The organism is Agreia sp. (assembly GCF_964263775.1).
Taxonomy (GTDB): domain Bacteria; phylum Actinomycetota; class Actinomycetes; order Actinomycetales; family Microbacteriaceae; genus Agreia.
Window position 1 is genome coordinate 1 of sequence record NZ_CAXVWM010000038.1, and the last position, 48,068, is coordinate 48,068.

At 67.0% G+C, this 48,068-nt stretch carries 42 protein-coding genes, 2 tRNA genes and 1 riboswitch; of the genes, 23 read left to right on the top strand and 21 right to left on the bottom strand.

Annotated features, from left to right (window positions below; all coding sequences use genetic code 11):
• Positions 1 to 53: 53 nt before the first annotated feature.
• The 3 genes from ACE5CZ_RS03250 to ACE5CZ_RS03260 all read right to left on the bottom strand — a co-directional run bounded on the left by ACE5CZ_RS03250 (position 54) and on the right by ACE5CZ_RS03260 (position 3,612).
• A tRNA-Pro gene (locus tag ACE5CZ_RS03250) sits at positions 54 to 130 on the bottom strand.
• 58 nt (positions 131 to 188) lie between these two features.
• Positions 189 to 1,133: a metallophosphoesterase gene (locus ACE5CZ_RS03255; RefSeq protein ID WP_374945930.1), complete on the bottom strand. Its 945-nt coding sequence runs from the start codon at positions 1,131 to 1,133 to the stop codon at positions 189 to 191.
• Between the two features lie 4 nt (positions 1,134 to 1,137).
• Positions 1,138 to 3,612 (bottom strand): transglycosylase domain-containing protein, encoded by a 2,475-nt coding sequence (locus ACE5CZ_RS03260; protein ID WP_374945931.1) that lies wholly within the window; start codon positions 3,610 to 3,612, stop codon positions 1,138 to 1,140.
• 110 nt (positions 3,613 to 3,722) lie between these two features.
• Here ACE5CZ_RS03260 and ACE5CZ_RS03265 point away from each other — a divergent pair, with 110 nt between their 5' ends.
• The gene (locus ACE5CZ_RS03265; RefSeq protein WP_374945932.1) at positions 3,723 to 3,893 is read left to right on the top strand and encodes a hypothetical protein; all 171 of its coding nucleotides are present in this window, start codon (positions 3,723 to 3,725) and stop codon (positions 3,891 to 3,893) included.
• The gene (locus ACE5CZ_RS03270) at positions 3,893 to 4,363 is read left to right on the top strand and encodes a RidA family protein (protein ID WP_374945933.1); all 471 of its coding nucleotides are present in this window, start codon (positions 3,893 to 3,895) and stop codon (positions 4,361 to 4,363) included. Before ACE5CZ_RS03265 ends, ACE5CZ_RS03270 begins: the two co-directional genes overlap by 1 nt.
• A 13-nt stretch (positions 4,364 to 4,376) precedes the next feature.
• On the opposite strand, the gene acs is transcribed toward ACE5CZ_RS03270, so the two are convergent.
• Entirely contained in the window at positions 4,377 to 6,329 is a 1,953-nt protein-coding gene (gene acs, locus ACE5CZ_RS03275; RefSeq protein ID WP_374945934.1) for an acetate--CoA ligase, read from the bottom strand.
• Positions 6,330 to 6,727: 398 nt separating this feature from the next.
• Here acs and ACE5CZ_RS03280 point away from each other — a divergent pair, with 398 nt between their 5' ends.
• From ACE5CZ_RS03280 to ACE5CZ_RS03300, 5 genes are all read left to right on the top strand, one after another.
• Positions 6,728 to 7,849 (top strand): TadA family conjugal transfer-associated ATPase, encoded by a 1,122-nt coding sequence (locus ACE5CZ_RS03280; protein WP_374945935.1) that lies wholly within the window; start codon positions 6,728 to 6,730, stop codon positions 7,847 to 7,849.
• Complete coding sequence (locus tag ACE5CZ_RS03285) at positions 7,846 to 8,781, top strand: type II secretion system F family protein (RefSeq protein ID WP_374945936.1); 936 nt, start codon at positions 7,846 to 7,848, stop codon at positions 8,779 to 8,781. Before ACE5CZ_RS03280 ends, ACE5CZ_RS03285 begins: the two co-directional genes overlap by 4 nt.
• 130 nt (positions 8,782 to 8,911) lie before the next feature.
• Positions 8,912 to 9,100 carry a DUF4244 domain-containing protein gene (locus ACE5CZ_RS03290; protein WP_374945970.1) on the top strand — a complete coding sequence of 63 codons (189 nt, stop codon included), beginning with the start codon at positions 8,912 to 8,914 and terminating at the stop codon, positions 9,098 to 9,100.
• Between the two features lie 13 nt (positions 9,101 to 9,113).
• The gene (locus ACE5CZ_RS03295) at positions 9,114 to 9,485 is read left to right on the top strand and encodes a TadE family type IV pilus minor pilin (protein WP_374945937.1); all 372 of its coding nucleotides are present in this window, start codon (positions 9,114 to 9,116) and stop codon (positions 9,483 to 9,485) included.
• A gap of 44 nt (positions 9,486 to 9,529) precedes the next feature.
• Positions 9,530 to 10,234, top strand: coding sequence for a M15 family metallopeptidase (locus tag ACE5CZ_RS03300; protein ID WP_374945938.1), 705 nt, complete (start codon positions 9,530 to 9,532; stop codon positions 10,232 to 10,234).
• An 11-nt stretch (positions 10,235 to 10,245) separates the two neighbouring features.
• On the opposite strand, the gene ACE5CZ_RS03305 is transcribed toward ACE5CZ_RS03300, so the two are convergent.
• Positions 10,246 to 10,488, bottom strand: coding sequence for a hypothetical protein (locus tag ACE5CZ_RS03305; protein WP_374945939.1), 243 nt, complete (start codon positions 10,486 to 10,488; stop codon positions 10,246 to 10,248).
• A gap of 220 nt (positions 10,489 to 10,708) precedes the next feature.
• Here ACE5CZ_RS03305 and topA point away from each other — a divergent pair, with 220 nt between their 5' ends.
• The 11 genes from topA (at position 10,709) to ACE5CZ_RS03360 (ending at position 26,963) form a co-directional block, all read left to right on the top strand.
• Complete coding sequence (gene topA, locus ACE5CZ_RS03310; protein WP_374945940.1) at positions 10,709 to 13,663, top strand: type I DNA topoisomerase; 2,955 nt, start codon at positions 10,709 to 10,711, stop codon at positions 13,661 to 13,663.
• Positions 13,660 to 14,313 carry a dTMP kinase gene (gene tmk, locus ACE5CZ_RS03315; RefSeq protein ID WP_374945941.1) on the top strand — a complete coding sequence of 218 codons (654 nt, stop codon included), beginning with the start codon at positions 13,660 to 13,662 and terminating at the stop codon, positions 14,311 to 14,313. Before topA ends, tmk begins: the two co-directional genes overlap by 4 nt.
• Before the next feature lie 34 nt (positions 14,314 to 14,347).
• On the top strand, positions 14,348 to 15,505 hold the full coding sequence (locus tag ACE5CZ_RS03320; RefSeq protein ID WP_374945942.1) for a DNA polymerase III subunit delta': 1,158 nt from the start codon (positions 14,348 to 14,350) through the stop codon (positions 15,503 to 15,505).
• Entirely contained in the window at positions 15,502 to 17,079 is a 1,578-nt protein-coding gene (locus ACE5CZ_RS03325; protein WP_374945943.1) for an alpha/beta hydrolase, read from the top strand. The genes ACE5CZ_RS03320 and ACE5CZ_RS03325 overlap by 4 nt, the downstream gene beginning before the upstream one ends.
• 134 nt (positions 17,080 to 17,213) lie before the next feature.
• A tRNA-Thr gene (locus ACE5CZ_RS03330) sits at positions 17,214 to 17,289 on the top strand.
• 206 nt (positions 17,290 to 17,495) lie between these two features.
• Positions 17,496 to 19,961 carry a LamG-like jellyroll fold domain-containing protein gene (locus ACE5CZ_RS03335; RefSeq protein ID WP_374945944.1) on the top strand — a complete coding sequence of 822 codons (2,466 nt, stop codon included), beginning with the start codon at positions 17,496 to 17,498 and terminating at the stop codon, positions 19,959 to 19,961.
• 101 nt (positions 19,962 to 20,062) lie between these two features.
• A complete protein-coding gene (locus ACE5CZ_RS03340; RefSeq protein WP_374945945.1) occupies positions 20,063 to 21,049 on the top strand; it encodes a Gfo/Idh/MocA family protein in 987 nt (328 codons plus the stop codon).
• Between the two features lie 42 nt (positions 21,050 to 21,091).
• Positions 21,092 to 22,549 carry a D-alanyl-D-alanine carboxypeptidase/D-alanyl-D-alanine-endopeptidase gene (locus ACE5CZ_RS03345; RefSeq protein WP_374945946.1) on the top strand — a complete coding sequence of 486 codons (1,458 nt, stop codon included), beginning with the start codon at positions 21,092 to 21,094 and terminating at the stop codon, positions 22,547 to 22,549.
• A gap of 97 nt (positions 22,550 to 22,646) precedes the next feature.
• Positions 22,647 to 23,240 carry an isochorismatase family protein gene (locus ACE5CZ_RS03350; RefSeq protein WP_374945947.1) on the top strand — a complete coding sequence of 198 codons (594 nt, stop codon included), beginning with the start codon at positions 22,647 to 22,649 and terminating at the stop codon, positions 23,238 to 23,240.
• Between the two features lie 3 nt (positions 23,241 to 23,243).
• The gene (locus ACE5CZ_RS03355) at positions 23,244 to 25,472 is read left to right on the top strand and encodes an MMPL family transporter (RefSeq protein WP_374945948.1); all 2,229 of its coding nucleotides are present in this window, start codon (positions 23,244 to 23,246) and stop codon (positions 25,470 to 25,472) included.
• Positions 25,473 to 25,496: 24 nt separating this feature from the next.
• Positions 25,497 to 26,963, top strand: coding sequence for an NAD-dependent succinate-semialdehyde dehydrogenase (locus ACE5CZ_RS03360; protein WP_374945949.1), 1,467 nt, complete (start codon positions 25,497 to 25,499; stop codon positions 26,961 to 26,963).
• Between the two features lie 118 nt (positions 26,964 to 27,081).
• Here ACE5CZ_RS03360 and ACE5CZ_RS03365 read toward each other — a convergent pair whose 3' ends face one another.
• From ACE5CZ_RS03365 to ACE5CZ_RS03375, 3 genes are all read right to left on the bottom strand, one after another.
• Positions 27,082 to 28,914: an ABC transporter ATP-binding protein gene (locus ACE5CZ_RS03365; protein ID WP_374945950.1), complete on the bottom strand. Its 1,833-nt coding sequence runs from the start codon at positions 28,912 to 28,914 to the stop codon at positions 27,082 to 27,084.
• Between the two features lie 105 nt (positions 28,915 to 29,019).
• Positions 29,020 to 29,214, bottom strand: coding sequence for a hypothetical protein (locus ACE5CZ_RS03370; protein WP_374945951.1), 195 nt, complete (start codon positions 29,212 to 29,214; stop codon positions 29,020 to 29,022).
• Between the two features lie 96 nt (positions 29,215 to 29,310).
• Positions 29,311 to 30,711 carry an MFS transporter gene (locus tag ACE5CZ_RS03375; RefSeq protein ID WP_374945952.1) on the bottom strand — a complete coding sequence of 467 codons (1,401 nt, stop codon included), beginning with the start codon at positions 30,709 to 30,711 and terminating at the stop codon, positions 29,311 to 29,313.
• A 252-nt stretch (positions 30,712 to 30,963) separates the two neighbouring features.
• Here ACE5CZ_RS03375 and ACE5CZ_RS03380 point away from each other — a divergent pair, with 252 nt between their 5' ends.
• Positions 30,964 to 31,779, top strand: coding sequence for a ribokinase (locus ACE5CZ_RS03380; RefSeq protein ID WP_374945953.1), 816 nt, complete (start codon positions 30,964 to 30,966; stop codon positions 31,777 to 31,779).
• An 83-nt stretch (positions 31,780 to 31,862) separates the two neighbouring features.
• Here the strand turns inward: ACE5CZ_RS03380 and ribH are convergent, their stop codons facing one another.
• The 5 genes from ribH to ACE5CZ_RS03405 all read right to left on the bottom strand — a co-directional run bounded on the left by ribH (position 31,863) and on the right by ACE5CZ_RS03405 (position 36,418).
• Positions 31,863 to 32,342: a 6,7-dimethyl-8-ribityllumazine synthase gene (ribH, locus tag ACE5CZ_RS03385; RefSeq protein WP_374945954.1), complete on the bottom strand. Its 480-nt coding sequence runs from the start codon at positions 32,340 to 32,342 to the stop codon at positions 31,863 to 31,865.
• Positions 32,339 to 33,682, bottom strand: a complete 1,344-nt coding sequence (gene ribA, locus ACE5CZ_RS03390) for a GTP cyclohydrolase II (RefSeq protein ID WP_374945955.1) — start codon at positions 33,680 to 33,682, stop codon at positions 32,339 to 32,341. Before ribA ends, ribH begins: the two co-directional genes overlap by 4 nt.
• Positions 33,679 to 34,290, bottom strand: a complete 612-nt coding sequence (locus ACE5CZ_RS03395; RefSeq protein ID WP_374945956.1) for a riboflavin synthase — start codon at positions 34,288 to 34,290, stop codon at positions 33,679 to 33,681. Before ACE5CZ_RS03395 ends, ribA begins: the two co-directional genes overlap by 4 nt.
• Before the next feature lies 1 nt (position 34,291).
• On the bottom strand, positions 34,292 to 35,347 hold the full coding sequence (gene ribD / locus ACE5CZ_RS03400) for a bifunctional diaminohydroxyphosphoribosylaminopyrimidine deaminase/5-amino-6-(5-phosphoribosylamino)uracil reductase RibD (protein ID WP_374945957.1): 1,056 nt from the start codon (positions 35,345 to 35,347) through the stop codon (positions 34,292 to 34,294).
• A 94-nt stretch (positions 35,348 to 35,441) separates the two neighbouring features.
• Positions 35,442 to 35,612, bottom strand: a riboswitch (FMN riboswitch).
• Positions 35,613 to 35,644: 32 nt separating this feature from the next.
• Positions 35,645 to 36,418 carry a polyprenol monophosphomannose synthase gene (locus ACE5CZ_RS03405; RefSeq protein WP_374945958.1) on the bottom strand — a complete coding sequence of 258 codons (774 nt, stop codon included), beginning with the start codon at positions 36,416 to 36,418 and terminating at the stop codon, positions 35,645 to 35,647.
• A 275-nt stretch (positions 36,419 to 36,693) separates the two neighbouring features.
• Between ACE5CZ_RS03405 and ACE5CZ_RS03410 the strand changes: the two genes are divergently transcribed.
• Together ACE5CZ_RS03410 and ACE5CZ_RS03415 are read left to right on the top strand one after the other, a co-directional pair.
• Entirely contained in the window at positions 36,694 to 37,221 is a 528-nt protein-coding gene (locus ACE5CZ_RS03410) for a GtrA family protein (RefSeq protein WP_374945959.1), read from the top strand.
• Between the two features lie 48 nt (positions 37,222 to 37,269).
• Positions 37,270 to 38,403, top strand: a complete 1,134-nt coding sequence (locus ACE5CZ_RS03415) for an aromatic acid exporter family protein (protein ID WP_374945960.1) — start codon at positions 37,270 to 37,272, stop codon at positions 38,401 to 38,403.
• 54 nt (positions 38,404 to 38,457) lie between these two features.
• Here ACE5CZ_RS03415 and trpS read toward each other — a convergent pair whose 3' ends face one another.
• From trpS to ACE5CZ_RS03455, 8 genes are all read right to left on the bottom strand, one after another.
• Positions 38,458 to 39,468, bottom strand: a complete 1,011-nt coding sequence (gene trpS, locus ACE5CZ_RS03420; RefSeq protein WP_374945961.1) for a tryptophan--tRNA ligase — start codon at positions 39,466 to 39,468, stop codon at positions 38,458 to 38,460.
• A gap of 49 nt (positions 39,469 to 39,517) precedes the next feature.
• Complete coding sequence (locus tag ACE5CZ_RS03425; RefSeq protein ID WP_374945962.1) at positions 39,518 to 40,366, bottom strand: exodeoxyribonuclease III; 849 nt, start codon at positions 40,364 to 40,366, stop codon at positions 39,518 to 39,520.
• 9 nt (positions 40,367 to 40,375) lie between these two features.
• Complete coding sequence (locus tag ACE5CZ_RS03430) at positions 40,376 to 41,485, bottom strand: YhjD/YihY/BrkB family envelope integrity protein (RefSeq protein ID WP_374945963.1); 1,110 nt, start codon at positions 41,483 to 41,485, stop codon at positions 40,376 to 40,378.
• Positions 41,486 to 41,614: 129 nt separating this feature from the next.
• Entirely contained in the window at positions 41,615 to 42,373 is a 759-nt protein-coding gene (locus tag ACE5CZ_RS03435) for a succinate dehydrogenase iron-sulfur subunit (protein ID WP_374945964.1), read from the bottom strand.
• Entirely contained in the window at positions 42,374 to 44,176 is a 1,803-nt protein-coding gene (gene sdhA, locus ACE5CZ_RS03440) for a succinate dehydrogenase flavoprotein subunit (protein ID WP_374945965.1), read from the bottom strand.
• An 11-nt stretch (positions 44,177 to 44,187) separates the two neighbouring features.
• The gene (locus tag ACE5CZ_RS03445) at positions 44,188 to 44,640 is read right to left on the bottom strand and encodes a succinate dehydrogenase hydrophobic membrane anchor subunit (RefSeq protein ID WP_374945966.1); all 453 of its coding nucleotides are present in this window, start codon (positions 44,638 to 44,640) and stop codon (positions 44,188 to 44,190) included.
• Positions 44,640 to 45,074 carry a succinate dehydrogenase, cytochrome b556 subunit gene (gene sdhC, locus ACE5CZ_RS03450; protein WP_374945967.1) on the bottom strand — a complete coding sequence of 145 codons (435 nt, stop codon included), beginning with the start codon at positions 45,072 to 45,074 and terminating at the stop codon, positions 44,640 to 44,642. The genes ACE5CZ_RS03445 and sdhC overlap by 1 nt, the downstream gene beginning before the upstream one ends.
• Before the next feature lie 137 nt (positions 45,075 to 45,211).
• A complete protein-coding gene (locus ACE5CZ_RS03455) occupies positions 45,212 to 46,390 on the bottom strand; it encodes a glycosyltransferase family 4 protein (protein WP_374945971.1) in 1,179 nt (392 codons plus the stop codon).
• Between the two features lie 143 nt (positions 46,391 to 46,533).
• On the opposite strand from ACE5CZ_RS03455, the gene ACE5CZ_RS03460 reads away from it, so the two are divergent.
• Entirely contained in the window at positions 46,534 to 47,652 is a 1,119-nt protein-coding gene (locus tag ACE5CZ_RS03460) for a mannose-1-phosphate guanylyltransferase (RefSeq protein ID WP_374945968.1), read from the top strand.
• A 24-nt stretch (positions 47,653 to 47,676) separates the two neighbouring features.
• A partial coding sequence (locus ACE5CZ_RS03465; RefSeq protein WP_374945969.1) for a BMP family ABC transporter substrate-binding protein occupies positions 47,677 to 48,068 on the top strand: 392 nt, incomplete at its 3' end.

Below are 48,068 nucleotides of genomic sequence, written 5' to 3' on the forward strand. Positions count from 1 at the left end.
CCACCTGATTCAACAAGAAAAGGGCCCCCTCTCGAATCGAGAGGGGGCCCGTGTGGTCGGGGTAACAGGATTTGAACCTGCGACCTCGTCGTCCCGAACGACGCGCGCTACCAAGCTGCGCCATACCCCGATCAGCCCGAAGGCCTCAATCATTCTAGCCGATCTCGGCGGGTGCTGCGCGCACGCGGTCAGCGTGAGGGCGTGAGCGTCAGCAGCGTTGCCTCGGGAAGGCAGGAGAACCTGAAAGGCGCGTAGATCGACGTGCCCAACCCGGCAGAGACGTTGAGGTACGCCGCGCGCAGGCCATGACGCCACACGCTCAGGCCCTTGACCTGGTTTCGCGGAATGTCGCAGTTCGTGATGAGTGCACCGAAGCCGGGAACGCAGACCTGGCCGCCATGGGTGTGACCGGCGAAGATGACATCGGCGCCGTGGGTCACGAACGAACTGAGCACGCGTTGGTAAGGGGCGTGTGCGACTCCGATCGTGAGGTCGGCGGAGTAGTCGTCGTCTTCGTTCTCGCGCAGCTCGTCGAGGGCTCCCGGGATTCGGTCGAGCCGGTCGTAGAGTCGATGCGGGTCGTCGACGCCGAAGAACTCGATGCGGGTGCCCTTGACGACCAGGCTCGTGGCCCGGTTGTTCAGGTTCTGCCAGCCGAGGTCGGCGAAGGTGCTCTCAAGCCGCTTCGTGTCGAGACGCGTCGGGTCGCGATGCAGCTTCGACGGGCCCATGAAGTAGCGCAGGGGACTCTTGAATGTCGGTCCGAAATAGTCGTTCGACCCGTTCACGAAGACGCCGGGGATGCCGCGGAACGGCTCGAGCGCATCGCGCACGGAATCGTAGGCGTCGGTATGACCGAGGTTGTCGCCGGTGTCGACGATCAGGTCGGGTTCCAGCAGCGCGAGCCGCCTCACCCATTCCTGCTTGTCGCGCTGCCACGGCGCCATGTGCAGGTCTGAGAGGTGCAGAACCCGGATGTCTGCCGAACCGGGAGGAAGAACGGGTGCCGACACGCGGCGCAGGGTGAAGAGCCGCCGCTCGACGAGTGACCCCCACGCGAAAGCCGCGGTACCGGCCGCCGCGGTCAACCCGAGGGCTGTCGCGGCGACCTCGGCCGGGCGGAATGATGCCACCGGCTTAGGGCTTTTTGCAGACGACAAGAGCCACTGACGTGCTCGCGGGGTTCGCGAAGCTACCTCCGGCGGGAGTCGAGCCCAACGCCACCTTGTTGTTGCAATTGGCGTCGGTCACCTGCGTCTGAGTCGACGCCGAATACTTGAAACCGGCATTCTGAATTGCCTTTGCCGCCGCTCCGAGTTCGAGTCCCGCCACGTTGGGCACGGGTTTCAGCAGGCCGTTGCTCGTGTAGACCGTGACAGTGGCGCCCTTGGTGGCGTTCTCACCCGCGGCGGGAACGCTGCCCGCGGCGCTGCCTGCGGGCGCCTCGTTATCGGTGGCGCCGCCATCCTGGAATGTGAAGCCCGCGGCCTCGATGAGCGATTGCGCCTCGGCGATGGTCTTTCCTTGAACGGCGGGGACAGCAACCTGCGGGGCGGCCGTCAATGAACTGTTCGGGGTCGGGAACGAGCCTCCGGGGAATTTGCTGTTCGCCTGGGCCATGTATTCCCTCCAGGTGCTGAAGCGCATATCGGCCACGTTTCCGTAATCAGGAACGCTTGTGTACCGCACGGATACATCACCCACGATGTTGCCGACCCAGATGGCGGTCGCGAGCGTGGTCGACGCCCCGGCGAACCAGACGTGCTTCTCGCCGTCGGTGGTTCCCGTCTTTCCGATGAGCGGGATGCCGTCGCCTGGTCTTGCTGCCCCACCGGTACCACCGTTGACGACCGCGGCCATTGCCTGGCCCATGGCGGCCGCGACGTTCGGGTCGACGGCCTGCGAGCAGCTCGTGGCCGGAATCGGCACATCGGCGCCCGTGGCGTCGACGATGCGATCGATGGCCTTTGGCTCGCAGTACAGGCCGTTGGCGGCGATCCCTGCGTAGGCCGCCGCCACGGTGAGGGGAGCCACCTCATTGGTGCCGAGAACGCCCGAGACGTTCTGCTGCATGGGCGTGCCGTCGGCGCGGTGCATGCCGAACGACATCGCAGTCTCTGTGATGTCGCACATGTCGAGCTTCTGCGCCATGCCGATAAACGCGTTGTTCACCGATTGCGCCGTCGCCTGCACAACACTCATGGACCCTGGGGTCGACCCGCCGTCGTTGGCCGACTTGTATGGGCCTCCACCCGCTCCCTCACAACGGTTCTTGAACGTGGCCAGGTTGAACGTGCGCACGTTTCCGTTGACCTGCTCATTGATCGAATGGCCGGTCTTCAGCCAATCAGCCAAGGTGAACACCTTGTACGTCGATCCCGACGGAAACCCTGTCGACCCCCCGAACGCGTAGTCGGTGCCGAGGTTCAGCGACGTCTCATTCGGCTGCGTCGTCTCGGGATCATCGTTGAACGTCTTGTTCTGCACCATCGCAAGCACTCGGCCCGTTCCGGGCTGCACTGTGACCATCGACGAGCCGAGGTCGAGACGGTCGGTGAGCTGGGGCACGTTCGAGTTCATCGAGTTGATGGCAGCGGTCTGCAGGTCGAGGTCGAGGGTGGTGAAGATCTGATATCCGCCCGTGCGGAACTTCTGCCAGCGCGCCTCGGCGCTGTCGCCGAAGGCGGCGTCATTCTTGACGATGTACGAGACGTAGTCGCAGAAGAAACCCGCACCGATGTTGTCATTTGCTGTCTTGCAGCCGGTAGACGGCTGCACGATGTTCGGCGTTACCGGCGTGGCGATGGCTTCGTCGAACTGGGCCTGCGTGATCTTGTGCTCTTTGAGCATGGCCGGAAGGATGTTGACGTCACGACGGGCCTGGTTCTCCGTGATCTTCTCTGGTGCTTCTGCTTGGTCGATGCGCAGGCCATTCGGCTCGTTGACCATGGCAACGAGGCTGGTCGCCTGGGCCAAGCTGACGTTGGCGGCTGAGACGCCGTAATAGTACTGCGCGGCGGCCTCGATGCCGTACAAGGTGACGACGAAGTTCGACATGTTGAGGTATCCCAGAAGAATCTGGTCTTTCGTGAACTCTTTCTCGAGTCCGATCGCCAGCTTCATATCTTTGAGCTTGCGATCGACCGTGGTCTTCGTGGCGTCGTCGAAGGCCTTCTTGCGCTCTGCCTCGTCTTGGATCTCTTCGGTCTTCTGAATGAGGATGTTGCGCACGTACTGCATCGAGATCGTCGACGCTCCAGGGCCGTCGCCGCCAGCCGCAGACTGCGCGGCGGCGCGCGTAGCGGAGATGATGTCGACACCGCCATGCGTGTAGAAACGGGGGTCTTCGACCGAAACCACTGCGTCTTTCACGAAGGGCGAGATCTGATCCCACGAGACTTCTTCGCGGTTCTGGTCGAACACCGAGGCGAGGAGGACAGGGCTGCCGTCGCTGCCCGTTGCGTAGATTTCCGACTTCTGTGCGAGAACGTCAGGGCGGATGTTCGAGGGCAGGTTCTCGAACATGCCGATGGAGTTGTTCGTGGCGATTCCGGTGACTGCGAGCGCGGGAGCAACCATGGCCGTGACGAGAATGCCTGCGATAGCACTCATGCCCACGATGCCGAGGATGGCTCCAACTACGCCGCTAGCCTTAGCTTTTGGGGCAGACATATGCTCGAGACTAATCGACGATGCTGGCAAATGGCCAGAAAGGAACGCGGATGCCCACCTGGGAGTACGTCACAACACCGCTCATGATTCACAACACCACGGGGATTCTGAACACCTGGGGTTCGAAAGGGTGGGAGCTCGTGCAGATCGTCACGGGCCCCGAAGGCGGCCTCGTCGCCTACCTGAAACGCCCGATCGCCACCGAGAAAGAGGGCTCCTGATGAGCGTCGTCGCCGCGCGCCTTGCCGAGCTCGGCATCGTCATCCCCACGGTCGTGCCCCCCGTCGCCGCCTACATTCCGGCCGTGATCTCGGGCAACCTCGTCTTCACCGCCGGCCAGTTGCCGTTCGTAGACGGCAGCCTCGAGTACGCGGGCAAGGTGGGAGATGGCCATGAGCTGGTCTCGCCCTCGATCGCCAAGTCACTCGCGCAGACCTCCGTTCTCAATGCACTCGCAGCGGTCGAGAACGTGATCGGATCGCTCGACCGGGTCACGCGAGTCGTGAAGGTGACCGGATTCGTCGCATCCGACCCGTCGTTCACGGGCCAGCCCGGCGTCATCAACGGCGCGTCTGAATTTCTCGTCGACCTGTTCGGCGACCGGGGCATCCACGCACGCTCGGCCGTGGGCGTCGCCGCCCTGCCGCTCGACGCCCCGGTCGAGATCGAGGTGATTGTCGAGTTCGCCTAGGCGCCTCGACGGGTCACTTCAGTCTATCGGTGATGACCTGCATCACCTGCGTGTCTGCGAGGGTCGTGGTGTCTCCGACCTCACGACCCTCCGCGACGTCTTTGAGGAGGCGTCGCATGATCTTGCCAGAGCGGGTCTTGGGCAGTTCGGCGACCAGGAAGACGGTGCGTGGCTTGGCGATCGCGCCGATCTGCTCGGCGACGTGGGCGCGGAGCAGGGCGGATGCCTCCTCCGCCGTGGCAACGTCGGCCTGGCTCGTTCGCACGATCACGAACGCGACGACCGCCTGGCCGGTGGCCTCGTCTTCGGCGCCCACGACTGCCGCCTCGGCGACCATCGGATGCGACACCAGGGCCGACTCGATCTCGGCCGTCGAGAGTCGGTGCCCCGACACATTCATGACGTCGTCGACGCGGCCGAGCAACCAGAGGTCGCCGTCTTTATCCCGTCGGGCCCCGTCGCCGGCGAAGTACTTGTCGCCGAACTTCGCCCAGTAGGTCTCCGCGTAGCGATCCGGGTCGCCCCAGATTCCCCGCAGCATCGACGGCCACGGCTCGCTCACCACGAGCAGCCCGCCCGAGTCGAGCCCGACGTCGTTTCCGTCGTCATCGAGCACCTCGATGCGGATGCCCGGAATCGCGACCTGCGCGGAGCCGGGCTTCAGGGTGGTCACCCCGGGCAGGGCCGAGACCATGATCGCGCCCGTCTCGGTCTGCCACCAGGTGTCGACGATGGGGGTCTCGCCGCCGCCGATCACGTCGCGGTACCAGATCCACGCCTCGGGATTGATCGGCTCGCCCACCGAGCCGAGCAGGCGCAGGCTCGTCAGGTCGAACTGCGCAGGTATCTGTCGGCCGGACTTCATGAACGACCGGATGGCGGTGGGTGCGGTGTAGAAGATGCTCACGCCGTATTTCTGGATGATCTCCCACCAGCGGCCGGGGTGGGGCGAGTCGGGCGTTCCCTCGTAGAGCACCTGGGTGGCGCCGTTGGCGAGGGGGCCGTAGACGACATAGCTGTGGCCCGTGATCCAGCCGACGTCGGCGGTGCACCAGTAGACATCGGATTCTGGGCGCAGGTCGAAGACGGACTGGTGCGTGAACGCCGCCTGCGTGAGATAGCCGCCCGAGGTGTGCAGGATGCCCTTCGGCTTGCCGGTGGTTCCGGAGGTGTAGAGGATGAAGAGTGGATTCTCGGCCGGGAACGGCTTCGCCACGTGCTCATCGTCGACGGCCACCATCTCGTCGTGCCACCAGAGGTCGCGGCCTCGGGTCCATTCCACGTCGTTGCCGCCGCGTTTCACGACGAGCACGTGCGAGACGGTGCTTTCGCCGCCAGCCGCCAGGGCGGCATCCACCGCCTGTTTCAGCGGGAACACCGAACCCTTGCGGTAGCCGCCGTCGGCCGTGATGACGAGCTTGGCGCTCGCGTCGTCGATGCGGCTGCGCAGGCTCTCGGCGCTGAACCCGCCGAACACCACGGAGTGCACGGCGCCGATGCGGGCGACGGCGAGCATGGAGATCACGGCCTCGGGAATCATCGGCAGGTAGATCGCCACTCGATCGCCCTGACCGATGCCGAGGCTGGTCAGCAGATTGGCGGCACGTTTCACCTCGCTGGTGAGCTCGCTGTAGGTGAGACTGCGGGCATCGCCGGGTTCGCCCTCCCAGTGCACGGCGACGCGGTCGCCGTTGCCCGCGAGCACATGGCGGTCCAGGCAGTTGTAGGCCACGTTGAGGGCGCCGTCGTCGAACCACTTCGCGAAGGGAGGATTCGTCCAGTCGAGAGTTCGGGTGAAGGGCGTGTGCCAGTGCAGCAGTTCGCGCGCACGGTCGGCCCAGAATTGCAGGCGATCGCTCTCTGCCGCCTCGTACAGGGCCGCGGTGGCGACGGCATTCGCCGAGAACTGCTCAGAGGGCGGAAACCTGCGGGCCTCGTGCAGAAGATTGTCGATGGGCTTGCTCATGGGGTTCTATTCGCTCCTTTGCGACGGCTGCTGCCAGCTTAGCCAGCCCCGAGAACGGCTCGCGGTGCGAAGCTTCGTCCTTCGGAAATGTGGTCCGATCGGGGCCCGCTGAGAAAAAGCTGAGGAAAGTTGCGGTTACGTTGCAGGCGAGTAAAATCATTTGCACTGGACCTCGTTTCCAGATGCAATGCACTACGGATTCCCCCAATCCAGCGTTGCTACGGCGGCACCTTTTCCCCCCATTAGGTGCCGCCCCTTCTTCTTAACCCGCCATTCTCCTGTGCTCGACCACCGCGTGGTCATCATCTCCTCCTCCACAGGAGGCCGTCCGGCACAGCGTTCACACTCGTCGGCACCCGGCATCGATTGCCGTGCAGCACGCTTCTACGGTTGTGATCATGGCACGCGGACAGAACACGGACGAAGACCCCGACGAGGCAGCGCAGAGGCGCGAACCCTTCGTCGCCTTTCCCGTGCTGAGCGCGCCACGGCCCGTGCCCGCACCGTCCCCGGGTGCGGGCACGGCCCCCCCTGCCTCTGCTGAGCGTCCGGTCGCCGCCGGCCCCCGCAGCCGTGTCGGCGCATCCGATTTCGGCCCGCTCGCCCGGTACGTCAGCGACCCTGCGGTGACCGACATCTTCGTGAACGGCCCCGACGACCTGTGGATCGACAGGGGAGCGGGGCTCGTGCGGCAGTCGGAGTGGTCGTGCCCCAGCGAGGCAAGACTGCGTGAACTGGCCGTAGCGATCGTGGCCTGCGGGGGCCGTCACATCGACGAAGCGACGCCGTGCGCCGATGTGAGATTGCACGACGGCATCCGAGTGCATGCTGCGCTTCCCCCGATTGCGCCGAAGGGAACATTGCTCTCCATTCGCATTCCGCCGCTCGACCGGCCAAAGCTCGACTCATTGGCGGCATCAGGACTGTTCGGCGACGGCGCCGAGGCCGAGAGTGCCCGCGCGTTCATCGACGAGGCCGTACGCGATCGCGCCAACCTGCTCATAACAGGCGCCGGGGGCAGCGGCAAGACCACGCTCCTGTCGGCCCTTCTCGCCGCGGCGGATGCCGCTGACCGCATCATCGCGGTCGAAGACGTGGCCGAGCTTCGCGTGCAACATCCGCATTTCATCGCGCTCGAAACCCGGCAGCCGAATCTCGAGGGCGCGGGCGGGGTCGGTCTCGATCGACTGCTGCGAGAGGCCCTGCGCATGCGCCCCGACAGGCTTGTTCTGGGCGAGTGCAGGGGCGGCGAGATCCGCGAACTGCTGTCGGCGCTGAACACGGGGCACGACGGTGGCGCCGGAACACTGCACGCGAACTCCCTCGACGACGTGCCGGCGCGTCTCGAAGCACTGGGCTCCCTCGCCGCGATGAGTCCCGAAACCGTGGCCAGGCAGGCCGTGAGCGCCATCGGTCTCGTTCTTCACCTCGAGCGCCGCGGTGCCAACCGGCGTCTGGATGCCGTGGGCCGGTTCGGCATCGACTCGGCCGGTCGGCTACGGATCGACTCGGTCAGTTGACAGTTGCCGATGCCCTTGCCGTCGAGTCCGTCGCGTCAGTTGTGCAGCGACTGGCCGTGATGCTCGGCGCCGGCGTTGCGCCGACGAACGCGTGGCGCTACCTGGGCGACGTCGATGGATTTCGAGACGGCGTCGTCGACGCGGTCGCACGAGCGATCGCACACGGCGGTTCGATTCCCGCAGCGATCGCCGGTGCACTCTCATCGGCTGAACGCGAGCAGTCGAGTTCGGCCTGGCGGGCGGTCGCAGCCTCGTGGTTCGTGGCGAACGAGAGCGGAGCCCCGCTCGCGTCGAGCCTGCGCGAAACGTCCGAGACGCTGCGCCAGCTCGGGCAACTTCATCGTGACGTCGACGCTGCGCTGGCCGGCCCGCGCTCCACGGCGCGATTCGTCGGCGTGATGCCCCTGCTCGGGCTGCTCTTCGGAACGCTTCTGGGGTTCGACACGATCGGGGTGCTGGTGGGCACGGTGCCGGGGGTCTGCTGCCTGGTCGTCGGCGCACTCCTGTCGGTGGCCGCGGTGCGGTGGACATCCCGGCTCGTCACGCGCGCACGGCCGAGCGAATCGTCGCCTGGCCTCACCGCCCAACTCGTGGCCATCGGCCTCGCCGGCGGAGGATCCCTGGCACGCGCTCGCGACCTGGCGACCGAGGCGCTCGAACTGCACGGGCTCGGCGAACCCGATGATGTGGCGCGCATCGACCAGGTGCTCGAACTGTCCCGAGTCGCTGGAGTCCCGGCAGCCGAACTGCTGCAGAGCGAGGCCCGCCAGATCAGACGCGAGGCGACGAGCCGAGCGCAAACGCGCGCAGCGTCTCTCGCCACGACGCTCATGATTCCGCTCGGAGTGTGTGTTCTGCCGGCTTTCATGCTCTTGGGCGTCGCGCCGATGATGATCGCCGTCTTCTCCTCCACCATGGTCGAACTCTCGTGAGACGACACAGTCTTCTCCCGCGGGCCGAGAATGCTTCGGCCCACCCGGGATGCTTGGTTCATTCACCGCTCGTGCCGAAACCGAAAGAGAGCGAACAACTATGAGCGAACAGACCGTGATCACCCGTCGAATGCCGTTGAACGCCAGCGCGGCACTGCGCACGTTCAGCGACGACGAGGGCGCTGCGACAGCCGAGTATGTGATCGCCACCATGGCGGCAGTGGGCTTGGCGGGCCTTCTCGTCATGATCCTCCGCGGCGATGCGGTCAAAGAGATTCTGATGGACCTCGTGCGCACCGCCTTGAGCGTCGCGGGATAGTCGGGAGCTTTCGATGCAGCAGATCCCCGTGCGCGCAATTCGCGCACTCACGAGAGACGACGGCAGCGTCACCATGGAGTTCGTCACGGTGCTTCCGGCCGTCCTCATCATCGTGGCAGCCGTCCTCGGGGGCTTCCAGCTCATCGTGCAGCAGATGCGGGTCGCCGATGCAGCGTCGTCGGCGGCCCGCTTGCTCGGCCGCGGTGACGACGTCGGCGCCGACGAGACCGTCAGGAAACTTCTCGGCAGCAACGCGGCACTCGAATCTCGAAGCGACGGCCGCTTCGTCTGTGCGACCGTCACAGTGCCGGCGGTCGTGGGGCCATTCGCCATCGCGGTCGTTCCCGTGGCTTCTACCACGTGCGCGCTGGGAGGCGGGCAGTGAATTCCCGGGTTCGCTGGGCCTGCGACCGAGGGGCGGGAGGGGTTTTGGCCCTGGCGATCGCCGCCGGAGCACTGGCCTTCTCGCTCCTCGCGCTGTCGCTCTTCTCCGTGATACCCGCAAAGGCGGCGGTCAACGCCGCCGCAGACTCGGCCGCCATCGCGGCTGCTGAAAGCGCGTCGGCATCCTCGGTCGCGCAGGCATGCGCCATCGCCGACCAGGCGGCGTCACTGAACAGGGCGACGCTGCTTCGCTGCGAGGTGGCAGGAGGCGAGGCCACCGTGACCGTGGGCCGGCAGATCCTCGAGACCACGTTCTCAGTCACCGCTCGTGCCGCAGTGCCGCGGCCAGAGGCGACGGCCGCCAACGGCGCGATCCCTGCCGCAGACCTGGTGCTGGTCTCCTATCCGGGTGTGCGAGAAAGCCCCGCCGTGTACCTTCGAGCCGATGCGGCGGCCGCGCTGCTGCAGTTGCTCGAGGCGTATCACGCCCAGACCGACGACTACCTTCCTGTCGACGAGGGCTATCGCAGTCTCGAAGATCAACACAGGCTATTCGACCAATACGGCTGGCCACGCGCGGCAATTCCGGGAACGTCGAACCACGGAGAGGGAATTGCTGTCGACTTCGTGAATCCGCCCGTCGTGCGGGGCGCGACCTCGCACTCCTGGCTCGCTGCAAATGCGGCGCGGTTCGGGTTCTCACCGCTGACCGATCCCGATGAACCGTGGCATTGGGACTACACGAGGTGACCCGTGGCCGGTCAGCCCAGCTGGGCTTCGATGAATCGATAGTCGACCGCAGACGGCAGGGCCGCGCTCTGACCCTCGCCGTTGTACTCGACTCCGCTGCCACGCATATAGAGGTAGCGCTTCGCGCTTCCCGCAGGAATCTCGATACGGGCCAGAGGCTCGCCCGCCTCGGAGAAGTCCGTACGCACCGTGCGGCCCTCGAGCGGCCCGTTCGTGAGTTTGGCGGTGTAGCTTCCGAATACGGTCGATGCCATGATGCATCCTCTCCTCTGAGGTGGCTTCCCATCTTCCTCGCCTGCGCGATATGCGCAAGGCCCCGTGCGCGTTGCCGGCAGCTGTGCAATTAGGTAATCAGGGTAAAGGGGTGTGTATGGTGTGGCAGATGGGCCGTCAAGGCCCGCCGAACCCCGCTGACGACGCTTACCCGAGATCGCGGCGAGTGGTTCGATTCTCAATCTCTTGCTGAGGAGCACAGTGCCAGGCCCGAAAAAGCTCGTGATCGTCGAGTCCCCGACCAAAGTCAAATCCATCGCACAGTATCTCGGCGACGGTTTCGAGGTGCAGGCGTCCGTCGGTCACATCCGCGACCTCATCGAGCCCAAGAACCTTCCGGCCGAACTCAAGACCGGCTCTCTCGGCAAATTCTCGGTCGACGTCGAAAAAGGGTTCGCGCCCTACTACGTCGTCAGCGACGCCAAGAAGAAGACCGTCGCCGAACTGAAGAAGGCCCTCGCCGGTGCCAGCGAGCTCTACCTCGCTACAGATGAAGACCGCGAAGGCGAGGCCATTGCCTGGCACCTCCTCGAGGTCCTGAAGCCCAAGGTTCCGGTACACCGCATGGTGTTCCACGAAATCACCCGCGAGGCCATCGAGAAAGCGCGCGACAACACACGCCAGATCGACGGCGCCCTCGTCGACGCCCAAGAGACCCGACGAATCCTCGACCGCCTCTACGGCTACGAGGTGTCGCCGGTGCTGTGGCGCAAGATCGGTCCAGGCCTGTCTGCCGGCCGGGTTCAGTCCGCGGCGACGAGGTTGGTCGTCGAGCGCGAGCGCGAGCGTCTCGCGTTCACGGCGGCAGGTTATTGGGATCTCACCGCCCAGTTCTCTCCCGAACTCGAACAGCTGTCGAAGTCCGAAGGCTTCGAGTCGAGGCTCGCCCGCGTCAATGGAGAACGCATCGCCTCCGGCCGTGACTTCGACGAGAACGGCGCGCTCAAGTCGAAGGCCACGCCCCTCGACGAGGCCGGCGCCACAGCGCTCGCGGCGGCACTCGCCGCTCCCGGCGTCGACATCACCGTCGCGTCTGTCGACTCCAAGCCCTACACCCGCCGCCCCGCCGCGCCCTTCACCACCTCGACCCTGCAGCAGGAGGCCTCGCGAAAGCTGCGCTTCTCTGCGCGACAGACCATGAGCGTCGCCCAGTCCCTGTACGAGAACGGGTACATCACCTATATGCGAACCGACTCGCCGTCGCTGTCGCAGCAGGCGCTCAATGCCGCTCGGTCGCAGGCCAAATCGCTGTACGGCGCAGACACCGTTCCCGACAAGCCCCGCCTCTACGCGGGCAAAGGCAAGAACGCCCAGGAGGCCCACGAGGCGATCCGTCCTGCGGGCGAGACATTCCGCACCCCCACGCAGCTGTCATCGACCCTTCGCGGCAACGATTTCAAGCTCTACGACCTGATCTGGAAGCGTACCGTCGCATCGCAGATGGCCGACGCGAAAGGTGTGACGGCATCCGTCACCATCGCGGCAGGCCCCACGGTCGTCGAAGGCATGACGAAGCCCGCGCTCGCGGAGTTCACGGCAAGCGGAACGGTCATCACGTTCCGTGGCTTCTTGCACGCCTACGAAGAGGGCCAAGACGAAGACCGCAACGGCCTGGCCGAGCCTGCCGAGGCCAAACTTCCTCCGTTGAAAGAAGGCCAGCTGCTGCGCGCCATTTCGGTCGACGCAGCGGGCCACGAGACGTCGCCGCCACCCCGCTACACGGAGGCGAGCCTGGTGAAGACGCTCGACGAACTCGGCATCGGCCGCCCGTCGACCTACGCGTCGATCATCTCCACCATCATCGACCGGGGCTACGTGTCTCCGCGAGGTCAGGCGCTCGTGCCGAGCTGGATCGCATTCTCCGTCGTGCGTCTCCTCGAGGACTACTTCGGCGACCTGGTCAACTACGACTTCACGGCGACGCTCGAGAACGACCTCGACCGCATAGCCGGGGGAGAAGAAGACCGGGTCGATTGGCTGAACGGCTTCTACTTCGGCAACGAGGGGCACCGGGGACTGCGCAACGTCATCGACAACCTCGGTGACATCGATGCGCGTACCGTCAATTCGGTCGTCATCGCATCCGATATCACGCTTCGCATCGGCAAGTACGGTCCCTACCTCGAGGTGCGTGAAAAGGGCGCGGAAGAAGACGCCGTGCCCCGACGGGTCAATATTCCCGCAGACCTGGCGCCCGATGAGTTGACCGAATCCAAGGCCCGAGAGCTCATCGATGCGCCGGTGGTCGTCGATCGAGTCATCGGGGTCAACCCCGAAACGGGCAAGAACGTCGTCGCCAAAGACGGCCGGTTCGGGCCGTACGTCACGGAGATCGACCCCGAACCCGAGGCTTCGGCCGAGGGCGCCGCGCCTGCGGCGGAAGCAGCTCCGGTGGTCGTCGGCGACGGTCCTGCCAAGAAGGCCCCCGCCCGCAAGGCTGCGGCGAAGAAGAGCGCAGCCCCCAAGCCCCGCACCGCCTCGCTGTTCAAGTCGATGGATCTGGCCACGATCGACATCGAAACAGCGCTTCGCCTGCTCGACCTTCCGCGCGTCGTCGGTGACGACCCCGAATCGGGTGAGCCGATCACCGCGCAGAACGGCAAATTCGGCCCGTATCTGAAGAAGGGTGTCGACACCCGCTCGATCACGAGCGAAGACCTCATCTTCGAGATCGACCTGCCCGGTGCGCTCGAGTTGTTCGCCCAGCCGAAGTACGGCGCCCGGCGCGCCTCGTCGGCCCTCAAGGAGTTCGAGGCCGACCCCGAGAGCGGCAAGCCGATCCGCATCAAAGACGGTCGCTTCGGTGCCTATGTCACAGACGGGGTGACGAACGCGACGATTCCGAAGGGCGAGACCGTCGACGAGGTCGACTTCGAGCGGGCCGTGCAGCTGTTGGCCGACAAACGAGCCAAGGGCCCTGCTGCTCCGCGCAAGACAGCGGCGAAAAAGGCTCCGGCCAAGAAGCCCCTGGCCAAGAAGCCCGCGGCCAAGAAGCCCGCCGCCAAGAAGCCCGCGGCCAAGAAGCCCGCCGCCGAGAAGGTTCCCGTCACGAAGGCGGCCGGTGCCACTGCGGACTCGACGGGCGCGGCCGCACCTGCTGCGCGCAAGGCTCCTGCGAAGAAGGCTCCGGTCGCGAAGGCCGCTCCGACGACGTGACCGCACCCGGACTCTTCATCACGCTCGAGGGCGGCGACGGCTCGGGCAAATCCACGCAGGCCGCGCTCCTCGAGAAGTGGCTCGACGGCAAGCATCGCAGGGTGATGCGCACCCGCGAGCCGGGAGGAACCGAATTCGGAGCGGAGGTGCGAGAGATCGTGCTGCACAGCCGCGGCGACATCAGCCCCCGGGCCGAAGCGCTGCTGTATGCGGCCGACCGCGCGCACCACATCGGCACTAAGGTCCGGCCCGCCCTCGAGCGCGGCGACGTCGTGATCCAAGACAGGTACCTCGATTCGTCGGTCGCGTACCAGGGCGCGGGGCGAGTTCTCGACTCCGGCGAGATCAAAGAGTTGTCGCTCTGGGCGGCCGAGGGACTGCTTCCCGACCTCACGATTTTGCTCGACCTCGATGAAGACGAGGCGCGATCCCGTCTCGACGGCTCGCGCTCCCGCTTCGATCGACTCGAGAGCGAGAAGAGCGATTTCCACGCTCGGGTGCGAGCCGCGTTTCTCGCTTTGGCCGACGCGGAACCGTCGCGATTTTTGGTTCTCGACGCCGCACAGCCGCCCGAGTCGCTCGCAGCTCGCATCCGCGAGGCCGTGGAGCCGCTACTCGGAGATGAGCCGACGGGAACGGACGCATCCTGAAGGGTCTGTCGCTGGCGCCGGGTAGGTTGTGTCTATGACGGTGTGGGACGACTTGACTGGCCAAGACGAGGCGATCGCCGTCTTTCGAGCCGCCGCAGACCCCGCGAACTCCGGCGACGCGATGACGCATTCCTGGCTCATCACCGGACCGCCGGGTTCGGGTCGCTCGAACCTCGCCTACGCATTCGCCGCCGCCCTGCTCAGTCGGCACGGAGCCGACGGAGACCCGGCCACGACGCGTCAGGTCGATGCGCGCACCCATCCCGATTTGGCCGTGCTCACTACCGAGAGGGTCATCATCTCGATCGATGAGGTGCGCAGGCTCGTGTCGAGTTCGCAGTTCTCACCGTCTGTCGGTCGCTACCGGGTCATGGTCATCGAAGACGCCGATCGCATGGTCGAGCGCACCAGCAACGTGCTGCTGAAAGCTCTCGAAGAGCCCCCCGAGCGAACGGTGTGGATTCTCTGCGCACCGAGCGAGGCCGACCTCATACCCACCATCCGGTCGCGGGTGCGATCGGTGCGTCTCCGCGTTCCGAAGGTCGACGAGGTGGCGGCTCTCATCCAGAGGCGCGACGGGGTCGAGGCGCAGGTCGCAGAGCGCGCGGCTCGTGAGGCGCAGAGCCACATCGGCATGGCCCACCGTCTCGCCACGAACGACGAGGCGCGCGCCCGACGCGACGAGACCCTGAGCCTGGCCCTCGGCATCCAGAACGTGCCGCAGGCAGTGGTCGCGGCCGCGAGGCTCATGGAGATCGCGGGTGACGACGCCAAGGCCATCACTCTGGAGCGCGACGCCGAGGAGCGAGAGAGCACGCTGCGGTCGATGGGAGTCGAGGTGGGGCAGGCCGTTCCGTCGGCCCTCCGCTCGCAGATCAAGACCCTCGAAGACGATCAGAAACGGCGGGCGACCCGCAGCCTTCGCGACGGACTCGACCGCATCCTCGTCGACCTCATGTCGCTCTACCGCGACATCCTCCTCGTGCAACTGCGATCAGAGCTGCCGACCATCAACTCTGCGATCCAGTCGCGCCTCGACGACGTCGCGCGCAGCAGCGACCCGACCGACACCCTCGCCGTGCTCGACGCGTTCGCCATCGCGCGCCGTCGCATCTCGGCCAACGTCGCACCCGCTCTCGCGCTCGAGGCTGCCCTCATCACCGTTACCCGCCAACGAAGGACCACTCCGTGACAGTCAAGACATCGCGCCGCGCGCGACGGTTCGCCTCCCTCTTCGTCGCCTCTCTCGCGGTGGCCGTTCTCGTCTCGGGATGCTCGACGTGGTTCGTCGACCGCACGTCGTCGGCCGGCAGCGGCAGACCCGTGGCCGAATCGACTCCCACGGGAGAAGACGTCGATGCCGACCTTCGCCCGTTCTACGACCAGGTTCTCAACTGGACGGACTGCGGAGACGGCTTCCAATGCGCCGATGCCACGGCGCCGCTCGACTGGCAGAATCCGTCGGCATCCGAGATCACCCTGGCGCTCGTCAAGCACCCGGCCAGCGGCCCCGGCCCGCGACTCGGCTCCTTGCTGGTCAATCCCGGCGGCCCGGGCGGCTCCGGATACGGCTTCGTGAAAGACAGTCTCGACTTCGCGGTCGGTGACGCCCTGCAGGCGCAGTACGACGTCGTCGGATTCGATCCGCGCGGCGTCGGGCGTTCGTCGGCCGTCACCTGCCTCACCGACGCCGAAATGGACTCCTACCTCTACGACATCCTTCCCGGTGGACGCGGATCGCAGGAATGGCTCGACGCCTATACGGCGTCGTCGACCCAATTCGCCGCGTCGTGCGACAAGAACAGTGCCGAGCTGCTGGGGCACGTCGACACGGTGAGCTCGGCGCGCGACCTCGATCTTCTGCGCGCCACGCTCGGTGACAGTTCGCTCAACTACCTCGGCTACTCCTACGGAACGTTCCTGGGTTCCACCTACGCCGAGCTCTATCCGCAGAAGGTGGGCCGGCTCGTGCTCGACGGCGCGCTCGACCCGACCTCGAGCAACTTCGATGTGAGCATCGGACAGGCCGTCGGCTTCGAGAACGCGATGAAGGCGTATCTGACCGACTGCCTCACGAAATCGTCGTGCCCATTCGAGGGCAGCGCCGACGACGGCATGGCCAAGATCGGCGAGCTGCTCGCGCAGGTCGACAGCAGCCCGATCAGAGCGAGCGACGGGCGCGAACTCGGCTCATCGAGCCTGCTCACGGCCATCATCTACCCCCTCTACGATGCCACGGCCTGGGACTATCTCAGCGACATGTTCGCCGACGTCTTGGCCGGCAACGCCGACTACGCGATGCAGTTCGCCGACGGCTACAACGGTCGCGACCCGGACGGCAGCTACGCCGACAACTCGACCGAGGCGTTCACGGCGATCAACTGTCTCGACTACGAGTACACGACCGACCCGGTCGTCGTGCAGAAGCAGAACGCCGATCTCGTCGCCGCGGCCCCGACCATCGGGCCCTGGTGGAGCTACGGTGACATCTCGTGCACCGTCTGGCCCGACAAGACCGCCCGCACCCCGCACGCCGTCACGGCGCAGGGTGCGGCACCGATCATCGTCGTCGGAACGACCGGCGACCCCGCCACCCCCTACGAGTGGGCGCAGGGACTCGCCGGGCAGCTGTCGAGCGGCCAGCTGGTCACGTTCGTGGGAGAGGGCCACACGGCCTACGGGTCGTCGAGTTGTGTCAAAGACGTGGTCGACGCCTACTTCATCAGCGGAACCGTGCCGGCGTCCGATCCACGGTGCACGAGCTGACGATGACGGAGGCACCCGGCTGCAGCGAGTGCCCCGTCGGGCGGCTGCGGGCGCTCCGACGCGTGTCAGCGAGACGCGTGAACATCGGGTAAGATTTGTTGCTGTGCCATTCGCTCGCGAAATGCGGTGGCCAGGCCGCCTTAGCTCAGTCGGTAGAGCGATTCACTCGTAATGAATAGGTCATCAGTTCGATTCTGATAGGCGGCCCCATTTTGAGAGGCCCGGCGTATGCCGGGCCTCTTCTGGTTTTCGGCGTTCGACACACGTGGTGACGATCGTGGCGGTTTGCCACCCATTCGGGTGCGGTCGAGACGCCGTTCATGTTGCTGCAACCTGCCGGATCACTGCACGCATCACTGTGGGATCGCTCTCGATCGAGGGCCTTCACAACACCCGATGCAACCTCAAGGAAACCAGTGCCCTTCTCAGTTCTCCACGCACCCTCCCGACTGGGCCTCATGCGCGCCGGCGCTGCGGCCGTCGTCGGAGCGGTCAGTCTCTCGCTCCTAACGGGTCTTCCCGCGGCGCAGGCTGCCCCCGCCGACGACCTTGGTTCGCGCTTCACGCTCGCCGTGCTTCCCGACACCCAGTTCTACTCGCGCTACTCCTCAGATCAGTTCCAGCCCCGCTACGGAAAAGACCCGTTCCAGGTGCAGACCGAGTGGCTCACGGAGAATCGCGACGAGCTCAACATCCCCTTCGTCACGCACGTCGGCGATGTCGTCGATCAGGCGGGCCAGGAGCGGGAATGGGTCGCGGCAGACGAAGCGATGCGCGCCTTCGACGATGCGGATGTCCCCTACTCGATCCTGCCGGGCAACCACGACGTACTCGATTCGAACGACGACCTCGACGACACGCAGTACGACCTGAGCCGCGAGCCTTTCCTCAAGTGGTTCGGACCGACGCGGGCCGAGACCGTGTCGACGTTCGAGGGCAGCGATCCCACCGGGCTGAACCAGTTCCACGTCTTCGAGGCGCAGGGCCAGCAGTATCTCGCCCTCTCGCTCAGCTGGCGTGTCTCGGACGCCACAATCGCATGGGCGGATTCGGTTCTCGCGGCCAACCCGACCCTCCCGGTGATCCTCACCACCCACCAGGTGATCGACATCGAGGCGGATGGCATCTCACCGAAAGAGACGGATTACGGCCTCGAGCTTTGGGAGAAGTTCATCCGGAGCAACGACCAGGTCTTCATGACTATCAACGGCCACTTCCACGGTGAGTCGAGCCTCGTCAAGACGAACGACTTCGGCCACCCTGTCGTGCAGATCGTCATCGACTACCAGATGGCATACGAGGGCGGCGACGGCTATCTCGGGCTGTTCGAGTTCGACCTGAGCAACGGCCGCATCAACTTCCAGACCGCGTCTCCGTGGGTCACCTGGAAGCCGCAGGAGAAGCTGACCAGCTACGACCAGCCCTTCCTCGAAGGGGTGAACCAGCAGTTCACGATTCCTCTCGATTTCGCGACGCGCTTCGCGGGCTTCGCTCCAGGATTCACGACCGGCCCGGCCGATCAGCCATCGCTGACGCAGAAAGCTCGAGACATTCTGCTTGACGGCTTCACTGGTCCCGACCCCGTCTCGACCGAGGCACCCGGCAACACCGAGGACTATGTCGACGTTGCGGGCACGCTCGCGCACTGGCGCTTCACCGGCCAGTCAGGGGTCGTCGCCGAAGGTCAGACGGTGACCGATGTCGCCGGCGACAACGACATGACCCGGGTGAGCCTCGCCGACTCGGGCGCTACGAACGCCGCTGTGGGCGACGTCGCGATCGGCTCCGACCACGCGTACCTCTCGTCTGACGACTCGAGCGTCTGCTTCGCGAACGCCGACCGCAACAACTCGCGGTACAGCTACTTCGAGACGGCAAGCGATGCATCCATCAACGACGAGTCCTTCGACAATGGGTACACGATCGAGTCGTTCCTCAAGATCGACAAGTCTTGGACCTCCAGCAACAACCAGTGGATGATGGCGCTGATCCGCGCGGGCAACCGCAACGAGATGCCCGGCGTTCCGTACAACCGCTGGGGCAATGGCGGACCGGTCGTCCTCGGCCTGTCGAACCTCAAAGAATTCCAGTGGAGCGTCATCCCGAACGAGCCCGGCCTCGGCGATCGAGTCAACTGGTCGGGCGAGATCCAGCTCGACACGTGGATGCACGTCGCCATCGTGAACGACCCAACAGCTCGCACGACGACGATGTACGTGAACGGCGCACCCGTATTGCGTAACGCAACGGACAACGTGGGCCAGAGCTTCGTGCCGGATGCGCCGTGGCTGATGGGTGCGGGCATGGACTTCAACACGCCCGGGGCCGGGTGGAACGGCTGCATCGGTGAGACCCGGGTCGTCGACCATGTGCTCGACCCATCAGAGTGGTTGACCGCGCGCGCCGACCTCACCGGCCTCACTGTGACCGACGCGCCCGAGGGATCGCTTCCCGCGAGCACCCGTTTGACGACGTTCGCCGGAACCGGCCTGCCAGGAGCCGAAGTTCGCTTGTCGGGCAGTATCGCCGGCACCGACACGATCGACGAGAACGGTGCATGGTCGATAGTGCTGCCCCAGGCTCTGAGCGCCGGCGCCTACGAGGCCTCGGTCGTGCAGGCGCTCGGTACGCGCGAATCCGAGCCCGTCGCGTTCAACTTCGGTATCGATGCGCTCCCCGGCGCGACGACCCCGCCAGGATCGGATGCCGGTGCGGCGCCGACCATCCCGATCGGCGGCGCCAACGGCAGCGTTGCTCTCGCGAGTACAGGGCTGGAATTGCCGATGGGCGCGATTGTCGCGGGCTTCGTGCTCGCGCTTCTCGGTGCCGTCGTGATTCTCCGCACGCGTCGCCGAAGCACGTCGGGCGAATCTGCCCGGTAACAGCGTGTTATTCGGCACAGGGGCCATCCGGAACGCATCGGATGGTCCCTGTGCTGTACCGCGTACTATCGAGAGGTTCGCTCACAAACACAGGAGTTCGTATGCCTTCTCCATTCCGCTGGGGAATCCTCGGCACCGGCTGGATCGCCGAGATGTTCGTCACCGACCTGCACGCCACGGGCATCGAGGTCGCGGCCGTCGGGTCTCGCAGCCAGGAATCGGCGGATGCATTCGGCTCGCGCTTCGACATCGCCTCGCGTCACCCGAGTTACGACGCGCTGGTCGCCGACCCCGATGTCGATGCCATCTATGTGGCGACGCCGCATCCGATGCACGCCGAGAACGCTCTGCTCGCGATTGCGGCCGGCAAACACGTGCTGGTCGAGAAGCCTTTCACCCTCAATGCCCGTGAGGCGGCCGAGGTCGCCGAGGCAGCCCGTCGCGCCGGTGTCGTCGTGCTCGAGGCCATGTGGTCGAGATTCTTACCGTCGATGGTGCGTATCCGCGAGATCATCGCCGCCGGCACGCTCGGCGAGGTGCGAACGCTCATCGCCGACCACGACCAGCTACTGCCTTCCGACCCCGAGCACCGCATCAACAACCCCGAGCTGGGCGGCGGCGCGCTGCTCGACCTGGGCGTCTACCCCGTCTCATTCGCCGTCGACCTGTTCGGAGCACCCACGTCGGTCACGGCGAAGGGCGACAAGACGCCCACGGGCGTCGACCGGCAGGTCGCCCTGGTTCTCGAGCACGACGGCGGGGCGATCTCCGTGCTGCACACCGCGCTCGACACCCAGGGCGCCAACACGGCCACGATAGTGGGAACCGAGGGGCGCATCGAGATCGACTCCGTCTGGTACGAGCAGACGACGTTCACGGTCTACACCGGCAAAGGCAGCGAGGTCGTCGAGCGCTACGACGAGAAGGTCGCCTCGCGCGGCATGCAGTTTCAGGCCTGGGAGCTCGAACGGGTCGTCCGTGACGGCCGCGGTGAGAGCGAGCTGCTTCCGCTCGATGAAACCGTGGCCATCATGGCGGTGCTCGACGAGGCGCGTCGTCAGGTCGGCGTCGTCTATCCCGGCGAGTAGCCCGCCCGAACGAACGCCTTCGGGCCGGGTTAGCATGGAATGATGTCTGAGATCCCCGAAGCGAAGCCACGCACAGGGCCGCTGAGCGGTCTCCTTCGACGCGCCCGGCAGCGTCCGCGGCTCTTCGGCACTACGGCCGCCGCCGCGGCCCTGATCGTTCTCGGTGGCGGCGGTCTCGTGGCGGGAGCGGCCGTCGGCACTCCGAGTTCCACGGACGCCGCGCGCGTTGCGACCGTGCCGATCGCGTCGACGTCGGCCACCGCGACGCCCACTCCGACCCCCACCCCGACTTCGCGTCCCGTGCCCGCGGCGGCGCTCCCAGCTCAGCCGGTGCGCACGTGCTCGATCGCGGAGGCGGCATCCGATTCGCGCCTCGGCACATTCTCGGGCAGCGTGCGCAACGCGACAACGGGCGAGGTGCTCTACGACCACGGTGGCGGCACCTACTCCCGCACGGCCAGCGTGATGAAGGTGCTCACCAGCGCTGCGGCCCTGGCGGTTCTCGGCCCCGATCATCGCGTCAGCACGACCGTCGTCGCCGGAACCGAGCCCGGCCAGGTGGTGCTGATCGGCGGGGGAGACATCACCCTGGCCAGCGGCTCGTCGAACGTCTACCCCGGCGCAGCCAGCATGCCCGATCTCGCCGCGCAGGTGACCGCCTCGCTGGGCGGTGCGCCGGTCACCTCGATCGTTCTCGACTCCTCAGCGTTCTCGGGCGACGCCTGGCAGCCTTCGTGGAACCGCAAGGAGCTGTTCGACGGCTGGTCGAGCGAGGTGACGGCGCTTCAGGTCGACGGCGACCGCGCGAACCCGTCGAGCAGCCAGTCGACCCGCAGTGAAGACCCCATCGGCCGTGCCGGTTCGGCGTTCGCGAGCGCGCTCGGGGCGTCGGGCGCGACCATCAGCCAGGGAGTTGCCCCGGGCGGCACGGCGACACTCGGGCAGGTGCAGTCGGCGCCGGTGTCGACCATGGTTCAGGACGCCCTCCTGCGCTCGGACAACACCGAGGCCGAGATGCTCGCGCGTCTCACGGCCATCACGCAGGGCTCGGGCAACTCGTTCTCGGCGCTCGGCGCATCCACCCCTGCCGCGCTCGCGAGCTACGGCCTCGACACGTCGGGCCTGGTGATCGTCGACGGCTCCGGCCTGTCCGACGACAACGGCGTCTCGCCCAACTTTCTCACCGCGTTGTTCGCCAAGATCGCCGCTCGGGAGGGCAACCTCGGCATCATCGCCGACGGCCTGCCCGTGGCCGGCGAGAGCGGAACGCTGGCCGGCCGTTTCACCGGGTCGAATTCGGATGCCGCGGGCCAGGTGATCGCGAAGACGGGCTGGATAGACACCGGCTACACCCTGTCGGGCATCATCTCCGCAGCAGACGGCTCGACCCTGACCTTCGCGTTCTTCGCTCTCGACGACGTCTCCGACAATTCGAAGCAGGCGCTCGACACCGTCACTGCTGCGGCCTATCGTTGCGGAAACAACCTGTCGAACCAGTGAACCGCCGTGCTCTACACTCAATTACTAAGCCGGCTGACTAATCGAACCGGATTCGTTGCTCGAACTGCGTAGGCAGTGTCACAGAGAGTGAGACCGCATGGGCCGCGCGCTGTTCATCATCGACGTGCAGAACGACTTCACCGAGGGCGGTGCCCTGGGCGTCGAGGGCGGGGAGGCCGTGGCGGCGGGCGTGTCGACCCTGCTGGCCGAGCACCGCGGCGCCTATGACCTGGTCTTCGCCTCGCGTGACTGGCACGACGCCGACAACGACAACGGCGGGCACTTCGCCGCCGACGAGAACCCCGACTTCGTCGACAGCTGGCCGGTGCACTGTGTCGCCGGCACCTTCGGCGCCGACTACCACGACGACCTCACGACTCAGGCGATCGACGTCCACATCCGCAAGGGCCAGGGCAAGCCGGCCTACTCCATCTTCGAAGGAACCGCGGAGGAGGGCGGCTCGGTCACCGAGCTGCTCGACGCGCACGGCATCACGGCAATCGACATCGCCGGCCTCGCGACCGACTACTGCGTACGCACCTCCGCCCTCGACGCGCTCGAGCACGGACGCGCCGTGCGCATCATCACCGACCTCGTCGCGGGGGTCACCCAGGAGTCGACCCGAAACGCGCTGGCCGAGATGGCCCGCGCCGGCGCCGACCTCGTGCTCGCCGCCCAAGTCGAGGATTAGGCCGTGCGCGTACCGCGCTGGCTGAGGATCCTCCTCCCCGCCGTTCTGATTCTCGTGTGGCTGACCGCCGCATCGATCGGCGGTCCGTACTTCGGCCGTATCGACGAGGGCTCGAGCAACGACCAGACCACCTACCTGCCCGCCAGTGCCGACGCCACCCGCGTCAGCGCCCTGCAGAAAGAGTTCACCGACTCCGACGCCATCCCCGCGATCGTCGTGTTCCGCACCGACGACGCAGCCGGGCTCACCGACGAGCAGCGCACCGGCATCCAGAACCAGATCGACGGGCTCTCGAGCGTCGACGGCGTCGCCGACGGCAGCTCGCCCGCGATCCCGTCGCAGGACGGGCAGGCCGTCGAGGCTTTCGTACCGATCGATGCCTCGGGCGAGGTGCGCGACACGGTCGACTCCATGCGCTCCTCCCTGCTGCGAGAAGGCTCGGTCGAGGGCGTGACCGCCTTCGTGACCGGCCCGGCCGGCTTCACGGCCGACATCGGCGACGCGTTCGCGGGCATCGACGGAATCCTGCTGCTGACCGCCCTCGGTGCCGTCTTCGTCATTCTCTTTCTCGTCTATCGCTCGCCGCTGCTGCCGTTCCTCGTGCTCGGCACCTCGCTCTTCGCGCTGACCACGAGCCTGCTCACGGTCTGGTGGCTCGCGAAGGCCGGGGTCTTCACGCTGAACGGACAGGTGCAGGGAATCCTGTTCATCCTCGTCATCGGCGCGGCCACCGACTACTCGCTGCTCTACGTCTCGCGCTACAAAGAGGCGCTGCGCACGCATGAGAAGCGCTGGGATGCGACGTGGGCCGCCCTGCGGGTCTCGCTCGAGCCGATCCTCGCGTCGGGCGGAACCGTCATCGCGGGCCTCCTCTGCCTGCTTTTCTCCGACCTCAACTCGAACAAGGCCCTCGGCCCCGTCTCGGCGGTCGGCGTGGCGTTCAGCGTGCTCGCGTCGCTCACACTGCTGCCCGCCCTGCTGCTGGCCTGCGGCCGAGCTTCGTTCTGGCCGTTGCGGCCGAAATACGCGGCACCGGATGGGGCGGCCGCGCGGGAAGGCAGCGAGCACGCCCGCCACGGCTTCGCCCCGCACAAGTCGGCCCACGGCGCTCCCAAGGGCTTCTGGGCGAGGCTCGAGGCGTTCATCGCCTGGCGACCCCGCACCATCTGGGTCGTCACCACGGTCGTGCTGCTGGCGGCCGGCACGGGCGTGTTGCAACTGCAGGCCGACGGCGTTCCGCAGAGCGACCTGATCCTCGGCCAGTCCGAGGCGCGCGACGGCCAGGTTGCCCTCGGCGAGCACTTTCCCGGCGGGTCCGGAAGCCCGGCGCAGATCGTCGCGCCCGAGGCCGAGCTGGCCGACGTGGCATCCGCCGTTCTCGGCACCGAGGGAGTGACCTCGCTCACGGTCACCAGCGCGAATTCGCCGTCGGGCTCGGCCACTGTCGACAGCGGCGGATCGCTGTCGGCGCCGGGCGGCGCGCAGACGCTCATCGCGGTCGAACCGACCGTCGTCGACGGCGACGTGCTGCTGCAGGCGACGCTCGCCGACGCGGCAGACTCGGATGCGGCGAAGGACACGGTACGCGAGTTGCGATCTGCGCTGGCCGATTCCTCCTCCGGCGCCCTGGTCGGGGGAGTGACCGCCACCGCCATCGACTCCGACGCGGCCAGCGTGCACGACCGCAACACGATCATCCCGATCGTGCTCGTCGTCATCCTGCTCATATTGATGCTGCTGCTGCGCTCGGTCCTCGCTCCGGTGCTGCTCGTGCTCAGCGTGGTCGTGTCGTTCGCTGCTGCCCTGGGCGTCTCGGCGCTGGTCTTCAACCACGTCTTCCGGTTCCCGGGCGCCGATCCGTCGGTGCCCCTCTACGGCTTCGTGTTTCTCGTCGCCCTCGGCATCGACTACAACATCTTCTTGATGACGCGCGTGCGGGAGGAGTCGATCGCGCATGGCACGCGGTCCGGCATCCTGCGCGGCCTCACGGTGACCGGCGGCGTCATCACGTCGGCCGGAATCGTGCTGGCCGCGACGTTCTCTGCACTCGGGGTGATTCCCGTGCTCTTTCTCGCCCAGATCGCTTTCATCGTGGCGTTCGGGGTGCTGCTCGACACGCTGCTCGTGAGGTCGCTGCTCGTCCCCGCCCTGGCCTACGACCTGGGCCGGGTCATCTGGTGGCCGAGTAAACTGGCGAAGACGCCGCAGGGCGTCGACACGCCCTCTCGCTAGCCCCGCTCAGCAGTACGGAGAACCATGACAACGACGTCCGAATCCTCGCTTCTCGCATCGGTGCCGAACCGGCTCTACATCGGTGGACACTGGGTCGACGCGGAGGGCGGGCGCACCCTCGAGGTCGACGATCCGGCGACGGGCACGTCGATCCGCTCGATCGCCGATGCCAGCCCGGCCGACGGCATCCGGGCGCTGGATGCCGCTGTCGCGGCACAGGCCGAGTGGGCGGCCACGGCCCCGCGGGTGCGCGGCGAGATCTTGCGCCGGGCGTTCGACCTGCTGCAGGAACGCAAGGCTGAGTTCGCGCTGCTGATGACCCTCGAGATGGGCAAGCCCCTGGCCGAGGCGGCCGGCGAGGTCGCCTATGGGGGAGAGTTCTTGCGCTGGTTCAGCGAGGAGGCCGTGCGCATCTCGGGTCGTTACGGTCAGAACCCCGAGGGCACCGGAACCATGGTCGTCTCACAGCGACCAGTCGGCCCGTGCTTCCTGATCACGCCCTGGAACTTTCCACTGGCCATGGCGACCCGCAAGATCGCACCGGCCCTCGCGGCGGGCTGCACCGTCGTCATCAAGCCGGCCGAGCTCACGCCCCTCACGACGCTGTTCTTCGCGAAGCTGCTCGAAGACGCCGGCCTGCCCGCCGGGGTGCTCAACGTCATCACCACGTCGGCTTCGGGTGCGGTCTCTGAGCCGATCATCAGTGACCCTCGGCTGCGCAAGCTGAGCTTCACCGGGTCGACCGGCGTGGGGCAGAAGCTCATCGCCCAGTCGGCCGCCAACGTTCTGCGCACCTCCATGGAACTCGGGGGCAACGCGCCCTTCGTCGTGTTCGACGACGCCGATCTCGAGAAGGCCGTCGACGGTGCGATGCTCGCCAAGTTCCGCAACATCGGCCAGGCCTACACGGCCGCCAACCGGTTCATCGTGCATGAGGCCGTGGCCGACGAGTTCGCCCGGCGCGTCGCCGAGCGCGTGGAGGGCCTCATCATCGGTCGCGGCACCGAGCAGGCAATCGACATCGGTCCGCTCATCAACTCCACGGCCGTCGACAAGGCCGACGGCCTCGTGCAGGATGCCGTGTCGCGAGGCGCGCGGCTCGTCACGGGCGGCAAGCGCATCGACGGCCCGGGAAGCTTCTACGAGCCCACCGTACTGTCTGGCGTCGCCGCGGGCAGCGACATCCTGCGTGAGGAGATCTTCGGGCCTGTCGTGTCGATCGTGACGTTCGCCGACGAAGACGAGGGCGTGCGGCTCGCCAACGACACGCAGTACGGTCTCGTGAGTTACGTTTTCACCACAGACCTGGCTCGTGGCCAGCGCATGATCGAGCGACTCGAGACCGGCATGATGGGCCTCAACGTGGGCGTCGTGTCGAACGCGGCGGCGCCGTTCGGGGGCGTCAAGCAGTCTGGCCTGGGTCGCGAGGGCGGACTCGAAGGAATTCACGAGTACCTCTCGACGAAGTACACGCTGATCCCGAACAGCTAGCCTCGTGTTGTAACTCGTTCAGGAGGAGAGTACCTCCGTGTGGATAGTGGCGGCGGCGGGCCGCTCCTCCTGAATTGGTTACGGGCACCACTACTCGTTGGGCGCGGGGTCGTGCCTGTCAGACCAGCAGCTGGTGTTTCGCGAGGTCTGTGTAGAGCGGTGTCGACACGACGAGTTCGGAGTGGGTTCCGACGCCCACCACGCGCCCGTGGTCGAGCACCACGATCTGGTCGGAGTCGACGACGGTCGAGAGCCGGTGCGCGATCACGATGAGCGTGCGGTTCTCGGCCACGGCGTCGATGGCCTCGCGCAGCATCTGCTCGTTCAGGCCGTCGAGGCTCGACGTCGATTCGTCGAGCAGCAGGATGGGCGGGGCCGCGAGCAGGGCCCGGGCGATGGCCAGCCGCTGGCGTTCGCCGCCGGAGAGCATCACGCCGTCTTCGCCGACCGCGGCGTCGAGCCCCTTGTCGCCGCGATCGAGCACCTCGCCGAGGTTGACCGCGTGCAGCACCTCGATGCACTGCGCATCTGTCGCGTCGGGCGACGCGAGCAGCAGGTTCTGCCGGATGGTTCCTGCGAGCACGGGCGCGTCTTGTTCGACGTAGCCGATCTGGGAACGCAGAGTCTCGCGGTCGAGCGCCTTGAGGTCGACGCCAGCCAGTCGAACGGTGCCCGAGGTCGGGTCGTAGAAGCGCTCGATGAGTGCGAGCATGGTGCTCTTGCCGGCGCCAGAGGGTCCGACCAGTGCGGTGCGCTGGCCCTGGCGGGCAGCGAAGCTCACGCCGTGCAGCACTCCCGAGGCCATGGGTCCGCCGGCGGCCACGTCTGTGTCGTCGACGGGGGTGCCCGCGTAGGCGAAGTGCACGTCGTCGAACTCGAGCGCGATGCCGTCGGATGCGATGGGCGCCGCGGACGTGCGCGCGAGCTCTGCATCGAATTGCGTCTCGACGGGCAGGTCGATGATCTCCTGGATGCGACCGAGGGCGCCGAGTGCCTGGTTCACCGAGTTGAGCGCGCCGAACGCCTGTCCCAACGGCATGATCATCATGAAGAGAAAGAGAATGAACGAGATCAGGTTGGCGATCGAGATCGACCCGTCTGCCACCCTGAAGCCGCCGACGCCGAGCACGACCAGCAAGGAGACCTGCAGTGCGATTCCGGCGATCGGCACGACGAGGGCCGAGATCTTCGCGACCTGAACGCCCATGTCGAACGCGCCGCGCGCATCCACCTCGATCGCCGCGATCTCGCGATCGCTGGCGTTCGATGCGCGCACCGTGCGAATGGCGCCAAGCGAACGCTCGACGGAGGCAGCGAGGTCGCCGACCTTCTCCTGCTGCTTGCGGCTTGCGGTGCGAACGCGCCCGGAGATGAGCACCACGGTGACGACCGAGACGGCGATGACGAGCACTGTGAGGCCGAGAAGCACGGGGTCGATGATGAGCATGGCGATGAGGGCGCCGAAGAACACGAGCGAGCCGCCGATGGCGTCGACGAGTCCCTGGGTGATGACGGCGTAGAGCAAGGTGGTGTCGCTGCCCACGCGACTCACCAGGTCGCCTGTTCTGCGCACGTCGAACTCGCGGATGGGCAGGCGCAGCATGCGGCGCACGAGCTGGCGCCGAGCAGAGAGCACGACCGCCGTGCCGGTGCGCTGCAGCAGGTAGTGCTGCAATCCGCTGATGAACCCGGAGATGACGACGAGGGCCACGAGGGCGGCGACGAGGGTGCCCAGCGGTTCGCCGGCCTGAACAACGGTGATGACCCGGCTCACGAGCAGCGGCTGGGCCAGGCTGGCGGCGGCGCCCAGGATGCTCAGAACGATGACCACGCCCAGGATCGGCCGGTGCTCTGCGAGGTACGGCAGCAGCTGGCTGAAGCGGGCGCGTGGCCCCTCATCGGGTTTAGGCGACCGACCTATCCTGCCTCGTGGTTGCGTACTCGTGCTCATGGGGAACTTTCCGGTGCGGGGAGTGGGCAGGCGCTGGGCCGCGCCGTCGACGGGGTCGACTTCGGACGCCTCTAGTAATTGTGCACCGCGTCGGGCCGACGCGGGTCACCGTGAGGTGACGACGAGGGGAGGGGGGTCGACCGGCGGCGCCGGAGGAGCGGGTGGCGGGGCGAGCAGGAGGGCCGCGAGCCTCAGGCCGCCGAGGCCGGTCGCGAGCAGCCATGCGAGCACCGCCCGGTGCGGCTCACGCCCGCGCCAGGAGCCGGCGTGGCGCCACGGAGCGCCCGGATGTATCGACATGCGCACACACTATGCCGCGAGCCTGCGAACTGCCGCACAGCGCGGTCGGGCGCTGGCGGCGGCTCACAGGCGCGTGGATGCGTGCGGTTATCGGAGTCAGGAGACGTTCGACTCGTAGTCGACGTCTTTCGTCTCCGTGCTCAGGATCAGGGCGACGAGCGTGATCACGGCCGCGGCGCTGAGGTACAGGCCGACCAGCCAGGTGCTGCCGTCGGCGAGGGTCCACAGGTAGACGGCGATGAACGGGGCGACGGCCGCGCCGAGGATGCTCGCGACGTTGTAGCTGATCGCCGAGCCGGTGTAGCGCACGTTCGTCGGGAACAGCTCCGGCAGGATCGACCCCATCGGGCCGAAGGTGAGCCCCATCAGCGTGAAACCGATGATGAGCAGCGCCATCACGCCCACGAATCCGCCGCCGAAGAGGGGCACGAAGAGCAGGCCGAACACGATGATTCCCACGGTGACCCAGATGAGCGTCGTGCGGCGGCCGAACCTCTCTGCGAGCGGGCCGGCCACCAGCGTGAAGACTCCGAAGAAGACGACACCGATGATGAGCATCACGAGAAAGTCGTTGCGCGGGTAACCGAGTCCGGCGACGAACGCATCGGCGGCGAAGGGCTTGCCGGCCTTGTCGGCGGCCGCCTGGCCCGCCTCGACCGTCGACGGCGTCGTGCCGAACGTGAGGGTGAACGTGGTCATCAGGTAGAACAGCACGTAGGTGGCCAGCATGATGAACGTGCCGAGGATGAGCGGCCGCCAGCTGGTCGTGAGTACCCGGGCGAGGGGAAGCTTCGCGACCTCGCCCTTCTCGACGACCTTCTGGAATGCGGGGGTCTCGATCAGCTTGACACGCACGTAGAGGCCCACCGCTACGAGCAGGGCGCTGCCGAGGAACGGGATGCGCCAGCCCCAGGCCGCGAAATCTTCGGGGCTCAGTGCGAGTGAGAGCCACAAGAACACGCCGTTGGCGACGATGAAGCCGATCGGAGCGCCCAACTGCGGGAACGTGCCGTAGATCGCGCGCTTGCCCTTCGGGGCGTTCTCAGTCGCCAGCAGGGCCGCGCCACTCCACTCCCCGCCGAGCCCGAGGCCCTGGCAGAACCGAAGGATGACGAGGAACGTCGGGGCGAGCACGATCCATCCGTCAGCGCTCGCCGTGGGCAGGCATCCGATCAGCACCGTCGCGATGCCCATCGTGAGCAGCGACGCCACGAGCGTGCCCTTGCGGCCGATCCTGTCGCCGAAGTGGCCGAAGATGATCGAGCCGATCGGGCGCGCGACGAACGCGGCACCGAATGCCGCGAACGAACTCAGCAGCGCGGTGGTGTCGTCGGCGTTCGGAAAGAAGAGCTTCGGAAAGACGAGAACGGCGGCCGTCGCGTAGACGTAGAAGTCGTAGAACTCGATCGACGTGCCGATGAGGCTGGCGAGAATCACGCGGGAACGCGGATTGGTCTGGGGCACGGGCGTGGTTCTGACCGGGGCTGCGGATGACATGGCGGGCTTTCGGTGAGTGCGTCGAGACGCGACGAACGAGGTGCGCCGGGGTGTCACTCGCGAAGACAGGGCGTTGTTCGCCGCAGCTCGCGAGGACCCCGACGCGAGAAAAAGTTTTTCGGCGCTGGTTCTGCGCCCGTATCACTGTACGCGCCTCGCGCGCAGGGCACAGGCGCGCTTCGCGGCAGGCGACAGCGGCTCGCCTAGAATTGTGCCGGACGCGCCCCCGGAGGCCGCCCAGGATGGATCGAAATGCCCCGCGTCTTCGTCGTCGGTTCGCTCAACATCGATTCGGTCGTCGAGGTAGAACGGCATCCACGCCCGGGCGAGACCCTGATGGGCGGCGACGTGGCCACCTTCTTCGGGGGCAAGGGAGCGAACCAGGCCGTAGCCGCGGCGGCGGCGGGCGCCGAGGTATCGTTCATCGGTCGAGTCGGCGACGACTCCGGCGGCCACGACTACATCGCCCGGCTCGGCGCTCGCGGCATCGACGCGAGTGGGGTCACGGTGACTCCCGGCTCGACCACTGGGCACGCGATGATCGCTCTGGATGCCCGGGCCGAGAACACGATCATCGTGTCGCCCGGTGCGAACGCGCGCCTCAGCGCGGCCGACCTCGCACCGCTCGAGACCATGCAGCCGGGCGACGTTCTGCTGGCTCCCCTGGAGTCCGACCTCGACGTGATCGCCGAGGCCGTGCACATCGCCCATTCCCGCGGCGCGCGGGTCGTGCTGAACCTCGCTCCGTTCGCCGAGCTTCCCGCCGAGGTGCTCGCCCTGGCCGACCCGGTGGTCGTCAACGAGCACGAGGCCGAGCAGCTCGAGGCATCCGGAGTGTCGCCCGATTCGCTGCTGGTCACGCTCGGCTCCGCCGGCTCGCGCTGGGGGTCGATCGAGGTCTCGGCCGCGTCGGTCGCGCACGTCGTCGACACGACCGGCGCGGGCGACAGCTACTGCGGCACGCTGGCCGCGACCCTCGCGGCCGGTCTGGATGCGCGCACCGCCATGCAGAGGGCCAGTGACGCGGCGGGTCGCGCCGTCGAGTGGGTCGGCGCTCAACCGAACTGATCGTCAGTCCGCCTGACCATCGCTGCGCCTGATCGGCAGTACGCCCGATCGGCAGTACGCCCGATCGTCAGAGCGCCTGACCGTCAGCGATGACCGAGCGCGATGGCACGAATCGCCTGGGCCGTCGCGATCGCGGCCTCGGCGGCCTCGGCTCCCTTGTCTTCTTTCGAGCCGGGCAGCCCGGCGCGGTCGAGGCCCTGCTGCTCGTCGTCGAGGGTGAGAACGCCGAATCCGATCGGTTTGCCCGTCTGGATGCTGACCCGCGTGAGGCCGGAGGTCGCGGCATCCGATACATATTCGAAGTGCGGCGTGCCTCCGCGAATGATCACGCCGAGCGCCACCACCGCGTCGGCCCCTGCCTCGAGGGCGGCCTTCGCCACGACGGGCAGCTCGAAGCTGCCGGGAACGCGGATCTCGGTGACCTCGGCGCCAGACGCGTCGAGCACGCGATGCGCGCCGGCCAGCAGTCCGTCGGTGATCGTCTCGTGCCAGAGGCCGGCCACGATCGTGATCGCAAGTCCGGTGCCGTCGATGTTCAGAGTGGGGGATCCTGCACCGCTCATGATGAGGGCCTTTCGTCGGGGGTCGTGGGGTTCAGCGGAGCCTGGATGGCCCAGTCGGGAATGACGTGGCCCATTCGCGCGGCCTTGGCCGAGAGGTAGCCGGCGTTCGCGGCGTCGACGCCGACGATCAGCGGCACGCGTTCGACAACGGTCACACCGTGCTTCTCGAGCTGACTGACCTTCTCGGGGTTGTTGGTCAGAAGCCGAACCGACCGGATGCCCAGGTCGGCCAGGATCGCGACGGCTGCCCCGTAGTCGCGGGCGTCGGCGGGCAGGCCCAGAGCGAGGTTCGCATCGAGGGTGTCGAGACCGTCCTCCTGCAGCCGGTAGGCGCGCAGCTTGTTGAGCAGGCCGATGCCGCGCCCCTCGTGGCCGCGAAGATAGATGACCACGCCCGAGCCGGCGGAAACCTGGTCGAGCGCGTCGTTCAACTGGGGGCCGCACTCGCATTTGAGCGACCCGAAAGCCTCGCCCGTGAGGCACTCCGAATGAACGCGCACGACGGCCGAGGCCGCCGTGGGATCGCCGGAGACGAGGGCCAGATGCTCGAAGCCCGTCTTCGTGTCGTGGTAGGCCCTGATGCGAAAGTCGCCGTGCACGGTGGGCACCGTGGTCTCGACCTCGAAGGTCACCCGAAGGGGTTCGCCGGCGGCCTCGGGCACCGCGACGATGGCCTCGGGAGGCGTGCCGACCAGCCGCGCCGCGGCATCCACCCCCTCGAGGTAGTCGATGAGGGCGGCGATCGTCGTCACCGGCAGGCCGGCTGCGGCGCCGAGCTCGAGCAGCCCGGGCATCCGCATCATCTCGCCGTCGTCGGCGACGATCTCGCCGATGACCCCCACCGGCGTGAGGCCGGCCAGGGTCAGCAGGTCGACCGTGGCCTCGGTGTGGCCGGGGCGCACGCGCACGCCGCCCGCCACCGCCCGAACGGGCAGCACGTGCCCGGGCCGAATGAAGCTCTGCGGCGTCGATGACGGATCGGCGAGTCGGCGGAAGGTCTCGGCCCTGTCCGACGCGCTGATTCCCGTGCTGATGCGCGACGACGCGTCGACGGTGATCGTGTAGTCGGTACGGCGCGAATCCTCGTTGCGCTCGACCATGCGCGGCAGTCCGAGCCGGTCGCTCGTCTCAGGCGTCATCGGCGCGCACAGAAAGCCGGAGGTGTGCCGCACCATCCACGCGATCCACTCGGGCGAGGCGAGCTCGGCCGCGAGGATGGCGTCGCCCTCGTTCTCGCGGTTCTCGGCGTCGGCCACGATCACAGGTCGACCCGAACGCAGGGCGTCGAGAACCTCTGTCAGGGGAGAAAGGGCTGTCATCGACGAGAGTGCGGCGGTCATGACCGTGCTCCGAACGACAGCAGACGCTCCACATGGCGGGCGAGAACGTCGGTCTCGATGTTCACCCGGTCGCCCGGCGCCAGCGCGCCGAGGGTGGTGGCCGTCAGCGTCTCGGGGATGAGCGACACCTCGAACCAGTCGCCCTCGTCGTCGCGGCCGACCGCCGAGACGGTGAGGGAGACCCCGGAGACCGCGATGGAGCCCTTGTCGACGACGAGCCGGGCCAGGTCGGCGGCCAGGCGGAAGCGCAGCACACTCCAGGCCTTGCCGGGAGAGACCGAGAGCAGGGTCGCCGTGCCGTCGATGTGCCCCTGCACGATGTGGCCGCCGAGCCTGTCGCCGACCAGCGCCGCGCGTTCCAGGTTGACCTCGGCGCCCGCGACGAGTGATCCGATGGTCGACATCGAGAGCGTCTGGGCCATGACGTCGGCGGTGAACGTATCCTCCGAGCGATCGACGACGGTGAGGCAGACCCCGCTCACCGAGATGGAGTCGCCGTGCCGGGCATCCGACACCGACAGGGGGCCGCGAACGGTGAGGCGAAGCGCATCCGTCGAGGCGACGACACCCGCGACCGTTCCGCGTTCTTCGATGATTCCAGTGAACATGTCAGTCGTCTTCTTTCGTGGTGGCGAATTCTGTACTGCAGAGAGGGCGGGCGACGAGCAGCACGTCGTCGCCGAGCGCCTCGACCTGGTCGAAGCGAAATCTGGCCTGCTCGGAGATCGTGTGCACGCCGATCTCGGTCACGGCCGTCAGAGGCCCGCCGAGCAGCGTGGGCGCGAGATAGACCAGCACCTCGTCTGCAAGGCCCGCCGCCAAAAATGCGCTCGCGAGCGTAGGGCCTCCCTCGACGAAGACGTGGCGCACGTCTCGCTCCGCAAGCGACGCGAGAAGCCCCGGCAGGTCGCGGTGCGGGTATTCGATGACACCGGCCGGATGCGCGAGGACGCGCGAGTCGCGGGGCACCGAACGCCGGCCCACGACCACGGGAATCGGCTGGTCGTCGAGCGGCCGGCCGTCGGCATCCCGCGCCGTGAGGCTGGGGTCGTCGGCCAGCACGGTTCCGGTTCCGACCACGATCGCCCCGGACTCGGCGCGACGGCGATGCACGTCGGCTCGCGCGGCGGCGCCCGTGATCCAGCGGCTGGAGCCGTCGGCGGCGGCCACACGGCCGTCGAGACTGGATGCCCACTTGACGGTGACGAAGGGCGTGCCGCGTCGCATCGCCGTGAGCCACGGGCGGATGTTCTCGGCGGCTTCGTCGCCGAGAACGCCCTCCTCGACCTGGATGCCGGCCGCGCGAAGTCGCTGGGCGCCCCCAGACGAGGAGGCTCCCGGGTCGGCGACCGCGTACACGACCCGGTCGATGCCCGCGGCGATCAGGGCCTCGCTGCACGGGCCGGTGCTGCCGGTGTGATTGCAGGGCTCGAGGGTGACGACCGCCGTGGCCCCGGCGGCGAGCGCGCGATCGGAGAGGGCGTCGAGGGCTCTGACCTCGGCGTGGGCGGTACCGCGGCCTCGGTGCCAGCCTTCGGCGATGACGCGACCGGAGGCATCCAGAATCACACAGCCGACCCGCGGATTCGGGCCGTGCGCGGGGCCGCGACGCGACAGCTCGATCGCGCGGCGCATCGCGTCGGCCTCGTGGCTCTGGCTGGTCATCCGGTCTCCGTCTGGTCGACGTGTTCCGGGGCCCCGTCGTTCGACGAGTTCGCTTTCTGCGAGACGCGCGCGTGGCGGCGGCTGTTTCAGTAAGCGCGTGCATCCTCTCATCCGGACTGTGGAGGCGACGAACTCTGCCTCTTTACCGTCGGCCCTGGAATTTCACCAGGTCAACCGCAGGGTGTTCGCTCTCGAGAGAGCGCGTCGACTGCGGCTCGCGGACTATAACCGCCGGTTCGGAATTCCACCGACCCCGGAGCACGTAGTGCATGAATCGCGACCCGTCTTGCGACGAGGTCACTTACTACTTATACCCCCAACGCCGGGGCGTCGCGAATATTCCGTGTCGCCGCGTGACGAGCCGAAGCGGTCGGCGAGGCCCCACGACGTGACTTTGACCAGCGCCTCGATCACAATCCCCGAGCTCATCTTGGAGGTGCCCTCGACGCGCTCGACGAACGTGATCGGAAACTCGCGCACGTCTGCGCCCGACTTCTCTATGAGCCAGGCCATCTCGATCTGAAAGCAGTAGCCCTGGCTGGCGACACTGTCGAGGTCGATCCGACGCAGTGTGTCGACGCGGAATCCCCGGAAGCCGGAGGTGATGTCGTGCAGTTTCGATCGCAGCAGGACTCGCGCGTACGCGGTTCCGCCGCGCGAGATCAGGCGCCGGTACAGCGGCCAGTTGCGGGTCTTGCCGCCGGCGATCCATCGGGCGCCGATCGAGAGGTCTGCGCCGCTGTCGAGTTGGGCGATCATCATGGGCAGCTCTTCGGGCTGATGCGAGCCATCGGCATCCATCTCGATGATGAGGTCGACATCGTGGTCTTCGGCCCAGCGGAATCCAGCGATGTAGGCGGCGCCCAAGCCGTTCTTCTCGGTGCGGTGCAGCACTGTCACGCGATCGTCTCGGGCCGCGATCTCGTCGGCGAGGCGGCCGGTGCCGTCGGGGCTGTTGTCATCGACGACGAGGATGCGTGTGGCAGGCACGGCGCGAAGCGTGCGCTCGATCGCGTCGGGCAGGGCGTGCAATTCGTTGTACGTCGGAATGACGACAAGAGTGGATGACATGGGTGCCTCTCTGACGAGAACGATACGGCAGTCGATCGCGACTGGGGCCGTGGTCACTCTAGGGGGCGACGCCGCCCCGATCGCTGGACGTTCGCTGGTGTTCTGTCGAGTGTTTCCCAGCGGAGGATCAGATCTGTGGCCCGCAGGTTGATTCCACGTGAACGCCAAGTCAAGCCTGAGGCGGTTAACAGCATCGGTGCCCGAGTGGTTGCTAGCCTCGGAGAGTTCGACAACGCTGTTGATCCGTCTTATTTCTTCTCGCGTCTGGAACACTTATGGCCTCGTTCGACCCGCTCGGCCTCGTGCCTGCGCGTTTTCGAAAGATCGTGACGGAGCTCGTGCAGTTCGGCATGGTCGGCGGCGTCGGCTTCGTCGTGCAGGTCTCGGTCTTCAACGTGCTGCGCGCGAGCGTCTTCTCTCCCACGGTGATCCACGCCGGCCCGATTCTGGCCATGCTCGTCTCGACGCTTCTCGCGATCGTCGTCAACTGGCTCGGAAACCGCTACTGGACCTTTCGCGCGAAGCGGCAGACGAAGATCGTGCGCGAGAGCATCGAGTTCTTCGCGGTCAGCGTCGTGGGCATGACGATCGGCCTCGGCTGCCTCTGGTTCTCGCACTACGTTCTCGGGTTTCGCAGCGTGTTCGCCGACAATCTCTCGGGCAACGTCATCGGCCTCGTGCTGGGCGCGGCTTTTCGCTTCGTGCTCTACCGGTTCTGGGTGTTCAATTCGTCGCGATCGCTCGACTCCGTATCGGTCACGGCACCCGCGGCGACGGCGGCAGACACGGCCCCCACGTCGTAAGCCGCGGCGGTTCCGACGTCCAACGGGCAGACGAATAGGCTGAGTCGTGTGACGCATCCCCCTGCCGCCGACAGCCCGACTCGCGGCGCTTTCGCACGGCGCATGGTCGATGCCGGGCTCGCTCCCGCGCGCTACGCCCGCGTGCTGCAGTCCGACGACAGGGCGCCGCTGTTGCAGATCGTCAAGACCGGCGTCGCTGCATCCCTGGCCTGGGTGGTCTGCCTGGCGATTCTGCCAGCACAGTTGCCGGTGTTCGGTGCGATCGCCGCCATCATCGTCGTGCAGCCGAGCGTCAACCAGTCGTTCGCCAAGGCGCTCGAGCGAACCGTCGGTGTGATCGTCGGAGTCGTGATCGCCTACCTGGTCGGTCTCGTCTTCGGACCGTCCACCTGGATCGTGCTGCTCGCGATCATCCTCGCCCTGCTCACCGGCTGGGCGCTGCGCCTCAGCCAGTCGACGACCGTGCAGCTGCCGATCAGCGCCATGCTCGTGCTCACCATCGGGGCTGAGACGTCGGGGTACGCCGGGGGGCGCATCATAGAGACCGCGCTCGGGGCGGTGGTCGCCGTGGTGATCAACCTCGTCATCGTGCCGCCCGTTCGACTGCAGCCCGCGCACGATGCCGTGGCCGCGCTGGGACGCGAGTCCGCCGTCTGCCTCGATGGCCTCGCCCGGCTGCTCGTCGAGGAGTCGACGGCCGCGGAGCGCAACAGGGCACTCGTCGAGGTGCGGCTGCTCGCTCCCATGCTGACGACGGCACGCGCTGCCGTCACGGGGGCCGAGGAGAGCCTGCGGTTCAATCCCCGCAGGCGCGCGAACACCGACGCCTTGGAGCTCGACAACGACCTGCTCGCCATGCTGGGCGTCATCGTAGGGCGCGTTCCGGGCATGGTGCGCGGGCTCGCCGACAACTACGACGAATCCCTGCACGGCGAGAGCACGGTCAGAGGCCTCGCCGATGAGATGGAGAAAGCCGCCCACGACCTGCGCCTCGTGATGCAGGACTCCGACCTTCGGCCCGTCGAGCCGATTCCGCATACCGAGGAGCTGCCCGTGCTGACTGCGCCGTTTCAGGTGGTCACCCCGAGCCCGACGCACTGGATTCTCATCGGCTCGCTCATCGAAGACCTGCGCCGGGTGCACGAGGTCATCGTCGAGGCCGGCCGCAGCGTCAGAAGCTGATGGTCAGAGGCCGATGGTCAGAGGGCTGACGGTCAGAGCCGCCGACGCCATCCGTCAGCTCGAGCGCGGCAGAAACCCGACCCTGTCGTAGACGTCGGCGAGGGTCGCCGAGGCCACCTCGTCGGCGCGCTGCGCGTTCGCGGCGAGAATGCGGTCGAGCTCGGCCGGGTCGGCGAGCAGCTCGAGCGTGCGGTCGCGAATCGGCCCGAGGGTCGACTCGACGACCTCGACGAGTGCTTTCTTCAAGTCTCCGTAGCCGCGTCCGGCGAATTCTGCCTCGAGGCTGGCGATCGGGATGTCGCCCAGCACCGAGAAGATGGTGAGCAGATTGGCGACCCCGGGCTTCGCGGCACGATCGAAGACGACCTGGCCGTCGGCATCCGTCACCGCCCGCATGATCTTCTTCGCCGTCGTCTTCGCGTCGTCGAGGAGCCACACGATGCCGGCCGGTGACTCCGACGATTTCGACATCTTGGCCTGCGGGTTCTGCAGGTCGTAGATCTTCGCCGTGTCTTTGAGAATGTAGGGCTCCGGGATGCGGAAGGTCTCGCCGAAGCGCGAGTTGAACCGGGCCGCGAGGTCACGGGTGAGCTCGATGTGCTGACGCTGGTCTTCGCCGACGGGCACCTCGGCCGCCTGGTAGAGCAGGATGTCGCCGGCCTGCAGGATCGGGTACGTGAACAACCCGACGGAGGCGGCATCCGAACCCTGTTTCGCCGCCTTGTCTTTGAACTGCGTCATGCGGCTGGCCTCGCCGAAGCCGGTGAGCGTGTTCAGCACCCAGGCGAGCTGCGCGTGCGCCGCAACCTGCGACTGCACGAACAGCGTCGACTTCGACGGGTCGATGCCGGCGGCGATGTACTGAGCGGCCGTGCGGCGGGTGTTCTCCCGCAGCTTCCCCGGGTCTTGGGGCACCGTGATCGCGTGCATGTCGGCGAGAAAGAAGAAGGCGTCGTGCGTCTCCTGCAGGGCCTTCCAGCTGAGCAGGGCGCCGATGTAATTGCCGAGGTGCAGCGATTCGGCAGAGGGCTGCATGCCGGAGAAGAGGCGCGGTTTGCGGGTCATGAGTGTGTCGTTCCTCTTCGTTCCCTGAGCGTGTCGAGGTGAGGGGGTGTCAGAGCGCATAGTCGACGACCACCGGGGCGTGATCGCTCCAGCGCTCGGCGTAGCTGGCGGCCCGGTCGACTGTGTAGTTCGCGACCGTGGCTGCCAGCTCGGGCGTGGCCAACTGGTAGTCGATGCGCCAGCCGGTGTCGTTGTCGAAAGCCTGCCCGCGTGCAGACCACCAGGTGTACGGGCCCTCCACCTCGCCGGCGGCGCGGCGGCCGATGTCGACGTAGCCGAAGCCCGCTCCCGCGTTGTAGTGCGGATCGTCTTCGGCGCCGAGGAAGCGGTCGAAGTACCCTCGCTCCTCGGGCAGGAAGCCGGCGCGCTTCACGTTGCCCTTCCAGTTCTTGATGTCGAGGGTGCGGTGCGCCACGTTGAGGTCGCCCACGATCACGCCCAGCGGATTGTGTTCGATCAGCAGGGGCAGCCGTTCGATCATCGCGTCGAGGAATTTATATTTCTCGACCTGCTTCGGAGTCGCGGCCTCGCCCGAGTGCACATAGGTAGACACGACGGTGACCACCTTGTCGCCGACCTCGTAGTCGGCCTCGAGCCAGCGGCCGGCGCTGTCGAAATCGTCGGCGCCGAACGCGACGCGGTGAATGGATGCCTTGTTGCGGCTTGCGAGCGCAACACCCGCCCGGCCCTTGGCGGTCGCCGCGTCGTGCAGGATGTCCCACTCGTCTCCGAGCAGGTTCTCGAGGTCGCTCGTCGCGGCGCGCACCTCTTGAAGTGCGAGGATATCGACCTCGCGCTCGTCGAGCCAGGCGCCCATGCCGTTGCGGAATGCGGCGCGCACCCCGTTGACGTTGACGGACGCGATGCGGAGGGGGGTGCCAGATTTCGACGAAGACATCGCACCAGTTTAGCGAGGCGCCGGGGTCTCGTCCTTCAGCCGGGACTCCTCGCGCACGGCGGCCTTGAGCCTGCGGCGGAGGCCTCGGCGACGCAGCCCGTGCGCCTCGCGGAGCTCGTCTTCGAGGCGTTGCCGCTCTGCCGCGGCGATCACGACGCGAGCCTCGGCCTGCTTCAACTCGGCCTCCGCCTCGAGCTGCTCCGGCGAGAGTCCGCGCACGTCGAGACCCACGTCGGTGACGCCCACTGAGATCCACGCGGCCACGACCAGGATCACCTGGCAGACGAGGTTGAAGAAGATCAGCAGACCGGCGATCACCGCGAACGAGGCGATGAGGGGGTTGTTGCTCGCGCCCCCGAGCAGCAGGCCACCGAGGGTCTTGAGTATGCCGAGCGCCGCCGCCCCGAGAAGTGCGCCGCCGATCACTCGACGGAAGGGCAGCCTGATGCCCGTGAGCACGCGGTAGAACGCGAGCAACACCAGGGCGTCGAGCGCGAACGAGATCAGCAGGCCCACGATGCGTGCCACGACGGCGGCGAACGGTGAGGTGTCGTCGACGCCGACCAGGTCGAAGGCGAAGCCGAGAAGGGTCGTGCTTCCGATGCTGATGCCCGCCGACACGACGAGCACGAGGCCGAACCCGACCGCGAGCCCCGCATCCTTCAGTTTGAGAAGAAGGAAGAACGTGGTGTCGGGCCCCACCGAGAAGATGCGCCGGATGGCGTCGCGCGCAGACGCGAGCCAGCCGAGGGCCGTGAAGGCGAGTCCGACCAGGGCGATGGCTCCCGACCAGCTGAGTGCCGGGGTGTTCAGCAGGGCATCCGCGTCGACCGCCCCGTCTTCTCCGATGAGGCCGGGAACAGCACTGCCGATCAGCGTGATCAACTCCTCGAGCAGCTGACGGTTCGAGGCCAGCACGAGCCCTGCGATCGAGAACCCGGCCCAGAGCGCGGCGAACACGGCGAAGAGGGCCTGATACGACATTCCCGCCGCCATCAGCGGCCCGCCGTTCGACGCGTAGTGCTGAAACACCCGCACCGGCTTGAGCTTCATGACCTTCTGCACGAGTGCGGGGATGCCGGTGGCCGGTTTCTCGGTGTCGCTGCTGTTGTTGCTCACCCACCCACCCTATTCAGCCCAGGCCGCTCCCGGGTCGCGCGCGCCCTTAACGGGCGAACGCGCCTCCGACGAGCGGCATCGGCCCGGTAGAGGCGCGCTCGGTGACACACGTGCGCGTGCGAGCAGCCGCTACGGCTTGCCCCGCATGATCGCCTGCTTGACCTCGGCGATGGCCTGGGTCACCTGGATGCCACGGGGGCACGCCTCGGAGCAGTTGAAGGTGGTGCGGCAGCGCCAGACGCCCTCTTTGTCGTTCAATATGTCGAGGCGCACGTTGGCGCCCTCGTCGCGGCTGTCGAAGATGAAGCGGTGGGCGTTGACGATGGCGGCGGGGCCGAAGTACTGGCCGTCGGTCCAGAAGACCGGGCAGCTCGACGTGCACGCGGCGCAGAGGATGCACTTGGTCGTGTCGTCGAAGCGCGCGCGCTCCGTCGCCGACTGCAGACGCTCCTTCTCGGGCTTGCTCGACGCGATGAGAAAGGGCTGCACCTCGCGGAACGACGCGAAGAACGGCTCCATGTCGACGACGAGGTCTTTCTCGAGGGGCAGGCCCTTGATGGCCTCCACGTAGATCGGCTTCGTGATGTCGAGGTCTTTGATGAGCGTCTTGCAGGCCAGGCGGTTGCGACCGTTGATGCGCATCGCATCCGACCCGCAGATGCCATGGGCGCACGAGCGGCGGAACGTCAGCGATCCGTCCTGCTCCCACTTGATCTTGTGCAGCGCGTCGAGCACCCGGTCGGTGGGGTACATTTCGACATCGAAGTCCTGCCACGTGGGCTCGGCGTCGGTATCGGGGTCGTACCTGCGGATGATCAGCGTGACGGTGAAGGTCGGGATGACGGCGTCAGCGGGGGCCGGCGGAGAATCCAGGGTTGCTGTACTCATCTAGTACTTCCTCTCCATGGGCTGGTAGCGGGTCACGACGACCGGCTTCCAGTCGAGTCTGATGTGGTCTCCCGCGTCGGACGACATGGCGTCGCCCGAGAGGTAGGCCATGGTGTGCTTCATGTGGTTGGCGTCGTCGCGGGTCGGGAAGTCCTCGCGCATATGGGCCCCGCGACTCTCCTTGCGGTTGAGCGCCGAGTACACGACGACCTCGGCCAGGTCGAGCAAAAAGCCTAGTTCGATCGCCTCGAGCAGGTCTGTGTTGAACCTCTTGCCCTTGTCTTGCACGAGGATGTTCTTGTAACGCTCGCGCAGGTTGTGGATGACCTCGGTCACCTCGGTGAGGCTCTCGTCGGTGCGGAACACCTGGGCGTTGCGATCCATCGACTCCTGCAATTCGCGACGGATCACGGCGATGCGCTCGGTTCCGTTGGAGTTGCGGGCGTTCTCGACCAGTGCTCGCACGTCGGCCGCGGGGTCGTCGGGCAGTTCGACCCACGGCGCTGTCTGCACGTATTCGGCCGCGTTGTTGCCCGAGCGCTTGCCGAACACGTTGATGTCGAGTAGCGAGTTCGTGCCGAGCCGGTTCGAGCCGTGCACCGAGACGCAGGCGCACTCGCCGGCGGCGTACAGGCCGGGAACGACGGTGGTGTTGTCGGAGAGCACCTCGCCCTGCACGTTGGTGGGAATTCCGCCCATCGCGTAGTGGGCGGTCGGAAGCACGGGCACCGGCTCGGTGTAGGGCTCCACGCCGAGGTACGTGCGCGCGAACTCCGTGATGTCGGGAAGCTTCGCGTCGATCACCGCGGGGTCGAGGTGGGTGATGTCGAGGTAGACATAGTCTTTGTGGGGGCCTGCCCCGCGGCCCTCTCGAATCTCGAGGGCCATGCAGCGCGCGACGATGTCGCGAGGCGCCAGGTCTTTGATCGTGGGGGCGTAGCGCTCCATGAATCGCTCGCCCTCGCTGTTGCGCAGGATCGCGCCCTCGCCTCGGGCGGCCTCCGACAGCAGGATGCCGAGTCCGGCCAGGCCGGTCGGGTGGAACTGGAAGAACTCCATGTCTTCGAGCGGCAGGCCCTTGCGCCAGATGATTCCGACGCCGTCGCCCGTCAGGGTGTGGGCGTTGGATGTCGTCTTGTAGATCTTTCCGAAACCGCCGGTCGCGAAGATCACGGCTTTGGCCTGGAAGACGTGGATCTCGCCGGTGGCGAGCTCGAAGGCCACGACGCCGGCCGGCTTCTGCCCGCCGAATCCGTCGCTGACCATCACGAGGTCGAGCACGTAGTACTCGTTGAAGAAGTTGATGCCGAACTTGACGCAGTTCTGATAGAGCGTCTGCAGGATCATGTGGCCCGTGCGGTCGGCCGCGTAGCACGCCCGGCGCACGGGCGCCTTGCCGTGGTCACGGGTGTGGCCGCCGAAGCGGCGCTGGTCGATCTTGCCCTCGGGGGTGCGGTTGAAGGGCAGGCCCATGTTCTCGAGGTCGTAGACCGCGTCGATCGCATCCTTCGCGAGGATCTCCGCGGCATCCTGGTCGACCAGATAGTCACCGCCCTTGACCGTGTCGAACGTGTGCCATTCCCAGTTGTCCTCCTCGACGTTCGCGAGGGCGGCGGCCATGCCGCCCTGCGCCGCACCGGTATGGCTGCGGGTCGGGTAGAGCTTCGAGATGACTGCGGTCTTGGCCTTCGGGCCGGCCTCGATGGCCGCCCGCATGCCGGCACCGCCGGCGCCCACGATGACGATGTCGAACTGGTGGTAGTGAACGCCGTCTACAACGGATCCGTCTGCGTACTCGGTCATAGCGGTCGCCGTCAGCTCGCCGAGCAGAACGAGGCGAGGAGATCGGCGGGCGCGCCGGCAGGGCAGGGGTCGAACGTGAAGATCACAAGGGTTCCGAGCGTTATGAGGACGATGACAGAGAAGAGCAGGGCGCCCTTGAGGATGCCCCGCGTGGTGCGGTGCGACGCGTAGTCGTTGACGAGGGTGCGCATACCGTTGGCGCCGTGGATCATGGCGAGCCACAGCATCAGGCAGTCCCAGACCTGCCAGAACGGGTCGGACCACTTGCCGCCGACGAAGGCGAAGTCGATGGCCTTGATGCCGTCTCCGAGAACGAGGTTCACGATGAGGTGGCCGAAGATGAGCACGACGAGCACGAGGCCCGAGGCGCGCATGTACATCCAGCCCCACTTCTCCCAGTTGATGCCGCGCGATCGCGGTGCACGGGAGTAGGGGCTGCGGGGAGCGTCGATCGTGGTGGCCATCAGGAACCCATCTCGCTGAAGACGTTGATGAGGTGGCGCGGAACGAATCCGGCCATCGTGACGACCCACAGGCCGATGACGACGTAGAACATCACCTTCTGGTACTTCGGACCCTTGGTCCAGAAGTCGATGAGGATGATGCGGATGCCGTTGTAGGCGTGGAACGCGATGGCGCCCACGAGGGCCGTCTCGCCCAGGCCCATGATGGGATTCTTGTAGGTGCTCATCACGGCGTTGTACGCGTCGGGCGCGACCCGCACGAGGGCGGTGTCGAGGATGTGCACGAGCAGGAAGAAGAAGATCGCGATGCCCGTGATGCGGTGAAGCACCCACGACCACATTCCCTCTCGTCCGCGATAGAGAGTGCCCTGGGGCCTCTTTCCCGTGGGCGCCAGCGATCCTGGCGCATGGGTTCCTGTCTCGGTTCTGGACACGAACAACCCTCCTTGGTTGAGTAAGCCGTGTTGGAGATGGCTCGTCGCGGTCGTGCCGGTCGACTCGTGCAAGTGCTTCAGGATCGGGCGAAGGCGAAGATGTCCCTCAGTTTATAAGTTCTCACCGGTCATGCTTGTTAGGTACCCCTTAGCAGGTCGAACGCATACACTGCCTCGCCCACGGGAACGGGCCGCCGAGCGGCGATCACCCGGGCGTAGTGGCCGAGCAGCTCGGTGCAGACGGAGTTCCAGGTGGTCGCCCGCACGGCGCGTCGCCCGGATTCGCCCATTCGCAGACGCAGGTCTCTCGACACGACGAGGTCTTCGACGAGGGTGCGCATGCTCGTGTCGCCCGAGAGCGCATCGGGGTCGAAGAGGTATCCGTCATTGCCGTCGTGCACCAGGTCGACCGGTCCGCCGGCACGGGGAGCCACGACCGGCAGCCCCGCCGCGTGCGCCTCCTGGATCGTCTGGCCGAAGGTCTCTTCGGTGCCCGTGTGCACGAAGACGTCGAAGCTGGCATAGGCGATGGCGAGCGCCTCGCCGCCCATCCTGCCCAGCCAGGTCACGGGCATCCCGCGCAGCAGCCGCTCGACCGAGGGTGTCGACGGACCGTCTCCGACGATCGCCAGCGAGATGCCGTCGATGCCGCGCAGCTGGTCGAAGCGCTCGAGCTGCTTCTCCGGCGCGACGCGCCCGACGTAGCCGAGCACGACCTCGCCGTTCGGCGACAGGCGGGCGTGCAGGTCGACGGCATCCGGATGCGTGCGCAACCGCGGATGGTATCGCTCGGTGTCGACGCCGCGGCCCCACCGCGCGAGCCGCGTGACGCCCGCGGCGACGAGGTCGTGCTCCGAGCTCGACGAGGGGACGAGCGTGAGGTCTGCCGCCTCGTGCACCCAGCGAACGAAGCGCCAGGCCAGGGCCGCGGCCTTGCCGAGGTGATTGCGCGTGGCGTACCCCGCGACATCCGTCTGGAAGATCGCGACGCTCGGCACGCCGCAGCGGTTCGCCGCCGCGATCGCCTGGGCTCCCAGGAGAAACGGCGACGCCGCGTGCAGCACGTCGGGCGCGAAGGCGGAGAGCACCCGCTGAACCTGCGGGTGGGGGAGGCCGACGGGGAACTGGCGATAGGCGACCGCGGGCACCGCATGGATCGCGAATCCGCGATAGCTCGACGGCGTGTTCCGGGCGGCCGGGGCGATGAGGATGGCCTCGTGCCCGGTGTCGGCAAGAAAGTCGAGCACCTTGCAGACACTGTTGGTCACGCCGTTGACCGTGGGCAGAAAGCTCTCCGTGACGACGGCGACTCTCATGGGCTGCTCCCGTCGGCCCGGGGATGCACCGGGCACGCGTCGAACGCTACGAGCGGAGGGTGGCGCACGGGTTAATAGGGGGTGGCGGCGAGGTGAGCATTCGTGCGATAGCGAGCAGCACCCGGATGGGTAGGGTGGGGATCATGGCTGAGAACTCTGCGATGGACCGTTTCTACAGCGTCATTCCGGCCGGCGGCATCGGTTCGAGACTCTGGCCCCTCTCCCGTGCCGACGCACCCAAGTTCTTGCACGACTTGAGCGGCTCGGGCCGCAGCCTGCTGCGCGACACGTGGGAGCGTCTCGCCCCCATCTCGGGCGAACAGCGCGTGATGGTGGTCACGGGCCGCGCGCACCGCGCCGCCGTCGAGAAGCAGATTCCCGAACTGGCCGATGCCAACGTGGTTCTCGAGAGCGAGCCGCGCGAGTCCTCTGCGGCCATCGGCTTGGCCGCCGCCATCCTGCAGCAGCGCGAACCCGGCGTCATCATCGGCTCGTTCGCGGCCGATCACGTCATCACGCAGAGCGAGGCCTTTCGCGAGACCGTGGTGCAGGCCGTGAATGCGGCCGACGCCGGGTACATCGTGACCATCGGCATCACTCCGACCGAGCCGTCCGTGGGCTTCGGCTACATCCTCACCGGCGACGCGCTCGACCTGCCCGGCGCCCCGACCGCGATGGTGGCCCAGCGCTTCGTCGAGAAGCCCGACCTCGAGACGGCCAAGAAGTACCTGAAGAGCAAGAAGTACCTCTGGAACGGCGGAATGTTCATCGCCCGGGCCGACAAGCTGCTCGAACAGCTCGGCAAGGCCGAACCCGAGCTGCTCGCCGGCCTGCTCGAGCTCGCCGAGGCGTGGGACACCCCGCAACGCGGTGCGGTGGTCGACCAGGTGTGGCCGGGCCTCAAGAAGATCGCGATCGACTACACGGTGGCCGAGCCGGCGGCTCTCGACGGCACGCTCGCCGTCGTTCCCGGCGACTTCAGCTGGGACGACGTGGGCGACTTCGCATCCATCGCCAAGCTGCATTCCACCGGTCGCGGCTCCGAGCTCGCGATCCTGGGCAAGAACGCCCGGGTGCTCTCCGACTCGTCGAGCGGCGTCGTGGTCTCGCAGAGCGGCCGCGTGATCAGCCTCATCGGCGTGAAAGACATCGTGGTCGTCGACACCCCGGATGCGCTGCTCGTCACCACCAGCGAGCACGCCCAGCGGGTCAAGTCGGTCGTCGACGCGCTGCGCCTCGGCGGCTCGGGCGACGTTCTCTGACCCCCTGCTACTAGTCTTTTGGCTATGTCGACCTCACCTGTTCTGCGCGCCGCCGTCGTTCTGGCCGCTTCGGCCCTGATGCTCGCCGGATGCGCCCCGGCGCCCGAGACCACGGAGACGGCCAGCGACTACTGCGCCCGCATGGTCACCAACTCCGGCGGCCTCGAAGACCGCTCATTCAATCAGTCGAGCTGGGAGGGCCTCGAGAAGGCGAAGACCGACCTGTCGATCGACGCCGAGGTCATCGTGTCGACCAATGAGACAGACCTCGCACCGAACGTGACGCAGGCGGTCGACAGCGGATGCCAGTTCATCCTGACGGTCGGCTACGAGCTGGCCGACGCGACGAGCGCCGAGGCGAAGGCCAATCCCGACGTGCACTTCGCCATCGTCGACGAGCAGGTCGACGGCGAGAA

Bases quoted from the DNA above. Each gene is read 5' to 3' on its own strand.
- ACE5CZ_RS03260 (WP_374945931.1), bottom strand. From the start codon at position 3,612: ATGAGTGCTATCGCAGGCATTCTCGTCACGGCCATGGTTGCTCCCGCG.
- ACE5CZ_RS03265 (WP_374945932.1), top strand. From the start codon at position 3,723: ATGCCCACCTGGGAGTACGTCACAACACCGCTCATGATTCACAACACC.
- ACE5CZ_RS03270 (WP_374945933.1), top strand. From the start codon at position 3,893: ATGAGCGTCGTCGCCGCGCGCCTTGCCGAGCTCGGCATCGTCATCCCC.
- acs (WP_374945934.1), bottom strand. From the start codon at position 6,329: ATGAGCAAGCCCATCGACAATCTTCTGCACGAGGCCCGCAGGTTTCCG.
- ACE5CZ_RS03280 (WP_374945935.1), top strand. From the start codon at position 6,728: ATGGCACGCGGACAGAACACGGACGAAGACCCCGACGAGGCAGCGCAG.
- ACE5CZ_RS03290 (WP_374945970.1), top strand. From the start codon at position 8,912: ATGCCGTTGAACGCCAGCGCGGCACTGCGCACGTTCAGCGACGACGAG.
- ACE5CZ_RS03295 (WP_374945937.1), top strand. From the start codon at position 9,114: ATGCAGCAGATCCCCGTGCGCGCAATTCGCGCACTCACGAGAGACGAC.
- ACE5CZ_RS03305 (WP_374945939.1), bottom strand. From the start codon at position 10,488: ATGGCATCGACCGTATTCGGAAGCTACACCGCCAAACTCACGAACGGG.
- ACE5CZ_RS03320 (WP_374945942.1), top strand. From the start codon at position 14,348: ATGACGGTGTGGGACGACTTGACTGGCCAAGACGAGGCGATCGCCGTC.
- ACE5CZ_RS03340 (WP_374945945.1), top strand. From the start codon at position 20,063: ATGCCTTCTCCATTCCGCTGGGGAATCCTCGGCACCGGCTGGATCGCC.
- ACE5CZ_RS03345 (WP_374945946.1), top strand. From the start codon at position 21,092: ATGTCTGAGATCCCCGAAGCGAAGCCACGCACAGGGCCGCTGAGCGGT.
- ACE5CZ_RS03350 (WP_374945947.1), top strand. From the start codon at position 22,647: ATGGGCCGCGCGCTGTTCATCATCGACGTGCAGAACGACTTCACCGAG.
- ACE5CZ_RS03360 (WP_374945949.1), top strand. From the start codon at position 25,497: ATGACAACGACGTCCGAATCCTCGCTTCTCGCATCGGTGCCGAACCGG.
- ACE5CZ_RS03365 (WP_374945950.1), bottom strand. From the start codon at position 28,914: ATGAGCACGAGTACGCAACCACGAGGCAGGATAGGTCGGTCGCCTAAA.
- ACE5CZ_RS03370 (WP_374945951.1), bottom strand. From the start codon at position 29,214: ATGTCGATACATCCGGGCGCTCCGTGGCGCCACGCCGGCTCCTGGCGC.
- ACE5CZ_RS03375 (WP_374945952.1), bottom strand. From the start codon at position 30,711: ATGTCATCCGCAGCCCCGGTCAGAACCACGCCCGTGCCCCAGACCAAT.
- ACE5CZ_RS03380 (WP_374945953.1), top strand. From the start codon at position 30,964: ATGCCCCGCGTCTTCGTCGTCGGTTCGCTCAACATCGATTCGGTCGTC.
- ribH (WP_374945954.1), bottom strand. From the start codon at position 32,342: ATGAGCGGTGCAGGATCCCCCACTCTGAACATCGACGGCACCGGACTT.
- ribA (WP_374945955.1), bottom strand. From the start codon at position 33,682: ATGACCGCCGCACTCTCGTCGATGACAGCCCTTTCTCCCCTGACAGAG.
- ACE5CZ_RS03395 (WP_374945956.1), bottom strand. From the start codon at position 34,290: ATGTTCACTGGAATCATCGAAGAACGCGGAACGGTCGCGGGTGTCGTC.
- ribD (WP_374945957.1), bottom strand. From the start codon at position 35,347: ATGACCAGCCAGAGCCACGAGGCCGACGCGATGCGCCGCGCGATCGAG.
- ACE5CZ_RS03405 (WP_374945958.1), bottom strand. From the start codon at position 36,418: ATGTCATCCACTCTTGTCGTCATTCCGACGTACAACGAATTGCACGCC.
- ACE5CZ_RS03410 (WP_374945959.1), top strand. From the start codon at position 36,694: ATGGCCTCGTTCGACCCGCTCGGCCTCGTGCCTGCGCGTTTTCGAAAG.
- trpS (WP_374945961.1), bottom strand. From the start codon at position 39,468: ATGACCCGCAAACCGCGCCTCTTCTCCGGCATGCAGCCCTCTGCCGAA.
- ACE5CZ_RS03425 (WP_374945962.1), bottom strand. From the start codon at position 40,366: ATGTCTTCGTCGAAATCTGGCACCCCCCTCCGCATCGCGTCCGTCAAC.
- ACE5CZ_RS03435 (WP_374945964.1), bottom strand. From the start codon at position 42,373: ATGAGTACAGCAACCCTGGATTCTCCGCCGGCCCCCGCTGACGCCGTC.
- sdhA (WP_374945965.1), bottom strand. From the start codon at position 44,176: ATGACCGAGTACGCAGACGGATCCGTTGTAGACGGCGTTCACTACCAC.
- ACE5CZ_RS03445 (WP_374945966.1), bottom strand. From the start codon at position 44,640: ATGGCCACCACGATCGACGCTCCCCGCAGCCCCTACTCCCGTGCACCG.
- ACE5CZ_RS03455 (WP_374945971.1), bottom strand. From the start codon at position 46,390: ATGAGAGTCGCCGTCGTCACGGAGAGCTTTCTGCCCACGGTCAACGGC.
- ACE5CZ_RS03460 (WP_374945968.1), top strand. From the start codon at position 46,534: ATGGCTGAGAACTCTGCGATGGACCGTTTCTACAGCGTCATTCCGGCC.